This is a genomic window from Xanthomonas sp. LMG 8993 (genome assembly GCF_009835065.2).
Lineage (GTDB): Bacteria > Pseudomonadota > Gammaproteobacteria > Xanthomonadales > Xanthomonadaceae > Xanthomonas > Xanthomonas arboricola.
This window is the reverse complement of record NZ_QVIF02000003.1, coordinates 167,623-222,463: the sequence shown is the minus strand read 5'-3', so window position 1 is coordinate 222,463 and position 54,841 is coordinate 167,623. Positions and strand designations below refer to the sequence as shown.

General features: G+C 67.1%; 55 protein-coding genes (1 of these 55 cut by a window edge). 23 read left to right on the top strand and 32 right to left on the bottom strand.

Annotation, left to right across the window (positions count from 1 at the left end; genetic code table 11):
* The 4 genes from DYQ94_RS07385 to DYQ94_RS07370 all read left to right on the top strand — a co-directional run.
* Positions 1 to 535: the 3' end of a UbiH/UbiF family hydroxylase gene (locus DYQ94_RS07385; RefSeq protein WP_160955086.1), read on the top strand. 647 nt of this gene lie to the left of the window's left edge; 535 of the gene's 1,182 nt are visible here — the last part of the coding sequence; its start codon lies beyond the left edge, outside the window; the stop codon is at positions 533 to 535.
* A gap of 114 nt (positions 536 to 649) precedes the next feature.
* A complete protein-coding gene (locus tag DYQ94_RS07380; RefSeq protein ID WP_160955085.1) occupies positions 650 to 1,372 on the top strand; it encodes an alpha/beta fold hydrolase in 723 nt (240 codons plus the stop codon).
* An 86-nt stretch (positions 1,373 to 1,458) separates the two neighbouring features.
* The gene (locus tag DYQ94_RS07375) at positions 1,459 to 1,890 is read left to right on the top strand and encodes a nuclear transport factor 2 family protein (protein ID WP_104577232.1); all 432 of its coding nucleotides are present in this window, start codon (positions 1,459 to 1,461) and stop codon (positions 1,888 to 1,890) included.
* A gap of 125 nt (positions 1,891 to 2,015) precedes the next feature.
* The gene (locus DYQ94_RS07370; RefSeq protein ID WP_160955084.1) at positions 2,016 to 3,050 is read left to right on the top strand and encodes a SphA family protein; all 1,035 of its coding nucleotides are present in this window, start codon (positions 2,016 to 2,018) and stop codon (positions 3,048 to 3,050) included.
* A 193-nt stretch (positions 3,051 to 3,243) separates the two neighbouring features.
* Here DYQ94_RS07370 and DYQ94_RS07365 read toward each other — a convergent pair whose 3' ends face one another.
* A complete protein-coding gene (locus DYQ94_RS07365; RefSeq protein WP_024938271.1) occupies positions 3,244 to 3,918 on the bottom strand; it encodes a GntR family transcriptional regulator in 675 nt (224 codons plus the stop codon).
* Positions 3,919 to 4,153: 235 nt separating this feature from the next.
* Here DYQ94_RS07365 and DYQ94_RS07360 point away from each other — a divergent pair, with 235 nt between their 5' ends.
* The 3 genes from DYQ94_RS07360 (at position 4,154) to DYQ94_RS07350 (ending at position 6,498) form a co-directional block, all read left to right on the top strand.
* Positions 4,154 to 5,059 carry a gallate dioxygenase gene (locus DYQ94_RS07360; RefSeq protein ID WP_024938270.1) on the top strand — a complete coding sequence of 302 codons (906 nt, stop codon included), beginning with the start codon at positions 4,154 to 4,156 and terminating at the stop codon, positions 5,057 to 5,059.
* 10 nt (positions 5,060 to 5,069) lie between these two features.
* Positions 5,070 to 5,429, top strand: a complete 360-nt coding sequence (locus DYQ94_RS07355; RefSeq protein ID WP_039523676.1) for a protocatechuate 3,4-dioxygenase — start codon at positions 5,070 to 5,072, stop codon at positions 5,427 to 5,429.
* Between the two features lie 67 nt (positions 5,430 to 5,496).
* Complete coding sequence (locus tag DYQ94_RS07350) at positions 5,497 to 6,498, top strand: LysR substrate-binding domain-containing protein (protein ID WP_160955083.1); 1,002 nt, start codon at positions 5,497 to 5,499, stop codon at positions 6,496 to 6,498.
* A gap of 194 nt (positions 6,499 to 6,692) precedes the next feature.
* Here the strand turns inward: DYQ94_RS07350 and DYQ94_RS07345 are convergent, their stop codons facing one another.
* The 7 genes from DYQ94_RS07345 to DYQ94_RS07315 all read right to left on the bottom strand — a co-directional run bounded on the left by DYQ94_RS07345 (position 6,693) and on the right by DYQ94_RS07315 (position 13,678).
* Positions 6,693 to 8,171: an AMP-binding protein gene (locus DYQ94_RS07345; RefSeq protein ID WP_160955082.1), complete on the bottom strand. Its 1,479-nt coding sequence runs from the start codon at positions 8,169 to 8,171 to the stop codon at positions 6,693 to 6,695.
* A 204-nt stretch (positions 8,172 to 8,375) separates the two neighbouring features.
* On the bottom strand, positions 8,376 to 9,845 hold the full coding sequence (locus DYQ94_RS07340) for an aldehyde dehydrogenase (RefSeq protein WP_160955081.1): 1,470 nt from the start codon (positions 9,843 to 9,845) through the stop codon (positions 8,376 to 8,378).
* 83 nt (positions 9,846 to 9,928) lie between these two features.
* Positions 9,929 to 10,756, bottom strand: coding sequence for a p-hydroxycinnamoyl CoA hydratase/lyase (locus DYQ94_RS07335; RefSeq protein ID WP_046345766.1), 828 nt, complete (start codon positions 10,754 to 10,756; stop codon positions 9,929 to 9,931).
* 34 nt (positions 10,757 to 10,790) lie between these two features.
* On the bottom strand, positions 10,791 to 11,264 hold the full coding sequence (locus tag DYQ94_RS07330; RefSeq protein WP_024938266.1) for a MarR family winged helix-turn-helix transcriptional regulator: 474 nt from the start codon (positions 11,262 to 11,264) through the stop codon (positions 10,791 to 10,793).
* Between the two features lie 145 nt (positions 11,265 to 11,409).
* Positions 11,410 to 11,805 (bottom strand): EF-hand domain-containing protein, encoded by a 396-nt coding sequence (locus DYQ94_RS07325; RefSeq protein WP_160955080.1) that lies wholly within the window; start codon positions 11,803 to 11,805, stop codon positions 11,410 to 11,412.
* A gap of 166 nt (positions 11,806 to 11,971) precedes the next feature.
* Positions 11,972 to 12,694: a hypothetical protein gene (locus DYQ94_RS07320; RefSeq protein WP_016900745.1), complete on the bottom strand. Its 723-nt coding sequence runs from the start codon at positions 12,692 to 12,694 to the stop codon at positions 11,972 to 11,974.
* Positions 12,695 to 12,775: 81 nt separating this feature from the next.
* A complete protein-coding gene (locus DYQ94_RS07315; protein ID WP_160955079.1) occupies positions 12,776 to 13,678 on the bottom strand; it encodes an SMP-30/gluconolactonase/LRE family protein in 903 nt (300 codons plus the stop codon).
* 259 nt (positions 13,679 to 13,937) lie between these two features.
* Between DYQ94_RS07315 and DYQ94_RS07310 the strand changes: the two genes are divergently transcribed.
* Positions 13,938 to 15,047 (top strand): Gfo/Idh/MocA family protein, encoded by a 1,110-nt coding sequence (locus DYQ94_RS07310; protein WP_039530564.1) that lies wholly within the window; start codon positions 13,938 to 13,940, stop codon positions 15,045 to 15,047.
* 311 nt (positions 15,048 to 15,358) lie between these two features.
* Here the strand turns inward: DYQ94_RS07310 and rlmM are convergent, their stop codons facing one another.
* The 6 genes from rlmM to DYQ94_RS07280 all read right to left on the bottom strand — a co-directional run bounded on the left by rlmM (position 15,359) and on the right by DYQ94_RS07280 (position 20,791).
* Positions 15,359 to 16,402 carry a 23S rRNA (cytidine(2498)-2'-O)-methyltransferase RlmM gene (gene rlmM / locus DYQ94_RS07305; RefSeq protein WP_184428965.1) on the bottom strand — a complete coding sequence of 348 codons (1,044 nt, stop codon included), beginning with the start codon at positions 16,400 to 16,402 and terminating at the stop codon, positions 15,359 to 15,361.
* Between the two features lie 36 nt (positions 16,403 to 16,438).
* Positions 16,439 to 16,999 (bottom strand): nucleoside deaminase, encoded by a 561-nt coding sequence (locus DYQ94_RS07300; RefSeq protein ID WP_024938261.1) that lies wholly within the window; start codon positions 16,997 to 16,999, stop codon positions 16,439 to 16,441.
* Positions 16,999 to 17,415 carry a hypothetical protein gene (locus DYQ94_RS07295; RefSeq protein ID WP_160955077.1) on the bottom strand — a complete coding sequence of 139 codons (417 nt, stop codon included), beginning with the start codon at positions 17,413 to 17,415 and terminating at the stop codon, positions 16,999 to 17,001. Before DYQ94_RS07295 ends, DYQ94_RS07300 begins: the two co-directional genes overlap by 1 nt.
* 176 nt (positions 17,416 to 17,591) lie before the next feature.
* On the bottom strand, positions 17,592 to 17,864 hold the full coding sequence (locus DYQ94_RS07290) for a hypothetical protein (protein ID WP_126966995.1): 273 nt from the start codon (positions 17,862 to 17,864) through the stop codon (positions 17,592 to 17,594).
* Positions 17,865 to 17,904: 40 nt separating this feature from the next.
* On the bottom strand, positions 17,905 to 18,834 hold the full coding sequence (locus tag DYQ94_RS07285; RefSeq protein WP_046345772.1) for a DMT family transporter: 930 nt from the start codon (positions 18,832 to 18,834) through the stop codon (positions 17,905 to 17,907).
* Between the two features lie 217 nt (positions 18,835 to 19,051).
* Positions 19,052 to 20,791, bottom strand: coding sequence for a glutamine--tRNA ligase/YqeY domain fusion protein (locus DYQ94_RS07280; protein ID WP_160955076.1), 1,740 nt, complete (start codon positions 20,789 to 20,791; stop codon positions 19,052 to 19,054).
* 244 nt (positions 20,792 to 21,035) lie between these two features.
* Here DYQ94_RS07280 and DYQ94_RS07275 point away from each other — a divergent pair, with 244 nt between their 5' ends.
* Together DYQ94_RS07275 and DYQ94_RS07270 are read left to right on the top strand one after the other, a co-directional pair.
* Positions 21,036 to 21,677, top strand: a complete 642-nt coding sequence (locus DYQ94_RS07275; protein ID WP_160955075.1) for a glutathione S-transferase family protein — start codon at positions 21,036 to 21,038, stop codon at positions 21,675 to 21,677.
* Between the two features lies 1 nt (position 21,678).
* Positions 21,679 to 21,909, top strand: a complete 231-nt coding sequence (locus DYQ94_RS07270; protein WP_016900736.1) for a putative signal transducing protein — start codon at positions 21,679 to 21,681, stop codon at positions 21,907 to 21,909.
* A 141-nt stretch (positions 21,910 to 22,050) separates the two neighbouring features.
* Here DYQ94_RS07270 and DYQ94_RS07265 read toward each other — a convergent pair whose 3' ends face one another.
* Genes DYQ94_RS07265 through DYQ94_RS07255 form a run of 3 tightly spaced genes read right to left on the bottom strand, consistent with a single transcriptional unit; the run spans position 22,051 to position 25,126 of the window.
* The gene (locus DYQ94_RS07265) at positions 22,051 to 22,515 is read right to left on the bottom strand and encodes a response regulator (protein WP_024938256.1); all 465 of its coding nucleotides are present in this window, start codon (positions 22,513 to 22,515) and stop codon (positions 22,051 to 22,053) included.
* Complete coding sequence (locus DYQ94_RS07260) at positions 22,512 to 24,422, bottom strand: ATP-binding protein (protein WP_154831510.1); 1,911 nt, start codon at positions 24,420 to 24,422, stop codon at positions 22,512 to 22,514. The genes DYQ94_RS07265 and DYQ94_RS07260 overlap by 4 nt, the downstream gene beginning before the upstream one ends.
* On the bottom strand, positions 24,419 to 25,126 hold the full coding sequence (locus DYQ94_RS07255; RefSeq protein WP_160955074.1) for a helix-turn-helix transcriptional regulator: 708 nt from the start codon (positions 25,124 to 25,126) through the stop codon (positions 24,419 to 24,421). Before DYQ94_RS07255 ends, DYQ94_RS07260 begins: the two co-directional genes overlap by 4 nt.
* Positions 25,127 to 25,249: 123 nt before the next feature.
* On the opposite strand from DYQ94_RS07255, the gene DYQ94_RS07250 reads away from it, so the two are divergent.
* On the top strand, positions 25,250 to 25,765 hold the full coding sequence (locus DYQ94_RS07250; protein ID WP_024938253.1) for an SgcJ/EcaC family oxidoreductase: 516 nt from the start codon (positions 25,250 to 25,252) through the stop codon (positions 25,763 to 25,765).
* 82 nt (positions 25,766 to 25,847) lie between these two features.
* Positions 25,848 to 26,498 (top strand): peptide-methionine (S)-S-oxide reductase MsrA, encoded by a 651-nt coding sequence (msrA, locus tag DYQ94_RS07245; protein WP_102252716.1) that lies wholly within the window; start codon positions 25,848 to 25,850, stop codon positions 26,496 to 26,498.
* A gap of 330 nt (positions 26,499 to 26,828) precedes the next feature.
* Here msrA and DYQ94_RS07240 read toward each other — a convergent pair whose 3' ends face one another.
* The 6 genes from DYQ94_RS07240 to ahpC all read right to left on the bottom strand — a co-directional run bounded on the left by DYQ94_RS07240 (position 26,829) and on the right by ahpC (position 33,030).
* Entirely contained in the window at positions 26,829 to 27,398 is a 570-nt protein-coding gene (locus DYQ94_RS07240; RefSeq protein ID WP_016900730.1) for a type 1 glutamine amidotransferase family protein, read from the bottom strand.
* A 338-nt stretch (positions 27,399 to 27,736) separates the two neighbouring features.
* Complete coding sequence (tal, locus tag DYQ94_RS07235) at positions 27,737 to 28,702, bottom strand: transaldolase (RefSeq protein ID WP_160955073.1); 966 nt, start codon at positions 28,700 to 28,702, stop codon at positions 27,737 to 27,739.
* A gap of 75 nt (positions 28,703 to 28,777) precedes the next feature.
* Positions 28,778 to 29,200, bottom strand: coding sequence for a nucleoside diphosphate kinase regulator (rnk, locus tag DYQ94_RS07230; RefSeq protein ID WP_054591346.1), 423 nt, complete (start codon positions 29,198 to 29,200; stop codon positions 28,778 to 28,780).
* A gap of 436 nt (positions 29,201 to 29,636) precedes the next feature.
* The gene (locus DYQ94_RS07225; RefSeq protein ID WP_024940621.1) at positions 29,637 to 30,578 is read right to left on the bottom strand and encodes a LysR substrate-binding domain-containing protein; all 942 of its coding nucleotides are present in this window, start codon (positions 30,576 to 30,578) and stop codon (positions 29,637 to 29,639) included.
* A 79-nt stretch (positions 30,579 to 30,657) separates the two neighbouring features.
* A complete protein-coding gene (gene ahpF, locus DYQ94_RS07220; RefSeq protein ID WP_102255738.1) occupies positions 30,658 to 32,250 on the bottom strand; it encodes an alkyl hydroperoxide reductase subunit F in 1,593 nt (530 codons plus the stop codon).
* A 216-nt stretch (positions 32,251 to 32,466) separates the two neighbouring features.
* Positions 32,467 to 33,030, bottom strand: a complete 564-nt coding sequence (gene ahpC, locus DYQ94_RS07215) for an alkyl hydroperoxide reductase subunit C (RefSeq protein WP_016900725.1) — start codon at positions 33,028 to 33,030, stop codon at positions 32,467 to 32,469.
* 200 nt (positions 33,031 to 33,230) lie between these two features.
* Between ahpC and prmC the strand changes: the two genes are divergently transcribed.
* Positions 33,231 to 34,082, top strand: a complete 852-nt coding sequence (prmC, locus tag DYQ94_RS07210; RefSeq protein ID WP_160955072.1) for a peptide chain release factor N(5)-glutamine methyltransferase — start codon at positions 33,231 to 33,233, stop codon at positions 34,080 to 34,082.
* A gap of 235 nt (positions 34,083 to 34,317) precedes the next feature.
* Positions 34,318 to 35,259, top strand: coding sequence for a prolyl aminopeptidase (pip, locus tag DYQ94_RS07205; RefSeq protein ID WP_039512881.1), 942 nt, complete (start codon positions 34,318 to 34,320; stop codon positions 35,257 to 35,259).
* A 176-nt stretch (positions 35,260 to 35,435) separates the two neighbouring features.
* Here the strand turns inward: pip and DYQ94_RS07200 are convergent, their stop codons facing one another.
* From DYQ94_RS07200 to DYQ94_RS07185, 4 genes are read right to left on the bottom strand one after another with little or no spacing between them, the layout of a single operon-like run.
* Positions 35,436 to 36,221, bottom strand: a complete 786-nt coding sequence (locus DYQ94_RS07200) for an N-formylglutamate amidohydrolase (protein ID WP_160955071.1) — start codon at positions 36,219 to 36,221, stop codon at positions 35,436 to 35,438.
* Entirely contained in the window at positions 36,214 to 36,765 is a 552-nt protein-coding gene (locus tag DYQ94_RS07195) for an NUDIX hydrolase (RefSeq protein ID WP_024940626.1), read from the bottom strand. The genes DYQ94_RS07200 and DYQ94_RS07195 overlap by 8 nt, the downstream gene beginning before the upstream one ends.
* Positions 36,762 to 37,730 carry a 5'-3' exonuclease gene (locus DYQ94_RS07190; RefSeq protein ID WP_179465010.1) on the bottom strand — a complete coding sequence of 323 codons (969 nt, stop codon included), beginning with the start codon at positions 37,728 to 37,730 and terminating at the stop codon, positions 36,762 to 36,764. The genes DYQ94_RS07195 and DYQ94_RS07190 overlap by 4 nt, the downstream gene beginning before the upstream one ends.
* Before the next feature lie 14 nt (positions 37,731 to 37,744).
* On the bottom strand, positions 37,745 to 38,320 hold the full coding sequence (locus DYQ94_RS07185; protein ID WP_039514249.1) for a nitroreductase family protein: 576 nt from the start codon (positions 38,318 to 38,320) through the stop codon (positions 37,745 to 37,747).
* 130 nt (positions 38,321 to 38,450) lie between these two features.
* Between DYQ94_RS07185 and DYQ94_RS07180 the strand changes: the two genes are divergently transcribed.
* On the top strand, positions 38,451 to 40,697 hold the full coding sequence (locus DYQ94_RS07180; RefSeq protein ID WP_126966988.1) for a DUF1631 domain-containing protein: 2,247 nt from the start codon (positions 38,451 to 38,453) through the stop codon (positions 40,695 to 40,697).
* Positions 40,698 to 40,919: 222 nt separating this feature from the next.
* Positions 40,920 to 43,280 (top strand): PacR family protein, encoded by a 2,361-nt coding sequence (gene pacR, locus DYQ94_RS07175; protein WP_126966987.1) that lies wholly within the window; start codon positions 40,920 to 40,922, stop codon positions 43,278 to 43,280.
* A gap of 38 nt (positions 43,281 to 43,318) precedes the next feature.
* Here pacR and DYQ94_RS07170 read toward each other — a convergent pair whose 3' ends face one another.
* A complete protein-coding gene (locus tag DYQ94_RS07170) occupies positions 43,319 to 44,182 on the bottom strand; it encodes an alpha/beta hydrolase (RefSeq protein ID WP_126966986.1) in 864 nt (287 codons plus the stop codon).
* A gap of 136 nt (positions 44,183 to 44,318) precedes the next feature.
* On the opposite strand from DYQ94_RS07170, the gene DYQ94_RS07165 reads away from it, so the two are divergent.
* Both DYQ94_RS07165 and DYQ94_RS07160 read left to right on the top strand, forming a co-directional pair.
* Positions 44,319 to 44,915 carry a TetR/AcrR family transcriptional regulator gene (locus DYQ94_RS07165; protein ID WP_126966985.1) on the top strand — a complete coding sequence of 199 codons (597 nt, stop codon included), beginning with the start codon at positions 44,319 to 44,321 and terminating at the stop codon, positions 44,913 to 44,915.
* Positions 44,916 to 44,975: 60 nt separating this feature from the next.
* Positions 44,976 to 46,067 carry an NAD(P) transhydrogenase subunit alpha gene (locus DYQ94_RS07160; protein WP_160955069.1) on the top strand — a complete coding sequence of 364 codons (1,092 nt, stop codon included), beginning with the start codon at positions 44,976 to 44,978 and terminating at the stop codon, positions 46,065 to 46,067.
* 168 nt (positions 46,068 to 46,235) lie between these two features.
* Here DYQ94_RS07160 and DYQ94_RS07155 read toward each other — a convergent pair whose 3' ends face one another.
* The 3 genes from DYQ94_RS07155 to DYQ94_RS07145 are packed head-to-tail and all read right to left on the bottom strand — an operon-like array spanning position 46,236 to position 47,637.
* Entirely contained in the window at positions 46,236 to 46,727 is a 492-nt protein-coding gene (locus tag DYQ94_RS07155; RefSeq protein ID WP_126966984.1) for a DUF3106 domain-containing protein, read from the bottom strand.
* 5 nt (positions 46,728 to 46,732) lie between these two features.
* Positions 46,733 to 47,077 (bottom strand): hypothetical protein, encoded by a 345-nt coding sequence (locus DYQ94_RS07150; RefSeq protein ID WP_126966983.1) that lies wholly within the window; start codon positions 47,075 to 47,077, stop codon positions 46,733 to 46,735.
* On the bottom strand, positions 47,074 to 47,637 hold the full coding sequence (locus tag DYQ94_RS07145; protein WP_046345793.1) for an RNA polymerase sigma factor: 564 nt from the start codon (positions 47,635 to 47,637) through the stop codon (positions 47,074 to 47,076). The genes DYQ94_RS07150 and DYQ94_RS07145 overlap by 4 nt, the downstream gene beginning before the upstream one ends.
* Before the next feature lie 123 nt (positions 47,638 to 47,760).
* On the opposite strand from DYQ94_RS07145, the gene DYQ94_RS07140 reads away from it, so the two are divergent.
* Positions 47,761 to 48,066 carry an NAD(P) transhydrogenase subunit alpha part 2 gene (locus DYQ94_RS07140; RefSeq protein ID WP_046346232.1) on the top strand — a complete coding sequence of 102 codons (306 nt, stop codon included), beginning with the start codon at positions 47,761 to 47,763 and terminating at the stop codon, positions 48,064 to 48,066.
* Positions 48,063 to 49,520: an NAD(P)(+) transhydrogenase (Re/Si-specific) subunit beta gene (locus DYQ94_RS07135; protein WP_126966982.1), complete on the top strand. Its 1,458-nt coding sequence runs from the start codon at positions 48,063 to 48,065 to the stop codon at positions 49,518 to 49,520. Before DYQ94_RS07140 ends, DYQ94_RS07135 begins: the two co-directional genes overlap by 4 nt.
* Before the next feature lie 813 nt (positions 49,521 to 50,333).
* Here the strand turns inward: DYQ94_RS07135 and DYQ94_RS07130 are convergent.
* Positions 50,334 to 50,753 carry a hypothetical protein gene (locus tag DYQ94_RS07130; RefSeq protein ID WP_039523735.1) on the bottom strand — a complete coding sequence of 140 codons (420 nt, stop codon included), beginning with the start codon at positions 50,751 to 50,753 and terminating at the stop codon, positions 50,334 to 50,336.
* A 174-nt stretch (positions 50,754 to 50,927) separates the two neighbouring features.
* Between DYQ94_RS07130 and sufT the strand changes: the two genes are divergently transcribed.
* From sufT to DYQ94_RS07115, 3 genes are all read left to right on the top strand, one after another.
* Complete coding sequence (gene sufT, locus DYQ94_RS07125) at positions 50,928 to 51,482, top strand: putative Fe-S cluster assembly protein SufT (RefSeq protein WP_016900709.1); 555 nt, start codon at positions 50,928 to 50,930, stop codon at positions 51,480 to 51,482.
* Between the two features lie 64 nt (positions 51,483 to 51,546).
* Entirely contained in the window at positions 51,547 to 52,632 is a 1,086-nt protein-coding gene (locus DYQ94_RS07120) for a branched-chain amino acid aminotransferase (RefSeq protein ID WP_039523741.1), read from the top strand.
* Positions 52,633 to 52,947: 315 nt separating this feature from the next.
* A complete protein-coding gene (locus tag DYQ94_RS07115) occupies positions 52,948 to 54,693 on the top strand; it encodes a serine protease ExpR (RefSeq protein WP_024938591.1) in 1,746 nt (581 codons plus the stop codon).
* Positions 54,694 to 54,841 lie beyond the last annotated feature (148 nt).

Sequence of the window (54,841 nt, the reverse complement as noted above, 5' to 3'; positions counted from 1 at the left end):
GCCGTTCGCCGATGGCCGCAGTTCGATCGTATGGACCTTGCCGGATGCCGAGGCCGCGCGCGTGCTGGCGCTGGACGATGCCGACTTCTCGCGCGAGCTGACCCAGGCCTTCGCGGCGCGGCTGGGGCAGGTGCGTGTGGTCTCCGCGCGCACGGCGTTTCCGCTGCAACGGCAACTGGTGGAGCAATACGTCAGCGGCCGCGTGCTGACCTTGGGCGATGCCGCGCATGTGGTGCATCCGCTGGCCGGGCAGGGCGTCAATCTGGGCCTGCGCGATGTCGTTGCGTTGCGCGATGAAGTGCGCAATGCGCTGGCAAGGCGTGCGGACTGGGCCGCCCCGCATCGGCTGCAGCGCTGGTCGCGCACCCGGCGTAGCGAGAACACCGTGGCCGCGTATGGCTTCGATGCGATCAACACGGTGTTTTCCAACGACGACATGCATCTGACCCTGTTGCGCGGGTCGGTGCTCGGGCTGGCCGGCACGTTGCCGCCGCTGGTCGATGTGCTGTGGAAGCGCGCCTCCGGCAGCGCGTGATCGCCTGACGGCCGACGCGCATGGCGTCGGTCATGTGTTGGTATGTCGATACGCTTATAGCGCGGGCAGCATGTTCCATACGACGGGCGAAGCCGGCGTGGCTACAGTCGAGCCATGTCATCTTCCACCACCCGTTCGTCCAAGCCCGGCCTGCTGCTGCTCTGCGGCCTGCTCTGCGACGCCAGCATCTGGCAGCCGCAACGCGCGGCGCTGAGCGATCTGGCCGAGGTGCAGGTGCTGGACTTCGCCGGCTTCGACAGCATCGTGCAGATGGCAGTACACGTACTGGCCGTCGCTCCGCCGCAGTTCGCGGTGGCGGGCCATTCGATGGGCGGGCGGGTGGCGCTGGAGATCGTGCGCCAGGCGCCGCAACGCGTGCAGCGCCTGGCCTTGCTGGACACCGGTATTGCGCCACGACGCGACGGCGAGCGTGAGCAGCGCGCGGCGCTGGTGCGGCTTGCGCAGACGCAAGGCATGCAGGCGCTGGCACGGCAATGGCTGCCGCCGATGCTGCATCCGGACCGGCACGCCGATGCCGGGCTGATGAACCCAATGATGGCGATGGTGCAGCGGCATAGCGTACAGACCTACGCCGGCCAGATCGAAGCCCTGCTGGAGCGCCCCGATGCCGCGCCGGTGCTGGCACAGATCCGCTGCCCGACCTTGCTGGGCGTGGGTCGGCAGGACGTCTGGAGCCCCTTGGCCCAGCACCAGCAGATGGCGCAGCAGATCCCGCACGCACGGCTGGTGGTCTTCGAAAACAGCGGGCATATGGCGCCGCTGGAAGCGCCCGCGGCCGTCAGTGCAGCAATGCGCGACTGGCTGCAGGACGCGTGATGGCGGCCCGGTCCGGCCGGCGGCGCGTGCGCTGCCGTCGCTGACCAGGCGTGTCGGTTTTTTCAGCAACACCCCGAGGAGGCTGCATGCCCAACGATGCATCGATCATCATTGCCTGCGAGCAGGCGATTCGCCAATTCGCACTGCTCAACGATCGACACGATCACGACGGGCTCGCCGCATTGTTCACTGCCGACGGCGTGTTCGCCCGCCCCAGTGCGCCGGAGCTGCCGGTGCACGGACGCGAGGCGATTCTGCAATCGTTCCGCGCCCGCCCGCCGCGGACGACCTGTCACCTGATGCTCAACACCCTGGTCAGCATCCAGTCGCCGACCCTGGCGCATGCGCACAGCAAGGTCCTGCTCTACACCGCTGCAGACACCTCGACGGCGCCGCCCTGGACGGCTCAATCGCCTGCGTTGCTCGGCAGTTTCGACGACGTGCTGGTACTGGAGCAGGGGCGCTGGTTGTTCAAGCAGCGGCTTGGCGCCTTGCTGATGCGCATCGGCGCTGACTGATCGCTGCCTCGCACCGATTCAACGACGCACAGACGGCGCGTTCGCCGCCGCCGCGTACCGCAGCACCGCTTTCCTCCCCCACGTCGCGCCGCAGTCATCCATCCATCGCATTGGAGAATCGCCTAGTGGAACGCGTGAGCTCATCTGCCCGTTGTGCCGTTGCACCGCCACGGTTGCCGTCGTACCGGCACCGTGTCCTGACCTTGCTGACACTGCTTGGCGCCGGCGTGCCCGTTGCGGCATCCGCACAAGCGGTGCCGGAAACCGCTGCACCGCCGCAGGGCATCAACCTGGGCGGGACGAGTTTTCTCGATGGCTTCGGCTCCTCGACGCCGGGCTGGACGGTGATCGAGTATCTACGCCACTACGACTTCGACGCGATCAAGGACGCGCGCGGCGACGATTCGGCCGCCTTCCGCGATCCCAAGGTCGGTGTCAGCGTCCTGCTGACCCAGCTGATCTACGTCACGCCCTATCGGTGGAAGCGCGCGTCGCTGAGCCTCAATGCGATCGTGCCGCTGGTCAATTACGACATGTCCTTCGCCGCAGACAGCCCCGTGCAGTTGCGCGGCAACGGGTTCGGGATGGGCGACATTTCCTTCGGCCCGGCGCTGCAGATCGACCCGGTGATGCGCAACGGACGAGTCCTGTTCTTCCAGCGCTTCGCAATCGATGCGTTCGCTCCGGTGGGCAAGTTCGATCGCGATGTCGCGATCAACCAGAGCACCGGATTCTGGTCGGTGGCGCCGCATTGGGCGTTCACCGTGCAGCCCAGCGACAACTGGGAGATCAGCATGCGGCTGAACTATCTCTACAACTTCCGCACCGATCGCGCCGGCGGCGTACCGCCGATCCCGGGATTCCGTTTTCGCAATGGTCAGGCCGGCGATGTGCTGTGGGCCAACCTGGCCAGCTCGGTCAAGGTCAGCGAGCAACTGCGCCTGGGCATCAACGGGTACTACCTGCAGCAGCTGAAGGACAACCGCACCAACGGGCAGCGTGTGCCCGACAGCAAACGCATGCAGTTCTATCTCGGGCCGGGGCTATCCTGGCGGCTGGATGCCAAAAACCTGCTGAATTTCAATGTCTATCTGCCGGTAGAGGTGAAGAACTCGGTGGCCGGCACCAGCGTCAACCTGATGTTCGTGCATTCCCTTTGACGTGGAAGCACGCACATATCCGCAGCATGCACGCCGGCGCGTCTGCGTGCATGCTGCGGCGCAGACGGATGCAGGCAACGCTGCATGCAGCGCAAGCCCGGGTAGTCCTACGTTCGAGTTCTGAGCTATGCAGGCTGCTGCGCCAGACCAGGCCTCGCCAGTGCACGCTGTCCGCGCCAAATCCGTGCGCGCGTCAGATGCCCATGCTGTGGCGCTGGGTATTGGCATGCTCGCGGAACAACAGCTCGGCACGCGCGCCATCGCGTTGTTCGATGGCCGAGACGATGGCGCCGTGCTGCCGATGTCCGTAGTACAGATCGTCGTAGGCCAGGGTGGGCGAGCGTTGGCCGAACACCACATTGACCGGGCTGACGAAGGGCACCACGGTGCACCGGTCCACGGTCTCGGTCAGGATCGGCTTGTTGGCTGCCACCACGATGGCACGGTGGAAGCGGGCATTCATCGCGCCATAGGCCTGCTCGTCGTCGGCATCCAGGCTGCGCGAGGCCAGGATCCGGTCGCCTTCGCCCAGACAGGCATGCAGCGTGGCCAGCAACGCAGCCGAGGCGCCCTGTTCGGCGACGGCGCGTGCGGCCATGCCTTCCATCAGGGCGCGCACCGCCAGGGCGTCCAGGCTTTCCTGCTGGCTGAAACGTCGCACCGCATAGCCGCGGTTGCCGGCCTGCACCAGCAGGCCTTCCTGGCACAGCGCCGGCAGGGCCTGACGGATGGGGGTGCGCGAGATGGCCAGTCGTTCGGCCAGCGCGGCTTCGGTGATGCGCTCACCGGGGGCGAAGGTGCCGCACAGGATCAGTTCGCGTAGCTGCTGGACCGCTTGCAATCGGTGGTTGTTCGCCATTGGCTCCATTCTCTCGCGCCGTACCGCAGCGCACGTTCCTTCGACGGGGAAAACTCGCAAAACCGGTATAAAAACCTTGCAGATGAGAGCGCTTGGTGGCACTTTGGATCCCAAGGATACCGTTTTGGCGGTCCGGAGTGGCTGGTCGGCGTTGTTGGGATCCCATGGCGGGACGGATTTCGACTCAATCAATGGTGCGCACCCGGCCAGGGAAAGTGGCCGGCGTGCATCGCAGGAGTGCAGCATGGCAAGCATCATCGGCGGCATCGGAACCTCGCACGTTCCCACCATCGGGGTGGCCTACGACAAGGGCAAACAGCAGGATCCGTTGTGGAAGCCGTTGTTCGACGGCTACACACCGGTGGCTGCCTGGTTGGCCGAACAGCAGGCAGACGTGCTGGTGTTCTTCTACAACGACCATTGCACGACGTTCTTCTTCGACCTGTATCCGACCTTCGCCCTGGGCATCGGCGAGCGCTTCCCGGTGGCCGACGAAGGCGCAGGGCTGCGCAACCTGCCGCCGATCCGCGGCGATGTGCAATTGCAGGCGCATATCGCCGAATGTCTGGTCAACGACGAGTTCGATCTGACGGTCTTTCAGGACAAGCCGATCGACCATGGCTGCGCGGCGCCGCTGCCGTTGCTGTGGCCGCACGTGCCGGACTGGCCGGGCACGGTGGTGCCGATCGCGATCAACGTGCTGCAGTACCCGCTGCCGACCGCGCGCCGCTGCTATCGCCTGGGCCAGGCGGTGCGGCGAGCGATCGAATCCTATCCGGAGGATCTCAGAGTGGTGGTGGTGGGCACCGGCGGACTGTCGCATCAGATCCACGGCGAGCGCACCGGTTTCAACAACACCGACTGGGACATGGAATTTCTGGACCGCTTCCAGCATGCGCCGGAAACGCTGACCGATCTCACCCACACCGATTACGTGCGCCTGGGTGGCGCCGAGAGCGTGGAGCAGATCATGTGGCTGGCGATGCGTGGCGCGCTGGGCGGGCCGATCCGCAAGCTGCATCAGAACTACTACCTGATGACCACCACCGCGATGACGGTAGTGTTGTACGAGCCGGGCGTCGAAGCCGCTGACGCGCCGTCTTCGGCGCAGTTGCTCGCGCACGCCACGTCTACCGCGAATGCTGCATGAGGGCCGGCCGATGAATCCGCAAGTACAGGGCATGGACCAGATCGGCGGCACTTACCTGTTCGATCTGCGCACCAGCAACCGCGCGTTGCGCATCAACCGATTCTTCTGGCATATGATCCGCGCCCCATGGCGCGATCGCTTTCTTGAAGATTCCGAAACCCTGATGCAGGAAGCCGGCCTCACCGAGCATGAAAAGGCGCTGATCCGTGCACGCGACTGGCTCGGGCTGGTGCAGTACGGCGCCAACTTCTTCGTCATCGAAAAATTTGCCCGCGTGGTGCGCATGACCAATCTGCAGGTCTACGCCATCATGCGTGGCGAATCCTTCGAAGATTTCATGCAGACCCGGCGTGTACCCGATGCACGCTGAGCTGCAGGCGGCGGCCTGGTGCCGTCCCGCCGCATTCCCCGACTTCCCAACGTAAGGTCTACCCCCCATGACCATGTCCTCCGTGTTCTTCGAACACCGCATCAAGGTCCGGCATCTACGTGTCATCGAGGCACTGGACCGGCAGAAAAGCCTGCTCCGCGCCTCACGCGTCTTGAACGTCACCCAGCCCGCATTGACGCGTGCCCTGCAGGAGATCGAAGAGATCGTCGGCGCGCCGCTGTTCGAGCGTCATTCGCGCGGCGTGCGCCCCAATGCCATGGGCGAGGTGCTGGTACAGACCGCGCATGTCGTGCTCGGCCAGTTGCGCCGCGCGCAGGACACCTTCGAGGGGCTGCTGCAGGACGATGCGCTCACCATCACCGTGGGTGCGTTGCCGGTCGCCGCCAGCGGCCTGTTGCCGGCCGTACTGGCCGCCTTGTATCGCGCCGAACCCACGCTGCGGGTACGCCTGCTGCACGGACGCACCGACGAACTGCTGCCCAAGCTGGCCGGTAACGAGATCGACCTGGTGGTGGGCCGGCTGTATCCGCTGGCCCGCTACGACGCGTTGATCCGCAAGGTGCTATACCAGGATCCGATCGCGCTGGTGGCGCGCAGCGATCACCCCCTGTTTGCCAACGGCCAGGTGCGCATCGCCGAAGCCGCTGCGTATCGCCAGGTGCTGCCGACGCTGAGCCAGCATGTCGAGCGCGACGTGGCGCAGGTGATGCGCGAGCACGGGCTGGCCACGCGCGATCAGCTGCGTTCCAGTTCGGCCAGCTTCACCCGCGAGATCCTGCTCGGCACCGACAGCATCGCGGTGATGCCGAGCATGATGGTGGCCGGGGATATCGCACGCGGCGAGCTGCGTGCCTTCCAGCTGCAGCAGCCCTCGCAGGCGCGCACAGGCGGGGTGATCTATCGCGATGGCAGTGCCATCCACAAGCCCGGCGTGCGCCTGTTGATGCGCGAACTGGAACACCAGTTGGCGGTCATGGCCGAGCAGGGGGCGGTGTGGGTGGACGACCAGATCAGCGAGGACAACCTGTTGCTGGGCGAGTCCGCGTGATCGATTGAGCGCGGCATGCGCGGCGCAAGCCGCTGCCGTGTCGGGATGGCCTGGAGTGCGGCATGCACGCAACGGGCAGCTCAGGCTGCCCGTTGTGCTGTCTGGCATCGGCCGCTGCCGTGTCGCTGGTGTGGCGGGGCAGCAGCCTGCGCGTCACTGCCGGCTGCTCGCGGCGTAATCCACATCCGGGCGCATCACGCTTCGGTGGCCAGGGCATCTTTCAGGCGCGCCTTCTGCAGCTTGCCGGTCGCGGTGCGCGGCAGCGCCTCGACCACGCGCAGGTGTTTGGGCACCTTGTATTTGGCCAGCCGTTCGATCAGATAGGCGCGGATCTGCTCCAGATCCGGCGTCTCGTCGGCCGGCACGATCGCCAGGTAGCCCACCTCTCCCCATTGCGGGTCGGCGATCCCCACCACTGCGCATTCGCGCACCTGCGGGTGATCGGCAAGCAGCGCTTCGATCTCGGCCGGATACACGTTCTCGCCGCCGGAAATGAACATGTCCTTCTTGCGATCGACGACCCAGAAGAACCCGTCGGCATCGCGCCGCACGATGTCGCCGGTGCGGAACCAGCCGTGCTCGTCGAGCGCAGCGGCGCTTGCCTGCGGGTCGCGCCAGTAGCCGGGGCTGAGGTTGGCGCCGCGCAACAACAGCTCGCCGGGCACGCCGACCGGGCAGTCGTTGCCATCGCCATCGACCACGCGCGTCTGCACTGCAGGGGTCGAAATGCCGACCGCGCCCAGCTTGTCGCGGATCACCGCGCAGTCCACCGACATGCCGAACACCGTGCCGGCCTCGCTCATGCCGAAGCCGCTGACCATCGGCACACCGTCGTCCAGCCAGCCGAGCAGGTCATCGCTGGCATGCGGCGCGCCGCCGCTGACCAGCGCGGTGAGATGCCGCAGCGACGCCGCGTCGAAACCGGGCTGGCTGCGGAAGGCCTGCATCATCTGCGGCACGCCGACGTAATGGGTGATGCCCAGCGACTGGTCGCTCAGCCAGCCCAGCGTGCGCGTGGGCTCGAAGCCGTTGGAGACCTGGATCGAGCCGCCCACCGCCAGCACCGGGCGCACGTTGGTGGCCAGGCCGATGATGTGGAACATCGGCGCTTCGCACAGGAAACTGCTACCGGCATCCACGCGCGTGGTGACGCCGAAGTTGTGCGCCACCTGCTGCAGGTTCTGCTCGCTCAGCATCACGCCTTTGGGCTGGCCGGAGGTGCCGGAGGTGAACAGGATCAGGCTGATGCGTTCGGGTGGAATCGACCCGGTGTCCGCCGGTTCGAGCGTGTTCGCCGCATCGACGAAGTCGGCCAGCGAGGCGACATCGGCGCGCCCTGCCGCAACGTCGTCGCCCAACAGCAGGCGTGGCTCGGCGCGCTGCAGCAATGTATCCAGTTCGGCCGTGCTCAGCCGCCAGTTCAGCGGCACATAAATGGCGCCGACGCGTCCGCAGGCGAAATGCAGCGCCACCTGCCAGACCGAATTGCGCGCAAGCACGGCGAGCCGTTCGCCATCGATGCAGCCGCGCGCCTGCAGCAAGGCGGCCAGACGGCCGATCAAGACATCCAGTTCTGCGTACGTCCATTGCCGGTCCAGCAGCAGGTCGCGGGCGGCAAGCCGGTGTGGGGTAAGGCGGGCGTGGAAGGAGATCGAGTCGGTCGGCATGGTCATGGCGCTGTCTTCCGAATGCAGATTGGGGGAGTGACTGGCGTGAGTGCGACGGCTGCGGCTGAAGGTTGACGCGTGTGCGAAAACACCTGGCGAACGCTCACCAGAAAGTGCGGACACACCGCAGGAACCGATGGGCAAGGCAGTGCCTGTCGCATCGCGTTGCGACCGCGCTCTGGTGATTGCGCGGTCGGTGGGCTGAAGGGCCTAATTGAGATAGATGGTCTTGGTTTCGAGGAAGGCGTGCAGCCCTTCGATGCCGCCTTCGCGGCCGATCCCGGAGTGCTTGACCCCGCCGAACGGCATGTCGAAGTCCACCCACATGCCATTGATCGAATGACTGCCGCTGCGCACGCGGCGGGCGATGCGGTAGGCGCGATCGGGGTCCTCGCTGTAGACCGTGCCGTGCAGGCCGAAGTCGCTGGCATTGACCTTGGCGATCAGGTCGGCCTCGTCGTGGTAATCGATGAAGCTCACCACCGGGCCGAAGATCTCTTCGCGGGCGATGGTCATGTCCGGCGTCACCCCGGCAAACACCGTCGGCTCGATGAAGAAGCCGCGCGGCAGATGCGTCGGGCGGCCGCCGCCCATGACCAGGCGCGCGCCCTCGGCGCTGCCTTGTGCGATGTAGGACTGCACGCGCTCGAGCTGGCGGCCAAGCGCCAACGGGCCCATGCCGGTCTCGGCTGCGAACGGGTCGCCCAGCTTGAGCGCGCCAACGGCCGCGCAGTACGCCTGCAGGATCTGGTCGCGTCGCTGCGCCGGCACCAGCACCCGGGTGAGCGCGAAGCACACCTGGCCGGTGATCGGCATCGAGTAGAGCACCAGGCTGGGCAGCAGCTTGGCGATGTCTGCATCGTCCAGCACGATCGCGGCCGACTTGCCGCCCAGCTCCAGCCCGACCCGCGCCAGCCGCTCGGCGCAGGCCACCCCGATCAGCCGCCCCGCCTGGGTGGAGCCGGTGAAACTCACCTTGTCCACCTGCGGATGGCGGATCAGCTGTTCGCCGACCTCGCGACCGCCCGGCAGCAGATTGAACACGCCATCGGGCACGCCGGCGGCGCTGATGCATTCGGCCAGGATGTAGGCGTCGATCGGCGTTTCCGGTGAGGGTTTGGCCACCACCGTGCAACCGGCCGCCAGGGCCGCAGCGACCTTGTAGCAGAGCAGTACCAGCGGTGCGTTCCAGGGAGTGATCGTGGCGACCACGCCCACCGGCTCCTGCACGATATGCACGCGGCCGCCGTTGGCACGTGCACGCGGCTCCACGAATGGGTGGGTTGCGATCAGGTCGCCGTAATAGTCGAACAGGCCGGGTGCCTGCTGCGAGGCGCGGCGACTGAAGCCGATGGTGGCGCCGACCTGTCCGGTCCAGGCTTCGGCCAGCTCCGGCAGGCGCGCACGTAGCTGTGCGGCCACGCGCTTGAGCACGACGCCACGCTCTTGCGGCGATAGCTGCGGCCAGGGGCCGCTGTCGAACGCGGCACGCGCGGCGGCGATGGCCGCCTCGGTGTCCGCCGGCGAGGGCTCGGTGTAGCGCAGCAGGCGTTGTTCGGTGTGCGGGGCAATCACATCGACGTCGCGATCGCCGCTGCTTGCGCGCCATTGGCCGTCGATGAACAGGCCCAACGGCCCACGCGCGGCGATCCCGCGCAGGGTTGCGGACAAGGCTTCCATACTCCCTCCTCGGTGCAGAAAACCACTGGCAGCGCCAGCGATGCATGTGGTGCACGCATCGCTTCAGGCGCCGTAGGACGTGCTCAGGCGCTGTTTTTGGTCAGGTCGTATTCGCCCAGGCCAGGCTTGTAGCTTTTCTCGTCGATGAACTGACGGATGCCTTCCTTGCGGGCGTTGTTGTCGAACGAATTGGCCGCTTCCTGCATGCGCACCAGGTAATCTTCGGCTTCGTCGTAGGTCATGGTGCCGACCCGGCGCACGGCGTCCTTGGCATATTTCAGCGCGACCGGGTTCTTCCTGAGCAGCAGCTCGGCCACCTCGCGCGTGCGCGCCTCCAGCCGTTCCAGCGGTACGCTTTCGTTGACCAGGCGCCATTCGGCGGCCTTCTTGCCGTCGACCATCTCGCCGGTCAGCGTCATCCACATCGCATCGCGCATGGACAGCAGTTCCACCGCGACCTTGGTGACGCCGCCACCGGGCAGGATGCCCCAGTTGATTTCCGACAGGCCGAACTGCGCCTCGTCGGCGGCGATCGCCAGATCGCAGGCGAACAACGGCCCGAAGCCGCCACCGAAACACCAGCCGTTGACCATCGCGATGGTGGGTTTCTGGTACCAGCGCAGGCGGCGGAACCAGCCATAGGATTCGCGCTGCGAGCGACGCACGCCGCGCAGGCCCTGGGCCTCGGTCTCGCGGAAATATTCCTTCAGGTCCATGCCGGCCGACCAGGCGGTGCCTTCGCCACCGAGCACCAGCACGCCGACGTTGTCGTCGAATTCCAGCTCGTCCAGCACGTCCATCATGCGGCGGTTGAGCGCCGGGCTCATCGCATTGCGTTTGTCGGGGCGTGCGAACTTCACCCAGGCAATGCGGTTTTCGATGCGGACCGATACCACGTCATGCTCGTTCAAGCGGCGTCTCCTTCGAGTCGGTACAGAGTGGAAGTCACAGTTCTTCAGCGAGCGCGGCGTCCGGCACGTTTGCCCGTTCCAACGTGGCGCTGGCGTTCAACTTGCAGAGCAGGCGCAGCAAGGTCTGCTGCTCGCTGGCCTGCAGGCCGGTGCAGGTGCGCGCGACCGCCCGCGCCAGGCAGCCCTGCGCGGTGCCGAGCGTGCGCTCGCCAAGCGGGGTGAGGTACAGGCCCTTGCTGCGTCGGTCGCGGCCGGCCAGGCGCTCGATCAGGCCCTGCTCGGCCAGTGCGTTGGCGATCTTCATGCCGGCAGCGCGATTGACCAGCAGGCGGTTGCCCAGTTCGGTCTGGTCGCAGCCGGGCTGGTCGCGGATATGGATCAAGGCGGTGACGCGCGCCGGGGTCAGGTGCAGTTCGGCCAGTTCCTGGCGCGCGGCGTGGCTGGAGGCCAGGGTCGCCAGTTGCAATTGATAGCCAAGGTCTGCGGCAAGGGCCAGGCGAGCGCTCATCGATCCATCCAAATTGTATCCGTTAAATACAATCTAGCCGACCGAAGCGGGCACTGCAAGAGGTTGTGGTGGTCATATACGAAGGGCCGTGCGCGCCTGCGTAGCGCGGGTGCGCACGGCCCTGTTTGCGATGCTGCCGAATGCCTTACCGGATCAGCCAGCCGGCCAGCTGTTCGCGGCTCAGGTGGCCGCTGTGCTGGGTGTCGAGCGCGTCGAATTCATCGGCCAGTGCCGGGTTGGCCTGTGCCTCGGCGCGGCTGATGCTGCCGTCGCCATCGGTATCCATGGCCTGGAAGTCGATGCGGTAGCTGCCGACCAAGCTGTTGGGCTGGATCGAGCGCACGATCACGCTGGACTCGCCGCGCGGGCGCTCCAGCTGGGCCTGATGGGTGACCTCGCCGCTGGACAGCGGCTGGGTGCGAATCACATTGGGCACATCGATCAGCGGCATGCTGCTGGCCGGCGTCGGCGCCTGTTGCGCGAGCGCGTGGCCGCCGAGCAGCAGCAATACGGAAAACGAAACGGTACGAACGGTGGTCATCAGATCCCCCTGATGTGGAACAGCCCGCAAGCATAGAGGCTGTCGGGCGTCCTGAGGTGTGCAACGTGCGCTCGGGCTGACGGCAGTGCAGCGTGCGCGATGCGGCATCGGCAACCGGGACCCATGGCCGCAGCGCACCGTCGCACGCCGCATCCAGGACAGCGGCTCAGCCGGGGATGAATGGAAACACGATCTTCAACAGGCCCTTCAGACCGCCCTCGGCAGTGCTGGCCACGGCCTTGGCGCCCAGGCTGTTGAGCGCGCGCCGTACGTCTTCCCAACGCACCTGCGCGATATCCTTCTTCAACAGGTCCGCCACTTCTTCGGCGGTGGGCGTGAGCTTTTGCAGTTCGCGCACGGTGGCCTGCGGATCCGGCTGCAGATAGCCCCAGCGCTCGGCGACTTTCAGCAGCGTGTCGAAGCGTACCGCGACCACTTCGCGATTGCGCTCGTACACCGGCAAGGCACCCACATCCAGGATGGCCTGTTCGAATTGCTGCGCATCGTCCGGGTGCTCGATGCGTACCGCCAGAAAGCCTTCCTTGCGGCTACGCTCGCTGACGTGCTTGGCACCAGAGCGCAGGTTGTCTTCGGTGAGCACGTTGGCGACGATGCGCTGCATTGCCGCGTCGCCTTCCTCGGGTACCAGCGAGCGCCAGCGCGCATAGCCGTCGCGACGCAACGCCTTGACCTTGGCCGAGGTCACCCGCAGCTGCAGCGCGACCATCGCGTTGGAGCTGTTGCGCGAGATGGCGCCGTCGCGTTCGAGCAGCACGAAGATCAGCAATTCCAGATCGCGCTTGGTCAGCGATTGGAATCCCTGCAGCAGGGTCAGGCGCAGGAATTCGTTGCCGAAGGCAGCCGCGTCCTTGAGTTCGATCGGTTGCATGGGGAGTCCTCCACGGGTGACCTGCAGGATGCCAGGATGCTGTTGCGCGACCTGAGAACCGTTGCGACGCGCGCAGCAGTTTCAGCGTCCGGTTTCGCGGCCCGGACGATCGGACCTGAACGTTTCAACTGCGCCACGATCCTGCAAGGTGACGAACACCTGTTTGCCATCGGTGCCGCCGAACGCGACGTTGCTGGCCTTGCGGCCTTTCAACGCGACCTTGCGCAACAACTTGCCCTGCGGCGAAACCACCGCGATCTGCCCGGCATCGTAGCGGGCGATATAGAGGTTGCCGTCGGCATCGCAACGCATGCCATCCATGCCGAAGTCCGGGAAGCTGATCAGCAGGCGCTTGTTGCGCAGGCCGCCGTCGACGCGGTCGTATACCCATACCTTGCGCGACATGCTTTCGTTGACGTAGAGATGCTTGCCGTCGGGGCTGACGTCCAGCCCGTTGGGAGTGGTCATGCCCGATTCCATCAGCGCGACGACGCCCTCGCGGCTGATGTGCCACAGGCGGCCGCTGTTGTCCTTCCAGTTCGGGTCGCTTGCATAGAAGCTGCCATCGGGCGCGATCGCCAGATCGTTGGGGCCGTCGGCGTCGGGCAGCGAGGCGAAGGTGCTGACCGCACGCGTCTGCAGGTTCACCTGCAGGATCTTGTGGCCGGTGAAATCGGCCACGTACATCGTCCCGTCGCGGAAGCGGATGCCATTGCCGGTACTGCCCTCGGGCAGGGTCACGAAGACCTCTGCCTTGGCGCTGCCATCGGCGTGCAGGGCAATGCGCGCGATGGTACCGTCCTTGCCCAGATTCACCGCATAGAGCGCGCCATCCGGTCCGGCGGCAGGACCTTCGGCATTGTGGGTGAAGGTGCCGTCGCCGATCAGGTCGCGCGCAACGAAGGGCGCATCGGCAGCGATCGCCAGCGAGCTGGACAACAGCAACGCCAATGGCAGGAAATGGCGGCGGACGACAGCGGTCATGCGGCATGCTCCAGATGGGATCGTTGCCAGTGTGCCAGAACGTGCGCAGCGGCCATGGCGGTGATCACGCACGATCAAGTAAGGTGCCCGGGCAGCATTGGCCGACGAGCGACCAACAGCAGCACTGCGCCCATCTGCGGGCAGTGTGAGTGGGCGCGCTGCGGCATGTACCTACTGACACTCCGTGCGAGTGTGTCGTCGTCGCTGACGACCGCATGCGATGGTGTCAGCCGCTCTCAATCTTGCCAAGGAGGTTTGCATGTCCGTGGAATCGATCACACGTCGCCGTTTGCTCGCCGCGTTCGGCAGTGCAGGCATCCTGCTTGCTGCGCCCGGCTGGGCATTGCCGAAGAAAAAGCCGGGCAAGCCGCTCAACGTGGCGTTGGCCGGCCTGGGTAGTTATGCCAGCGAACAGCTCGCGCCGGGCCTGGCATTGACCAAGCATTGCAAGCTGGCCGGCATCGTCACCGGCACGCCCGCGAAGATTCCGCAGTGGCAGGCCAAGTACGGCATCGCCGACCGCAACGTCTACAACTACGAGAACTTCGACCGGATCGCCGACAACGACGACATCGACGTGGTGTACATCGTCACGCCGACCCATCTGCATGCGCCGCTGACGCTGCGGGCGGCGGCGGCCGGCAAGCACGTCTGGTGCGAAAAGCCGATGGCGATGCATGCCGGCGAATGCGAGGCGATGATCGCGGCGTGCAAGCGCAACAAGGTGGCGCTGACGATCGGTTACCGCATGCAGCACGAACCCAACACGCGTCGCCTGATCGCGATGGCCAGCGAAAAACCGTTCGGCGCGATGCAGCGTGTGCGCGCCGAGGCCGGGTACAACGGCTATCACGATGCGACCAAGGCCGATCGTCCGTGGCGCTTGCGCTCCCAGTTCGGCGGCGGGGCGATGTACGACATGGGCGTGTACCCGCTCAACGCCGCGCGCTACACGGTGGGCAGCGAGCCATTGGCCGTGACTGCCAAGCGCTGGACCGATCGCCCCGAGCTGTTCGACGAAGTCGACGAGCATATGGACTTCACCCTGGAATTCCCGAACGCGGTGCGTGCCGAGTGCAAGACCAGCTTCGGCAACAACATGAACGTGCTGCGTGCCGAATGCGAACGCGGCTGGTACGAGTTGTCGCCGTTCCAGAGCTACCAAGGCGTGACCGGCAAGGCCAGCGACGGGCGCGTGTTCGACGCCAAGGTGCCGCACCAGCAGGCACTGCAGATGGACGAGGACGCGCTGGCGATCATCAACGGCACCCCGCTGCGCGCGCCCGGCGAAGAAGGCCTGCGCGACATCCGCATCGTCGATGCGATCTACCGCTCTGCCCGCGAGGGCAGCAAGCGAATCGTGCTCTGATCGCGCCTAAGCTCCGTCAATCGACGGAGCTGCCCGCCGAAGCGAAACGAGCAGGCTGGCGCGCACCAGCCTGCCACGATGAAGTCCCCAAGGGCCGTGCAGTCGACTACCAAAAAGCGGCTACCCAGCAATCACGCCGGATTGCCATCAGTGCGACTGGCGCAGGTGAATCACCACACCAGCTCCCGCGATACCCGCCAGCACCCACCGCAATAACAACGCCACCAATCCGCGCTTTTACGATTCCCGATTCCCGATTCCCGAATCCCAGCTCTTACGATTCCCCAATCCCGATTCCCGATTCCCCGCTCTCAACCCCGCATCGCCAACACCGTGATCTCCTCACGATCGTGATACAGCTGCTTGGCACGCACGATCAGCGATTTCTCGGCCTGCTGCTCGAACAGGTCCAGGCACAGGCGGGTCTCGTCCCAGCGCTTTTTCATCGGCAGCTTGAGGTTGAAGATGGTGTTGCGGCACCAGCCTTCGCGGATCCAGGTGGCCATGCGTTCGGCCACGCGGCGCGGTTGCTCGACCATGTCGCAGACCATCCAGTCCAGTGCCTGCGCAGGCTTCCAATGGAAGCCGTCGGCGCGCAGATGCTCGACCAGGCCGGTCTCCAGCACGTACTCGCGTAGCGGGCCGTTGTCGACGCTGGTGACATGCACGTGCTGGCGGGTGAGCACCCAGGTCCAGCCGCCGGGGGCTGCGCCCAGGTCGGCGGCGCGCATGCCGGGCTTGACCAGCGCTTCGCGTTCGTCCGGTGCGAGCAGGGTGAGCAGGGCTTCGTCGAGCTTGAGCGCCGAGCGCGAGGGCGCCTCCGGCAACAGCTTCAAACGTGGAATGCCCAGAGGCCAGGGCGCGCTGTCGGCACTGTCGGCCACCGCCAGCAAGACGTGGTCGCCATCGAGAAAACAGATGTGCAGCCGTGCCAGGCGCGGCTGCGGCTTGTCGGTGAGCAGGCCGGCCTTGCGCAAGGCCGGACGCAAGGCATTGCCGAAGCTGCGCGCCAGCCCTGCCAGCGGCTTGCCCGCGTCCGAATCCGGGTGTTCCACCCACAGATCGCCGAAACGCGGCTGGCCTTCCAGTGCGGCCAGGATCGGCGTGATGCGGTCCTTGGGGTCGATGCCCTTGAGTTCGGCAATCACCACCAGCTTCTGCCGCGCGAAGATCAGCTCGCGCCAGTGCAGCCTGGCAGCCAGTTGTGCGGCCTCATCGCAGACGAACAGCACATAGCCGTCGTTGCGCTGGGTACGCGCATAGCCGGCGATGCCGACGAATGCGGCGCGCGCGCTCAACTCGGCGGCCAGCTCCGGCTCGAAGCCCTGGCGGCAGTAACACAGCAGGCCGCTCATCGCAGTGCCTGGCGTGCGCGATCGCTGCGGGGCAGATCAGTAATGGTCACCGCCGCCCTCGCCATAGTTGCGCAGTACCGCGCAGGCCTGATCGCGATGCACGTCGCGCACCACCTCGATGCCGCGGCGGGTGAGCTCGCCCACCCAGTCGGCAGGCAGCGGGCCTTCGTCGAATTCGGTCAGCGCCATCACGTCTTCGGCGCGTGCGCCGATCAGCAGCCGGTCGATGCCGGCCCACACCGTGGCGCCGTAGCACTGGCAGCACGGCTGCGCGGAGGTGGCCAGCGTTACCGGCGACAGCACATCGTTCAGGCGCGGCGTCTGCAGGCGCTGCTGCGCGAGCATGTAGGCCATGTTTTCGGCATGCGCCAGCGAGGTGGTCTGCGGCACCACGCGGTTCACCGCTGCGGCGATGATGCGGTGGTCCGGGCCGAACACGACCGCACCGAACGGGCCGCCGCTGCGCTCCTGCACATTCATCCGCGACAGTTCGATTGCCAGCGCCACCTTGTCCTCGTCGCTGGGATAGGCGCGGCTGTCGTCGACATGCGCGTGGATCCAGTCGGGCAGCGTGAGGTGGACTTGCGCGTAAAGCATCAGTGGACCATTTCTGTAGAGGGGGGAGCGGGGCGCAGTGTATCGGCCTGGGCGTCCTTTGCGGCACATTGCCCGGCCACGCACTGGCAGGCACTGATCTCGCGGAAGCCGCACACGCTCATCATGCCGCTGGCCTGGCACTGCGCCATCACGCCTTTGGGGTCGGTGGCACTGTTGACGTTGACGCAGGCCGGGAAGGCGCCGCAGCAGTTGCCCACGTTCTTCACCGTGCAATCGGCATCGGTGCGGCAGGTGGTGGTCACGGTGACCGTTTTGCCGGTGGCCGGGCCGCTTGCCGAGCCGGTCGCCGGAGGCGGCGCGGCGGTATCGGCCGGCGGTGCGGCCACGCAGCCGATCGACACCAGACAGGCCAGCAGCAACAGCGTGCTCAGACACCGGGACAAAAGACGGGACATGCGGCCGCTCCGATCAGGACAGGTGAGCGGCCATGGTAAGCCCCGGATGCGCGGAATGTGGCGCGCGCTGGATCAGCTACGGAAAGCCCGGGGGTCGGGGCCCTGCGCGCCTTGGGGGTGATAACGCTGGCCGGGTCGCGGCGTGCGACCGCAACACGCCTGCAGCCTCAATGCAGTCAACGCTGTCTGCGCAGCGCCAGGTGGCAGCGCGTGGCAAGGTCCAGTTGCTGCATGCTTTCGTCGCGGCGGTCGCTGGGCAGATCGTCATCTGGCCGGCCCGGAAGAAGCGTGCAGAACACCTCGGCCGGGGTCACCGCGTTCGAGACGGGTGGCTGCGGCGAGCAGGCCGCCAGGCCGAACGACAGCGAAAACACCGCGCTGCGCAGCGTGTTTGCAGGCGGGCGTGGACATGGTTGTGGGAGGCACATGGCGGCGTTGCTGGCGGACACAGCCTGCAATCTAGGCCGCTGCGTGCATCAGGTGCCGGCGTCATTTCGCTTCCGCATGCAGTGCTGCGCACCACAGCACGCCGACCAGCAGGCAGGCGATGGCGGCCAGCTCCAGTGGCGTGGGCAGGCGCATTTCCCAGGCAAAGCCGTACAGCAACGCAAAGATCGTCTCGAATACGATCATCTGGCCAACCAGAGTCAGCGGCAGCACCCGGCTGGCCCGGTTCCACAAGGCGTTGCCGATTACCGACGCCAGGATACCCAGCAACAGCGAGATGCCCCAGAAACTGGCCCAGTCGATCGGCGCATGTGGCGCGCTGCCGATCAGTGCGGCCGGCGCCAACAACAGCGCCAATGCGCCGGTGACCACGCCGGTCAGCAGCGACCAATCGCCACCTGACAGGTCCGGGCGCCGCCGCAGCCAGCGCGCATTGCCGATCGAATAGGCCGACCACGACACCAGTGCACCGACTGCGCACAGCAGGCCGGCGATGCGGGTGGCGCGATCGCTGGCGTGGTGAGCGGCATCGTGCTGCAAGGTGTCCAGGGCGACCAGCGCCACGCCGATGACGCACAACACGCAGGGCGCGGCCAGGCGTCGCAGTTGCACCGCGCCTGCGGCCCGCGTACCGATCACGGTGACCACCACCGGCAGCAGGCCGATGATCAGTGCGGTCGCCGCACTGCCGGCCCACTGCACCGCGCTGCTGAGCAGCACGTAGTAGATCAGGTTGCCCAGCAGGCTCAGACGCACCAGCGCCCACCATTCGGTGCGCCCCAGCCGCGCAGCGGTCTGGCGCGCGCGCGGTGCCAGCACCAGGGCTGCGACCGCGCCGTACGACAGGTAACGGGCCACGGCCAGTTGCAACGGCGTGAACGCCGCCAGCAACTGCGGCGCCAGAAACACCAGTCCCCATAACGCACCTGCGCCGATGCCGCAGGCAACACCCACCATCAAGCGCTCACGCATCGTGCTGCTCCTTCATGCCATGCAGCATGCAACGAAGTGCGGCAGGCAGTCTCCATTGCGCTTGTTCATCAACTCAGAAGATACCGCTCTGAGGCGCCGTCCCCGCTGGCTGCATCACGCGTGATGACCACAATGGGTGCGCCGATCGCCGCAGGCCTCGCTGCGGCTGCCTGCTGCCGTTCCCGCGCCGGATGGCTGGCATCCGGCGCGGTCTGACTCACTTGGCCCAGGTGTCGCGCAGGGTCACGCTGCGGTTGAACACCGGCGTGGCGGCGCTATGGTCGCGGCGATCGGCAACGAAGTAGCCGGTACGCTCGAACTGGAACGACTGCTCGGGCGCTGCCTGTGCCGCGCTCGGCTCCACGTAGCCGCGCACGCTGCGCTTGGACTCGGGGTTGAGATGGTCGCGGTAGGTCTTGCCCTCGGACTCGTCATCGGGCTTTTCCACCGAGAACAGGCGGTCGTACAGGCGTATTTCCGCTTCCACCGCATGCGCGGCGCTGACCCAATGGATGGTGCCCTTGACCTTGCGGTTGGCGCCTTCCATGCCCGGACGCGACTCCGGGTCCAGCCAGCCACGCAGCTCGACGATCTCGCCTGCGTCGTTCTTGATCACCTCGTCCACGCGCGCAATGCCGGCGCCGCGCAGGCGGATCTCGCCGCCGGGCACCAGGCGCTTCCAGCCCTTGGGCGGGACTTCGGCAAAATCCTCGCGCTCGATCCATAGCTCGCGTGAGAACGGCACCTCGCGCGTGCCGAAGGATTCGTCCTTGGGATGGTTGGAAAAGCTCAGCGTCTCGCTGTGGCCTTCCGGCAGATTGGTCAGCACCAGCTTGAGCGGGTCGACCACCGCCATGCGGCGCGGCGCGGCCGCATCCAGATCCTCGCGCAGGCAGCCTTCCAGCACCGAGAAATCGATCAGCGAGTTCTGCTTGCTGATCCCCACCCGATCCACGAACAGGCGCATCGCCGCCGGCGTATAGCCGCGCCGGCGCAGGCCCTGCAGCGTGTACATGCGCGGGTCGTCCCAGCCGTCCACCAGCTGTTCTTCCACCAGCGCAGTGAGCTTGCGCTTGCTCATCACCGTGTAGTTGATGTTCAGGCGCGAGAACTCGATCTGGCGCGGCTTGGCCGCCTCGCGCGGCAGGCCCTTGTCCAGCAGCGGCTGCAGCAGCTCCGGATGCGCGGCCAGGTCCACCTTGTCCACGCACCAGTCGTAGAGCGGGCGGTGGTCTTCGAATTCCAGCGTGCACAGCGAATGGGTGATGCCTTCCACCGCATCGCCCAGCGAATGCGCGAAGTCGTACATCGGGTAGATCGGCCACGCATTGCCGGTGTTCTGATGCTCGACATGCTTGATGCGGTACAACGCCGGGTCGCGCAGGTTGATGTTGCCGCTGGCCATGTCGATCCTGGCGCGCAGGGTGCGTGCGCCATCGGGGAATTCGCCGGCACGCATGCGCCGGAACAGGTCCAGGTTTTCCTCGACGCTGCGCTCGCGGAACGGCGAATTGCGGCCGGGCTCGGTCAGCGTGCCGCGGTACTCGCGCACCTGCTCGGCGGACAGGTCGCAGACGAAGGCATGGCCGTCGCGGATCAGTTTTTCCGCGGCCAGGTAATACACCTCGAAATAATCCGATGCGTGGCGCAGCTGCGCCCACTCGAACCCCAGCCAGCGCACGTCGTCCTGGATGGCGACCACGAACTCGGGGTCTTCCTTGGCCGGGTTGGTGTCGTCCAGGCGCAGATTGCACAGCCCGCCGAACTCGGCGGCCAGGCCGAAATCCAGGCAGATCGCCTTGGCGTGGCCGATATGCAGATAGCCGTTGGGCTCGGGCGGGAAGCGGGTGCGGATGACCGTGTGCTTGCCGCTGGCCAGATCCTCGCGGACGATCTGGCGGATGAAGTCTTTCTTCTCCGCCGGGGCGGTGGCGTCGGTGGCTAGGGTCTCGGACATGCGCGCATCAGCAATAGGTAAACCGCAAGTTTAGGCGGTGGCACCGGTTAGGGGTAGGCGGCGTGTCAGTGGCCGGCCATCGCGCGCCACCTGCGCGCGGTGGTCCTGCGCGCAAGCGCCTTGCTGCCTGGGACTGCATGGGCTGACCGCAGCCAGGCCGGGTGCCATCAGCAGGCGGCACGGCGGGCTGGCCGGCATCGCCGCCGGCGCGTACGCTGCGGCGATCCTTCGGAGTGCCCCACGCATGCCTTTGCCCCGCCTGGTGATCGGCGACAAGACCCTGTCCTCCTGGTCGCTGCGCCCGTGGCTGCTGCTGCGGCATTTCCAGGTACCGTTCGAAGAGATCGCGCTGCCGCTGGATACGCCGCAATTCCAGGCCCGCATCGCCGGTTATTCGCCCACCCGCAAGGTGCCGGTGCTGTGGGACGACACCCTGCATGTCTGGGATTCGCTGGCGATCTGCGAATACGTCAACGAACGCTGGCTGGATGGCCGCGGCTGGCCGGCCGAGCTGTCCGTGCGCGCGCAGGCCCGCGCGGCGGCGGCGGAAATGCACTCGGGCTTTGTGGACTTGCGCACCCAGCTGCCGATGAACCTGGCCCGCGCGCCTGGCCCGGCCCGCTGGGACGCGGCTACCGAGCGCGACATCACCCGCATCCAGGCGCTGTGGGCCAGCCTGCGCGCCGAGCATGGCCATGCCGGGCAGTTCCTGTGCGGCGACTTCGGCATCGTCGATGCGATGTTCGCCCCGGTCGCGCTGCGTTTTGCCAGCTACGGCGTGCCGTTGTTCGAGGCTGCCGGCGATTACCTGGCCGCACTGGATGCGCTGCCGGCACTGCGCGAGTGGAAGCAGGACGCCGCGCGCGAACGCCTGGAGCGCGGCTGACATGCAGATCGCGTATCGCGCCAGTCACATCATCGACGCGCATCTGGCCAAGCACGCGCTGGAGGATGCCGGCATCACCGCCTTCGTGTTTGGCGAGTCGCTCTTGGGCGGTGCCGGGGAACTGCCTGCCTTCGGCGTGCTGCAGGTCTGCGTGGCCGACCTGCACCTGAGCCAGGCACAGGCGGTATTGGCAGAGATCGGCCTGTGCGGCGAGGTCACCCGCGCGCTGTAGCGCAGCGCCCGTCGCAGGAGCGCGCCCGGGCGCGCCGAGGCTGTGCCGATAAACGCCACGTCGCGCCCAGGTGCGCTCCTGCGCTGGTGTTATCGGCACAGCTCCGGTCGCGCCCGGGTGCGCTCCTACGATGTGCGCGCGTCATTCCGGCTGGCGCCACCCTGGCGGCGCCGCATCCGGTGCGGCCAGCGCCCGCAGGCGTTTGAACAGCACGGTAGTTTCGGCCACGTTCCAGACCCGCAGCGCGACCTCGAAGGTGTCCAGCGGCTTGGTCAGGAAGTCCTTGGCGCCCAGGCCCAGGGCGCGATGGCGCGCGCTGCGGCTGGGGTCGGCGGTGAGCACGATCACCGGCAGGAAGTGGCCGGGATCGGACAGCCGCGCCAGTTGTTCCAGCAGTGCATAGCCGTCGAGTTCCGGCATCTTCAGATCCAGCAGGATCAGGTCCGGCGCGAATGCCGACACCAGCCCCATCACCCGCAATGGGTCGGTGGTGGCGATGACCTGCTGGAAGCCCTCGCGCTGCAGCAGGTCTTCGAGCAGCCGCACATTGGCCGGCTCGTCGTCGACGATGAGGATGCGGGAACCCAGGATTTCGTCGCGTGTCATGCCAGCAGCCCGTCGATCACAGTGAAGAATTCCGCCACATCGAGCGGCTTGGTCAGATACGCGCGCACGCCCTGATTGCCGACGCGCGCCAGGGTGGCGGTGGTGGCATCGGCACTGATCACCACCACCGGCACGCCGGCGGTGGCCGGCTGCGCCTGCAGCTCGCGCAGCAGTTCTTCGCCGTTGCCGTCGCTCAGATGCAGGTCCAGCAGGATCAGATCCGGCACGCCGTGCTGCAGCAGCGCGCGCGCCTGCGCCAGGCTGGCCGCTTCCAGCAGCTGCCATTGCGGGCGGCGTTCGCTGAGGGTGCGGATCAGGGCCTGGTTGGACGGGTTGTCTTCGATGCTCAGCAGCCGGCACACGCCCGTGCCCGCATTACTCGGCGGCACGATGGCGCGCGCCGGCTCGCTGCGTTGCGGTTCGCCCTGCGGCAGCGAGATCCAGAAGCGCGCGCCATCGCGGCTGCTGTCCACGCCGATGCGCCCGCCCATGGCCTCGATCAGCCGCTTGCTCAGTGCCAGGCCCAGGCCGGTGCCTTCCACCGCCGAGCGCTCGGCACCCAGCCGCTCGAACGGCGTGAACAGCCGCTCGATCTGCGCCGGCGTCAGGCCCGCGCCCTGGTCGGCGACCGTGATGCGCACCTGCTCGCCATCCGGCCGCGCGCTCACCTGCACCTGGCCGCCGGTGCGATTGAACTTGACCGCGTTCGACAGCAGGTTGAGCAGCACCTGGCGCAGCCGCTGCGCATCGGCGCGCACCGTCCACGGCCCGTCGATGGCAGCCGGCTGCAGCGCGATGCCGTGCTTGTCCGCGTCCGGGGCGATCAGGCCCAGCGCCTCGCGGACGGCCGCGCGCACCGAGACCGGCTCCGGGCTCAGATCCAGTTGGTCGGCTTCGATCCGCGCGATGTCCAACAGCTCGGTGATCAGCCCCAGCAGGTGTCGGCCGGCGCCGAGAATATGCTGCAGATGACGGCGATGCCCGGGCTCGGGCAGATCCATTTCCAGCACCTGCGCATAGCCCAGGATCGCGTTGAGCGGCGTGCGCAATTCGTGGCTGCTGCGCGACAGGAATTCGGTCTTTGCGCGGTTGGCGGTTTCTGCCTCGCGCCGTGCCAGTTGCGCTTCGGCGGCACGTGCGGCCAGCAGTTCGCTGGCCTGCGCCAGGCGCTGGCCGACCTGGCCCAACTCGTCGCCGGCGCGCGGCTGCGGCGCCAGCGGCAGGCCTTCGCCCAGCCGGTCGGCATTGGCGGCCAGCGTGCGCAGGCGCCCGGAAAGCGCCGAGGCGAACCACGCCACCGCGAACACCGCGCCCAGGCCGCCCAGCATCGCCGCACTTAAAGTGATGATGAGATTGCGCTGGCGCAGCCCCTGCGCCTTGGCGGTACGTAGCTGCAATTGCGCGGTTTCGTAATTGCGCAGTTCGCGCAGTTCGGCACGCAGGATGTCGAGCTTGTACTTGCCGTCCCACAGCTGGCGGATCTCTTCTTCGCGGCTCAGATCCGGCGCCAGCAACCGGCGCCACCCCTGCATCTTTTCCGCAAACAACGGTTTGATGCGCGCAAACCGTTGCGCCTGCCCCGGGTCGGTGATGCGTTGCGACAGCCGCTCGGCCACCCGTTGCAGGCGCGGCTCGGCATCGCGGTATGGGGTAAGGAATTCATCGCGGCGCACCAGCCGATACCCGCGCACGCCGGCCGCGGTTTCGGCCAATAGCGCGTGTGCTTCGTACAGATCGCTCAACACCTCCAGCGTCTGCCGCACATCGTTTTCGGCGGCGATGTTCTGCCGCTCCACGCTGTAGATCGCCATCAGGGCCACCGCCAGCAGCAGCAGGGGCAGGGTCACCACCGCCAGGCTCTTGCGGGTGATCGGCCAATCGTTCCAACGCACCGCCATTGCATTCATAGCGCGAGTCCGGCTTGGACCGCGTACACCGCGGCCTGGGTGCGATCTTTTACCTCAAGTTTCTGCAGGATTCGCTCCACATGCACTTTGACCGTGCCGCGAGAAATCCCCAGTTCAGCTGCCAGCGTCGCATTGGTGAGGCCGCGCGGCAGCAGGGACAGCACCTGTTTCTCGCGCTTGCTGAGCGCGGCCAGGCGGTCGTCCTGCACCGGCTTGCGCCGACGCGTGGCGAGCGGTCTGGCCGGTTCGGCCACCATCGCCGGCAGCAGCAATGCGAAGGCCTGCAGTGCCTGCACATCGTCGTTGCCGGGGGCGGGACGGTTGTCGTTCCAGGCCACGCACAGCATGCCCAGGGTGCTGCCCAGCGCCTGGATCGGCACCTTGGCCTCGCGGATATCGGCCGGGCGCGGTGGCATCAGCCAGGCCGCTTCATGGCTGTCGCCGGCTGCGCTGGCACCGGGCGGCAATGCGCGGCCGCGGCTGGCCAGCACCTGCGCGCGCGGCCCGCGCTGTGCCAGCACCGCGCCATCTTCCAGGCCCAGCAACAGCAGCACCCGGCCCAGTACCGCGTCGCAGGCCTGTTCCGGCGTCTGTGCCTGACGCAGCGCCACCGCGACCTCCCAGAGCGCCTGCCAGCGTGCGCTGTCGGACGCTTCGCGGCGTAGCGTCAGGCGCCAATTGCCAGCATTGGTAGGGGTTTCCATGAGTTCGCTCTAGGCCGATCAGCATATTTGAGTATATGCCAGTCGGCAGAATTGTTGGGGCCGCTTGGTTTCGATACTGCGCTTGCCCGATGCGGCACCCCCCTCAACCACACGGAGATTCCCATGCGTCGCACTCTGTTCTCTCTGGTTCTGGCTCTGGCTGCCACCCCGGCGCTGGCTGGCGGCGTGATGCACTACACCGACAAGGCCACGTTGCCGGCCGGCGGCGAAGAACGCGAAGTCGCCGCGCTGTTCGACACCTGGAACGCGGCACTGGCTACCGGCAATCCGGACAAGGTGGCCGACCTGTACGCCCCGGACGGCGTGCTGCTGCCGACCGTGTCCAACGAGGTCCGCGCCTCGCGCGAGCAGATCGAAAAGTACTTCGAGATGTTCCTGACCAAGAAGCCGCAGGGCGTCGTCAACTACCGCACCGTGCGTGTGCTCGATGACGACAGCGCGGTGGATGCGGGTGTCTACACCTTCACGCTGACCGACAAGGACGGCAAGAAAACCGACGTGCAGGCGCGCTACACCTTCGTGTACGAGAAGCGCGACGGCAAGTGGCTGATCATCAATCACCACAGCTCGGCGATGCCGGAAGTGGACACCGCCACCGCCTCGGTGACCAGGAAGTAACGCCGCATTGGCCGTAGTGGCTTGAAAGCCGCTACGGCCGGCGCCATCCAGCAGGCAATCCTCACGATTGCGGAGTTGCACCATGCTGGGAATCGGCGCTTTCAAACAACGCATGCCACGTCCGGGCGAGGCCTTGCCCGGACGCGCGCAGGCACTACCGCTCCACAACACCCACCTAATCAACGGCCATCCGTTGCGCGGGGAGTTCACCGGCCTGGCCCAGGTGCAGTTCGGGCTCGGCTGCTTCTGGGGTGCAGAACGCAAGTTCTGGAACCTGCCAGGGGTGTACACCACGGCGGTGGGTTACGCCGGCGGCGAGACACCCAACGCCACCTACGGCGAAGTGTGTTCCGGGCAGACCGGCCATACCGAAGCGGTGTTGGTGGTGTACGACGAAGCGTCGGTGTCGTTCGCACAGTTGCTGCGCACGTTCTGGGAAAGCCACGACCCCACCCAGGGCATGCAGCAGGGCAACGACGTCGGCACGCAATACCGCTCGGCGATCTATTGCACGACACAGGCGCAATACGACGCTGCGCTTGCCAGCCGCGATGCGTACCAGCAGCAACTGGACGCCGCCGGGTATGGCGCGATCACCACGGAGATCCGTTTCCCGGCGCCTACGTTCTACTACGCCGAAGACGATCACCAGCAATATCTCGCCAAGCATCCCAATGGCTATTGCGGGCTTGGCGGAACGGGAGTGAGCTGCCCGATCGGGCTGGATGCCTGACGGAAAGGCGGGCCGGATTGAAGCGCTGTCATCCACGTGATCGTGGCGGCGTGCCGATGGCCAACAGTGACCGGCAGCGTTATCACGATCAGGCAGCGCATGGGAGTGCATGCCAGGCAACTTGAATGGCTACGCCGGAGACGGCGTGGCCATCTTTTTTTGCGGCGTGCACACCACGCGCCGGCACCGCCGCGGGTGGCCGAGCGGCGAACCGGCCCGGCGCATCATTGCGGTCAATCCCGACCGCCAATCGGTGCAATGGATCGGTGCGGCGACCCACTGCATCCAGTCAGTGCAGCCAATGCGCCAGGCGTGCCGGAATCCGCTGGATCAGACGAACTCGCCGGCGAACATGCCGCGCAGCTGGGCGAGCATGTCGGTGCGCTCCGGATGCAGCAGTCGCATGCAGGCAAGCGCGAAGCCGACCGGGCTGGTGCCGGGTGCGGTGATCACGCCGTCGGCGGTCACCACCTTTTCGTGCCGGTATTGCGCAGCACCGGCATACGGCACCACGTGTTCCTGCAGGAAGGCCAGCGCGTTGCTGGTATGCGCGCGCTGGTCGAGCAGGCCGGCGTAGGCCAGGGCGATGGTGGCGCCGCAGATCGCCGCGACCGGGCGCTGGTGCTGCACGCGCTCGACCAGCAGGCCACTCAGGCCGGGAATTTCGCCGGCCTGCCAACGCTCGCTGCCGGGCAGGATCCAAAGATCGGCGTCCAGCGGCGCTAGATCGGAGAGAGCAAAGTCCGGGGTGATGCGCAGCCCGCCGATCGACTGCACCGGCTGACCATCGATGCTGGCGATGGCGACCTGGTCGCCGAACCATTCGCGCGCCGCCGGCAGGACAACGCCAATTTCCCAATCGGCCACGCCGTCGACCATCACCACTGCAATGTTTGCCATTGTCCGCTACGCCAGTTGAGGAACCCGGATTCTAGGCAGTGCGGGTTGCGCGGGTGTAAGCGACGTGTGGAGAACGACGCCGAACCGCGCGCAGATCAGGCCAAAACGCGCGCATGGCAGCTTGGTGGCGGCTGTGCGGGCGTCAATGCGTCCACAAGCTCGACGGTGACTGGAAAGTACGGCGGCCCAGGCCGGCCGCAGTTTCCAATGCCAGCATCGCGAGGGCCTTGCCTTACGCGTCGTGGCTGCATCGTGTGCTGCGCAGCCAGATTGCAAAAACCAAAACGCCCACAGCCACCAGGCTGCAGGCGTTGGTATTGCGACCCGCGGTGCTGCAATCAGCCGGCGAGCTTGTCGGTGATGGTCTTGCGCAGTGCCTGCAGATCCTTGGCGAAGGCATCGATGCCGCTGGCCAGCTTTTCGGTGGCCATCGGGTCGGCCGCCAGATCGGTGGCGAAGCTGTCGCTGTCGATCGGGGTGATCTGCGCGTTATCGGCCTGCGCAGGCGAGAGCTTGCGCGGCAGTTCGCCATATTCGGCATCGAGCTTTTCCAGCAGCTCCGGCGAGATGGTCAGCCGGTCGCAACCGGCCAGGGCTTCGATCTGCGCGGTGGAGCGGAACGAGGCGCCCATCACCACGGTGGACGAGCCGCGCTGCTTGAACTCGTTGTAGACCGTGCGCACGAACACCACGCCCGGATCTTCGTCGATGCTGGCCGGGGTCTGCCCCTGGGCGACGTAGTAGTCCAGGATCCGGCCGACGAACGGCGAGATCAGGAACACGCCCGCTTCCGCACAGGCCAGCGCCTGCGAGCGGTTGAAGATCAGGGTCAGATTGCAGTCGATGCCTTCGCGCTGCAGCTGGCGCGCGGCCTCGATGCCTTCCCAGGTGGCCGCGATCTTGATCAGGATCTTGTCCTTGGACACGCCACGCTCGGCGTACATCGCAATGAACTTGCGCGCCTTGGCGATGGTCGCCTCGGTGTCGTGCGCCAGGTCGGCATCGACCTCGGTGGAGACGCGGCCGGGGACCAGCTCGGCCAGCCTGACGCCGACGCCGATAGTGAGGCGGTCGGCCACTTCGTTGACGGTGCTGGCGCGGTCTTCGCCGCCGTGTTCGCGGCCCCAGGCCAGTTCGCGCTCGATCAGGTCGGCATACACCGGCAGATCCAATGCCTTTTTGACCAGGGTGGGATTGGTGGTGCAGTCGACCGGCTTCAGGCGCTTGATGGCGTCGTAGTCGCCGGTGTCGGCAACGACGACGGACAGGTCACGCAACTGGGCAAGCTTGGAGGGAGCAGTCATGCGGGTTCTCTCGAATCGTGGAACGGGTCGTGGATAGGACGCAGCGCGCTACGGTAGCGCGCCTGGCGTGGGAAGTCAGGCGCCGGCCAGGGCATGTTGATCGTGCACGGCGCTGACGCGCAGACGCAGGTCGCGCCCGTCGGGCGTGCGCCAGTCGATGCTCTGACCGACCGACAGGCCGAGCAGCGCAGTGCCGACCGGCGCCAGCACCGAGATGCGGCCGTGCTGCACATCGGCCTCGTGCGGATACACAAGGGTGAGCGTATGTCGTTCGCCATGCAGCTCATCTTCGCAATCGATGCGGGAGTGCATGGTGACGACATCGCCGGGAATCTGGTCGGGCGGCACGACGCGTGCACGGCCCAGTTCGTCACTCAGCGCGGTGGCGGCCGGGTGCTTGTTGAAAGCGGGGGAATCGAGCAGGGCCTCGAGCCGGGCGAGGTCGTGGCTGGAAACCAGGATGGATGGCGGCAAGCCGCTGTGGTGCTGCGAAGTCATGGCAATCTCCTTGACGATGACGGCCCGCCAACATGGCAAGCCTCACTGCCCAGATGAGGGCGCCGCTGCCCGATCGCAATGCATGGCGAGATGGCGCAGTGCACGGCATGCGTCGGGCGAGGCAGGCGCGGCACTACCAGTTGCGGGCCGTGGCCATAGAACCACGCAAGCACGGCAGTGTTGCAGCGCTCAGGTGCGCGCCTTCACTCAGCGACAAGCGGCTGACTTGAAGTTTCCCGTCCGAGTCCACCACGTGCCAATGACACCACAACCGCCAGGTGCTTCCAGAGACATCGCGCCATAACCACCCACCGAACAAAAAACGACGCTTGCGCGTCGCTTATGTCCAAGAAAAGGTGAAAAAAAACACGTCAAGCAACCGCAGCCATGAAACGATTTCCCGATTCCCGATTCCCGATTCCCGATTCCCGATTCCTCAGGCCGCAACCGCCTTGGGCCCGGTCGCCGGCTGGTCCAACGTGAACAGGCTCTCCGGCAGCTCCTTGAACAACTGCGCCAGCTGCTCCAGGAACGCGGTCATGGCCGAGCTGCGGCGCCAGGCCATGGCGATGCGGCGGCTGGGCTGCTTGTCTTCGCGGAAACGGATCAGGCGGATGTTCTCCGAGCGCGCGACCGGCGGCTTGACCGCCAGCAGCGGCAGCAAGGTCACACCGACATTGGCAGCCACCATTTGGCGCAGCGTCTCCAGGCTGGTGGCCTGGAATTCGGATTTTTCCAGCGCGCCGGCAAGATGGCAGACATCCAGCGCCTGCTCACGCAGGCAGTGGCCATCTTCCAGCAGCAACAGCCGCTGCTCGGACAGATCGTCCAGCGTCATGCTGTCGTGGCGCGACAGCGGATGGCCTTCCGGCACGGCCAGCACGAAGGGTTCCTCGAACAGGAATTCGGCATGCAGTTGCTCATCCTGCAACGGCAGTGCGAGCAGCGCCGCATCCAGCCGGCCTTCGCGCAGCTGGTGCACCAGCTGATCGCTTTTTTCCTCGATCAGCAGCAGTTCCAGGCGCGGGAATCGCTCGCGGATCCGCGGCACCACATGCGGCAACAGATACGGCGCCAGGGTGGGAAAGATGCCCAGCCGCACGGTGCCGGCTTCCGGATCCTGGCTGCGCCGCGCGGCTTCCTTCATCTGTTCCACTTCGGCCACGATGCCGCGCGCGCGCATCGCCGCTTCGCGGCCGGCCGGGGTCAGCATCACCTTGCGCGGCGCACGTTCCACCAGCGGCACGCCGAGCTCGTCTTCGAGTTTCTTGATCTGTGTGGACAGCGTCGGTTGACTGACGAAGCAGGCCGTCGCAGCACGGCCGAAATGCTTGTGGTCGGCCAGGGCGACCAGATATTTCAGGTCACGCAGATTCATGTGCAGCAGCCCTCATTGCGGTGACGGGGTACGACTGGAGCTTAGCGCCCGGGCTGGCCGGGCGCTGGCTTGAGTGCGCTTATGCTGCCTGGGCGACGTTGTCGGCGCTGACCGGTGCACTGGAGCGGATCAGGTAATCGAACGCGCTCAACGCAGCCTTGGAACCTTCGCCCATCGCGATCACGATCTGCTTGTACGGCACCGTGGTGGCGTCGCCGGCAGCGAATACGCCCGGAACATTGGTCTGGCCTCGGTCGTCGACGATGATTTCGCCGCGTGGCGACAACGCCACCGAGCCCTTGAGGAATTCGGTGTTGGGCAGCAGACCGATCTGCACGAACACGCCTTCCAGATCCACGTGCTGGATGTCGCCGCCGGTACGGTCCTTGTAGACCAGGCCGGTGACCTTCTGGCCATCGCCCAGCACTTCGGTGGTCTGCGCGCTGGTGATGATGCGCACGTTGTGCAGGCTGCGCAGCTTGCGTTGCAGCACTTCGTCGGCGCGCAGCTTGTCGTCGAACTCCACCAGCGTGACATGCGCCACGATACCGGCCAGATCGATCGCCGCCTCGACGCCCGAATTGCCGCCGCCGATCACCGCCACGCGCTTGCCCTTGAACAGCGGGCCATCGCAATGCGGGCAATAGGCCACGCCCTTGTTCTTGTATTGCTCTTCGCCTGGCACGTTCATCTGCCTCCAGCGCGCGCCGGTGGACAGGATCACGGTCTTGCTCTTGAGCGAGGCGCCATTGGCGAGCTTGATCTCGATCAGGCCATCGGCACCGGCCGGAATCAGCTGCTCGGCGCGCTGCAGGTTCATGATGTCCACGTCGTACTGGCGCACGTGTTGCTCGAGCGCGGCGGCCATCTTCGGGCCTTCGGTTTCCGGTACCGAGATGAAGTTTTCGATCGACATGGTGTCCAGCACCTGACCACCGAAACGCTCGGCGGCCACGCCGGTGCGGATGCCCTTGCGCGCGGCGTAGACGGCCGCTGCCGAGCCGGCCGGGCCACCGCCGACCACCAGCACCTCGAAGGCGTCCTTGGCGGCGATCTTGGCGGCGTCGCGCTTGGCCGCGTTGGTGTCGAGCTTGGCGACGATCTGTTCCAGCGTCATGCGGCCCTGGTCGAACAGCTCGCCGTTCAAGTAGACGGTGGGCACCGACATGATCTGGCGGGTTTCGACCTCGTCCTGGAACCACGCACCGTCGATGGCCACGTGCTTGATGCGCGGGTTGAGCACGGCGGCAAGATTCAGCGCCTGCACCACGTCCGGGCAGTTCTGGCACGACAGCGAGAAATAGGTTTCGAACTGGTAGTCGCCATCCAGGTGCTGCACCTGCTCGATCAGCTCGGCGGCGGCCTTGGACGGGTGACCGCCCACCTGCAGCAGCGCCAGCACCAGCGAGGTGAACTCGTGGCCCATCGGCAGGCCGGCAAAGCGCAGCGAGATGTCCTGGCCCGGCGTGGTCAGCGCGAACGAGGGCTTGCGCTGGTTGTCATCGCGGTGGATGTCCAGGCTGATCTTGTCCGACAGCAGCACCAGATCCTCGAGCAGGTCGAGCATTTCGCGCGAGCCGGCGCTGTCGTCGATCGAGGCATTGATCTGGATCGGACGGGTAACCCGTTCCAGGTAGGCGGTCAGCTGGGTCTTGAGGTTGGCATCCAACATGGAGAACTCCTGGGAATGGGCAAGGGGAGGGCGTGGCGTCGCTGCGCTGAGGCAGGTCGCCGGGGAGGAAGGGGATGAACCGCAGCCGGCGCGATGTCGGGAATGCGTGCTGGCGATGGCTGGCGGGCAGCCCGGCACCGGCTCCGGTTCACCCCCGGCCCAGTGCTGGGCCGGAGATGCTCCGGCCTCAACCACAGGCCGGAGGTGTCAGTCGGTTTAGATCTTGCCGACCAGGTCCAGCGACGGAGCCAGGGTCTTGGCGCCTTCCTTCCACTTGGCCGGGCAGACCTGGCCCGGGTTGTTGGCGACGAACTGGGCAGCAGTCAGCTTACGCAGCGTCTCGGTGACGTCGCGGGCGATCGCGTTGTCGTGGATCTCGAGGGTCTTGATCACGCCGTCCGGGTTGATGATGAAGGTGCCGCGCAGGGCCAGGCCTTCTTCTTCGATGTGCACGCCGAACGCGCGGGTCAGCTTGTGGGTCGGGTCGCCGATCAGCGGGAACTGCGCCTTGCCCACGGCCGGCGAGGTTTCGTGCCACACCTTGTGCGAGAAGTGCGTATCGGTGGTGACGATGTAGACCTCGGCGCCTGCCTTCTGGAACGCGGCATAGTTGTCGGCGGCGTCTTCCACTTCGGTCGGGCAGTTGAAGGTGAAGGCGGCCGGCATGAAGATCAGCACCGACCACTTGCCCTTCAGGCTGGCCTCGGTGACTTCGATGAAGTTGCCGTTGTGGTACGCATTCGCCTTGAACGGCTGGACCTGAGTGTTGATAAGAGACATTGAGTTTCCTCGTGCGATGAAGGGGGCGGGGGATGGAACAGTCGCCATGGTAGGTAGGATCGATAGATTTCTCAAATCGATTGATGGAATTGTATAGATAGGCTGTGGCTATCGAGTTTGCAGGCGGCGTCTGCCGCTGCAGGGGCCGATTCCATCTCCGATAATGGTCAGCCGATGTTGCGCATGAGTGAATGATCCGTATGAGTGAGGACCCAGCCGGTCTTGCCGCCGAGCAGCTGCTGCGGCGTGCGGTCGAGCGGATCGAGCGCAGTGATGCCGAGCCGCTGCTGCTGCACGCGCTGGGCCGCGACCGCGCCTGGCTGTTCGCGCATGGCCGCGATCCGGTCGAGCCGTCTGTCGCGCAGGCGTTCGAGTCATTGGTGCAGCGGCGCCAGGCCGGCGAACCGGTGGCCTACCTGACCGGCACGCGGGGGTTCTGGACGCTGGATCTGGCGGTCTCCACCGCCACGCTGATCCCGCGCGCCGACACCGAGGTGCTGGTCGAGCTGGCACTTGAGCGCCTGGACGCCCGGCCGGGCCGCCGCGTTGCCGATCTGGGCACCGGCAGTGGCGCGATCGCGCTGGCCATCGCCAGCGAGCGGCCGCAGGCACAGGTAATCGCCACCGATGCCAGCGCGGCGGCGCTGGCAGTTGCCCGGCGCAATGCCGACAGCCACCGCTTGCGCAATGTCGAATGCCGGCAGGGCAACTGGTTCGCGCCACTGGCCGGCGAGCGCTTCGACCTGATCGCCAGCAACCCGCCGTATATCGCCGCGCAGGATCCGCATCTGGGCGAAGGCGACCTGCGCTACGAGCCGGCCAGTGCATTGGCTTCCGGCCCCGATGGCCTGGACGACATCCGCCTGATCGTCGCCGATGCGCCTGCGCATCTGCTACCGGGCGGCTGGCTGCTGCTCGAACACGGCTGGGACCAGGGCGCGGCGGTGGCCGGGCTGCTGCAGGCGCGTGGGTTCGACGCGGTGGCCACGCATCAGGACCTGGAGCAGCGTGACCGGGTGACGTCGGGGCGCTGGTCGCCCGCTGCGGGCTAGCGCGGCCGGCCACGGAGCGGTCGCCAGGTGGAGGGGGACGGCGCGCTCGGAGCTGAAACAGGACATGCCGCTTCCGGGCACCGACCGTGCCCGTCCGGCGCTGCGTGCAGGAGCTTGGCTCCGTCGCTCCACGTCCTCGCGCTTCGCCGTGCGCCCGCCCTGGCTCGATCGCATGGGGCGCCCGCGTGTGCAGACCGGGTGCCGATACACTAGCGGTTTCCCGCAGGACCGACGCATGCGCACGCTCTATCCCGAGATCACGCCGTACGACCACGGCACCCTCCAGGTCGATGACCGCCACACGCTGTATTTCGAACAGTGCGGCAATCCGCAGGGCAAGCCGGTGGTGATGCTGCACGGCGGCCCCGGCGGCGGTTGCAACGACAAGATGCGGCGCTTCCATGACCCGGCCAAATACCGCATCGTGCTGTTCGACCAGCGCGGCGCAGGCCGTTCCACCCCGCATGCCGATCTGGTGAACAACACCACCTGGGACCTGGTCGCCGACATCGAGCGCCTGCGCGAACACCTGGGCATCGCGCGCTGGCAGGTGTTCGGTGGCAGCTGGGGCTCGACCCTGGCGCTGGCCTATGCGCAGACCCATCCGCAGCAGGTCACCGAGCTGGTGCTGCGTGGCATCTTCCTGCTGCGCCGTTTCGAGCTGGAGTGGTTCTATCAGCAGGGCGCCAGCCGGCTGTTCCCGGATGCCTGGGAGCATTACGTCAACGCGATTCCAGTGGTGGAGCGCGCCGATCTGATCTCCGCCTTCCATCGCCGCCTGACCAGCGACGACGAAGCCACGCGTCTGGCCGCGGCCAAGGCGTGGAGCGTGTGGGAAGGTGCTACCAGCTTCCTGCATGTGGACGCCGACTTCGTCACCGGACACGAGGACGCGCACTTCGCCCTGGCGTTCGCGCGCATCGAGAACCACTACTTCGTCAACGGCGGTTTCTTCGAGGTCGAAGACCAGCTGCTGCGTGACGCGCACCGCATCGCCGACATCCCCGGCGTGATCGTGCACGGCCGTTACGACGTGGTGTGCCCGCTGCAAAGCGCCTGGGACCTGCACAAGGTATGGCCGAAGGCGCAGCTGCAGATCAGCCCGGCATCGGGGCATTCGGCCTTCGAGCCGGAAAATGTCGATGCGCTGGTGCGCGCCACCGACGGGTTCGCCTGAGCGCAACCGCGAGCGTGCACGGGAAGCTGCAGCAGCGCTCGCGCGCCAGCGGTAGGAGCGCACCCGGGCGCGACGTAGGGTAACGGGACGGCCTGTCGCGCCCGGGTGCGCTCCTACGAGGCTACCGTCGTCACCGAGGCTGCGGATCAGCGCGGCCGCCGCATGCTCCGTAGGAGTCAGTGCGGCAGCAGTGCCTGCGCCAGCGGCGGCAGGATGCGTGCCAGGCGTTGTGCCCACGCCTGTTGCCCGGCGGCATCGGCAATCAGGTCCTGGCGCAGTTCCAGCTCCACATGCAGCAGTCCGCGGCCTTCGCCGTAGACCGGAATCGCATAGTCGCTGGTGTCGCTGACCGCGTAGGGCTGGTTGTCGCCAACCACCAGATCCGGCTCGTCGCGCAAGGCCTGCAGCAGGCGGTGCGCCAGCCGCGTGTCGCGGTTGTACAGCACGCCGGCATGCCAGGGCCGTGCATTGCCGGCCATGATCGGCGTGAAGCTGTGCATCGACACCAGCACGGTGGGTTGCCCGCGCTGTGCGCGTGCATCCAGTTCCGCCGCAATGCGCGCGTGGTATGGCGCAAAGATCGCATCGATGCGCTGCTGCCGATCGTCGGCCGACAGCTGCAGGTTGCCCGGAACCGAGGTGCCGTCGCTGACCTCGGGCATCAGCGTGGCCGAACCATGCGGGCGATTGCAGTCGATCACCAGGCGCGAATAGGTCTGCGCGATGGCGACCGCATCCAGCGCATCGGCCAGCAGGCGGGTGACCTCGGCAATGCCGATATCCCAGCCGATATGGCGGTCCAGTTCCTGCTGCGGCAGGCCCAGATTGGCCAGCCGCGCCGGCACGCGCTGACCGGCGTGGTCGGCGATCAGCAGCCACGGCGAGGCGGCCTGCGGGTTGTGCACGCTGAACGGCGCGGGATCGTCGGCACCGAGCAGGCGGGCAGCGGTCGCTTCAGCCACGCGGGGTGCCGTCCAGTGCGTGATCGACCAGATACAGCCCGGCCCACAGCTTGGGATCCATCTGATAGCCCTCGGCCATCTTCTGCACCAGCCAGGCGCCGACCTGCGTGCGCGGGATCTCGTGCACGGTGATGTCTTCGCTGGCATCGCCGCCGCCGGCGCCGACCTTGCGCAGGCCGGTGGCGCGGACGAAGGCGATCTTCTCGCTGCTGGCGCCGGCCGAGGTCGGGCCGATCATCAGCACTTCGGCGTGCTCGGCGGTCCAGCCGGTTTCTTCTTCCAGTTCGCGAATGGCCGACAGCTCGATCGACTCGTCGGCATGCACGTCGCCGACCAGGCCGGCCGGCATTTCGATGGTGCGGGCCTGCAGCGGCACGCGGAACTGCTCGACGAACAACATCGCATCGTCCGGGGTCACCGCCACGATGATCGCGGCCAGGCCGCCGGCGTGCACGCGTTCGGAATATTCCCAGGTGCCGCGCACGACCATGCGCTGGTACTTGCCTTCGTAGACCACGGTGGGCGGGGTGTCGTGTCGGTTCATGGATGCAGGCCTTGTTCCAGGGAAACGGGAGTGCGCGGTGCCGGCGCGCCGCCGCAGGCGGCCAGCAACCGGCGCCGGGTGAGCGGGCCGAAGCGCAGGCTCTCGCACAAGCCGCCCAGCATGTCGGTATCGGCTGGCGCGCGCGTGAAACCGGCGTCGGTCAGCGCCAGCGGCGCGTCGAGTGCGATGGTGGTGAGCTGACGCCACAGCAGCGCGTGTTCGCGTTGCTCGCGCAGGCGCGCGGCCATCTGCGCCGCGCCGCGCAGGCGCAGGAACGGGATCTCGTCGATACGCTCCAGCAAGGCATCCAGGCTGCCGAAATGCGCCAGCAGGACCGCCGCCGATTTAGCGCCGATGCCGGTGACGCCGGGAATGTTGTCGATCGCATCGCCGCACAGCGCCAGGTAGTCGGCGATCTGATGGGCGTGCACGCCGTGGCGCGCCTTGACCCCGTCCATGCCCCAACGCAGGTTGCGCGCGTAATCCCACTGCTCATCATGTTCGAGCAGCAGCTGCGACAGATCCTTGTCGGCCGACACGATCACCCCGCGCAGGCCGTGCGCACGCACGCTGTGCAAGGCGCTGCCGATCAGGTCGTCGGCCTCGTAATCGCGGTGCGCCAGCACGCTCAGGCCCAATGCCGCGCACAGCGCCTTGCAATGCGCGAACTGGCGCCGCAACGCATCCGGTGCCGGAGTGCGATTGCCCTTGTAGGCCGGGTAGAGCGCATGCCGAAAACAGCTGTCCAGCGCCTCGTCGAAGGCGATGGTGATGTGCTGCGGATCCTCGCGTTCGAGCAGGTCGAGCAGGAAACGCGCAAAGCCGTGCACGGCGTTGGTCGGCCAGCCTTGCGCATCCTGGAATTCGTCCGGGATCGAATGCCAGGCGCGGAACACGTACAGGCTGGCATCGACCAGATAAAGCGGGGTCGGTCGGCTGATCGACGGCGGCGCGCCTGCAAGCATGGGGGTGTGCGTGGTCACGGGGTCCAGTCGCGCAGCAGCGCACGCGGGTCCGGGCGTTCGCGCTCTGGCACCTGCAGGCGCGGGGTGCCGATATGGATGAAACCGGCGATGCGCTCGTTCTGCTCCAGGCCCAGATAGCCGGTCACCGCCGGGTCGTAGGCCATCCACGCGGTCAGCCACTGCGCGCCGAAGCCATGCGCCTGCGCGGCCTGCAGTAGCGCAAAACACACGCAGCCGGCGGTGAGCAGCTGTTCCTGCTCGGGCACCTTGTGCCCGGGGCGCAGCGCGGCGATCACCACGATCACTAGCGGCGCATCGTTGAAACGGTTGCGGTCTTTTTCGACCGCGGCGGGCGGCGTCAGCGGGTCGGCGGCCAGGCTGCGCTCGGCCAGGAAATCACCCAGTGCCTGGCGGGCATCGCCGCTGATGCGCAAGAAGCGGAACGGCACCAGCTTGCCGTGGTCGGGCACGCGCACTGCCGAGGTAAGCATGCGCAGCAGGGTGTCTTCATCCGGGCCGGGTTCGCCCAGCTGTTTGGAGGGGACCGAGCGGCGCGCGTCCAGCGCCTGGAGCGAATACGGTGCGTGCATAATTCCGGGTCGAGGCGAGGATGCGGGCAATTATAGACAGGCCCTTCCCAACGCCCGCCGCATCATGGGCGGCGGGCCGATGCCGGCCCGGTCGTGACATCCCTTCCATGTTCGTCCTGTGCGCCGCCCGATGACCCAGTTCGTATCCACCCCCGTGCTCCCCAGCCGCAATTCGCAGCTGCTCGACCAGGTACGCGAGATTGTGCTGGTGCCGCTGGCCGATGCCTTTGTCCAATTCCAGGACACATTGGCCGAGGCGCTGTTCCAGCTGGCGGCCGATGCCGGCCCGGCCCAGAACGACTTCCTGGAAGCGATCCAGGCGGTGCGGCAGCAGCGCGAGCCGATCACCGCGCGTTTCCGCGGGCATCTGGCCAAGGCCTGGCAGGGGCTGGAATCCGGGCGGCCGTTGTCGGCCGATCGCAGCCTGGGCCGCGGTGCGGCCGGGCTGACCCTGCTGCCCGAGCAGGACCTGGAGGTGCGCCTGGCGGTGCGCAACCTGGCCGGCGCGCTGCAGCACCAGTGGCGCACGGAGCTGATGCGGCTCAATCGCTATCTCGGCTTCATTGCCGGCGGGCTGCGTATCGATGGCGACAGCAATCCGTTCGGGCCGGAGCATCTGGGCGTGGCCCTGTACGAGGCCTTTCAGGGGGTGACGCTGGCGCCCAAGGCGCATCTGGCGGTGATCAAGGTCTGCGAGCAGCACCTGATGGAACGCGTCGGCCAGCGCTACGGCGCGCTGGAACAGGCGCTGGCGCAGGTGGCGCGCTTGCGCGAGTTGCCGCAGCCGCGCAGCCGGCGGCGCGGCATTCCGCGCCAGGACGAAGGCGCCGGCGAGCAGGCCGCCGAGACGCCGGACTGGATCGCGCGCTTCTTCGCCGACTGGTCGGGCGGGCAGGGCGCGTTGGCCGGCGTCGAGGCGATCGACGTGCATCTGCGCAGCGGCCGCGAGCTGTTGCCGGCCGGCCTGCACCATTTGCTGCAGCATGCACGCCGCCAACGCGAACCCGATGGCGACACGCCCGCACCTGCCGGGCAGCGTCTGCTGTCGCCGCGCGAGGTGGTGTCGGCGCTGTCGCTGCTGCAGACCATGCCTGCGGCCGGCTTCGATGCCATCGACGGCACCGATTCGGGCCTGGCATGTGGCCTGCGGCAGCAGGTCAGGCGCGCCGCCGCCGCGCTTGGGGTGGATCCGGCCACCACCTGCCTCAACCCCGACGACGAGGACGCGCTGGATCTGGTGGCCTTGTTGTTCGCCGCGATCCTGGTGCAGAGCCATCTGTCGGATGCGCAGCGCAGCCTGCTCGGCCAGTTGCTAGTGCCGTTGGCCAAGCTGGCGATGCTGGACGGCCACCTGTTCGTGCGCGACGGCCATCCCGCACGCCGCCTGCTCAACCTGTTGGTCGACGCCTGCGATGGCAATGCCGGCGAAACCGCGGCAGAGCAGGCCTTGCTCGGCCAGGTGCAGGCGGTGATCGACACGGTGGTGCGCGATTTCGACGAGCATCCGGGGCTGTTTTTGACGCTGGAAGCCGAGTTCGGCGCCAGTTACGAACAGTATCGGCGCCGGGTGGAAATCGCCGAGCGCCGCGCCAGCGAATTGCAGCGCGCCGAAGAACGCCGCGAAGCCGCACGCAGCACGGCCGCGCAGGCGCTGGCAGAGCGCCTGGCGCGCGGGCCGCTGCCGCCGCTGGTCGAGCATTTCCTTGGCCGCGTCTGGCAGCCGTATGTGCAACAGGTGGCGTTGCGTGGCGACGGCACCGGCCCGGCCTTGGACGCGGCCGTGGCCCTGGGCGATGCGGTGTTGGCGCAACTGGGTGCTGCGCCTGGCGGCACCGCGCTGGAGCCGCAGCGTGCGCAGCTGCTGCAGGCTTTCGCGCTGGCCGGCCTGGCGCAACGCGACGCCGAGCTGGCCCTGCAGGAACTGCAGCGCGCGCTGCTGTCCACGCCATCGGTGCCGGCTGCGGGAGCGCCGGATCCCGCCCTGTTTGCGCCGACCTTGAGCGCGCTGCGCCCCAGCCCCGGTCCGGCCGAGCCGGTCGGCGAGCCGCTGACGCCGATGCTGGATGCCACCGCGCAGGTGGAATTCGATCGTGTCACCGCCGATTTCTTCCGCGGCATGGCGCTCGGCACCTGCCTGGAGTTCGTCGACCGGCACGGCCGTGTGCAGGCCGGCAGGTTGTGCTGGATCAGCCCGATTTCCGGGCGGCTGATGTTCGTCAACCGGCGCGGCGGGCGGCTGTGCGTGTCCTCGCCGGAGGAACTGGCGATGATGGTGTGGCTGGACCGCCTGCGTCTGCATCGCGACGAGGACGCGTTCTACAGCGCGATGCAGGATGTCGTCGATGCGCTGGACCGGCCGCACATGCTGAAGGCTTAACCCCCGCAGGCGGTTAATACGCGCTGGCAAGCGCCACCGCAGCGATGCACGCTAGGATGTCCGACTGACACGCAAACCCTGGGCGGTCACGACTAAAGTGCGAATTGCGTCACACTTAACAAACGAGCGAAACGCCTACCATGCGGTGGCGGAATTTGGGGCCGCGTCTGTTTTCTTTCGTTTGAATATTTTCACGCCTGCAGGGGCGGGGAGCCTTTGCGCATGACTTTTCAGCCCAGTCCGTCGGGACATCCGGGCCGTGACCAACGCTTGCTCGAACAGGCGCACGCCGTGTTCGTGCCCGCACTCGCGCAGGTTTTTGCCGCTGCAGTCGCACACTTTGATGATGTGCTGTTCGATCGCGCCGAATCCGCGGGCACATCGCAGTTGTTGTTTCTCGACGGCATGCGCGAGTTGCGCCGCAAGCGCGACGAAGTGGCCACGCGGTTCCGCCAGCAGCTGGACGACGGCTGGCAGGCGTTGTTGCTGGGCGAGCCGCTGTCGGCCGAGGTGGTCCTGGCAGGCGACATCGGCACCGGCCCGCTGAGTCTGGTGCCCGAACACGTGCTCGAATCGCGGTTGGCGGTGCGCAACCTGGCCACGGTGCTGCTGCGCGACTTCAAGCAGGTGCTGGCGCGGGTGGACCGCCGCCTGGGCTGGATCGCCGGCGGCCTGGAACTGGTGGCCGACACCAACCCGCTCGGTCCGGAGCATCTGGGCGTGGCGATCCACGAAGCCTTCGCCACCTGCGACCTGGCGCCGGAAGTGCGCCTTGTACTGATCAAGCTGTGCGAGCGCGACCTGGCCGAGCCGATCGGCAAGCTGTATGCGCGCCTGGACGAGACGCTGGCCAAGGCTGGCGTCATGCCGGAAATTTCCCAGCCCAAGCGCCCGCCGCCGCGCGTGCAGCCACGCGGCGACACGACGCCCGAGGAGCGCGCCCAGGCCGAGGCCCAGGGCGCGGCTGCCGACATCGGCGGCGACGACCAGAGCGACCAGTACGCACCGGCCTGGGCCAACCGCTTCCTGGACCGCTGGGCGCACAGCCGCGGCCGCATGCAGGCCGCCGCCCAGCGTGGCCAGGCCGGTGGCGGCGCTGCCGGCGGCATGGATGGCGGTGAGGCCGATCACCCTGGCGGCAGCCAGGGCATGTTGCTGGAAGCGTTGCACGAACTGCTGCAGCAGACCCGGAGCGTGCGCGACAACACCGCCTCTGCCGCATCGGTGGCGGTAGGCCAGCAACGCCCGCTGAGCCAGCGCGAGATGATGTCGGTGCTGTCGCTGCTGCAGGCCACGCCGAGCGCGACGCTGCAGGCAGCCATCGGCGACGACACCGAGTCGCTGGCGCAGCGGCTGAAGAACGAAGTGCTGTCCAGCGCCACGCGGCTGGGCGTGGACCCGGCGACCGCGCGCCTGGACCCGATGGACGAGGATGCGATCGACCTGGTCGGCATGCTGTTCGACGTGATGCTGGACGAGCGCGATCTGGAAAACCGCTCGCGCGAAATGATCGGCCGGCTGGTGGTGCCCTTCGTCAAGGTTGCGCTGCTGGATCGCAAAATGTTCGTGCAGAAGACCCATCCCGCGCGGCGCCTGCTCAATTCGCTGGCCGAGGCCTGCGAAGGCAACACCGGCGACAGCGCTGCCGAGCGTGTGCTGATGGGCAAGGTCGAGGAAATCGTCGACCGCCTGGTGGCCGAATTCAACGAGAACCTGGCGATCTTCCTGACCCTGGAAGAGGAATTTCGCGATTTCCTGTCGCAGCACCGGCGCCGGGTGGAAATTGCCGAGCGGCGCGCCACCGAAACCCAGCGCGGCCAGGAAAAGCTCGAGCTGGCACGCAGCCGCGCGCTGTCGGAGCTGGAACAGCGCACGCAGGCCGGCACGCCGCTGCCCAGGGCCGTGGAGGATTTCCTGCGTCAGCCGTGGCTGCACCATCTGACCATGGCGATCCTGCGCGACGGTGAGGAAGGTCCGGGCACCGTCGAGGCACTGGCCCTGGCCGATGGCTTGCTGGAAGAACTGGCCGAGGCACGTCGCCACATCGTCGGCAAGCCGTGGCTGCAGGTCTGGCAACCGGCCCTGCATCGCGTATTTGCCAGCGTCGGCCTGCATGGCGACGCGGTGGTGGTGGCCATCACCGCATTGCACGACACCTTGCAGGCCATCGCCGAAGCGCGCCCGGAGCTGGAAAAGGCCTTGCCGGAACTGCCGCAGGTCAACCTGCCGCCGCCGGCTGCCGAAAGCGTCAGCGTGGTGCTGGGGGCCGAGGCGGTGGCGCAGAGCATCGACAGCGCCGATGCCGAGCGTTTCCGTGCGATGGATATCGGCACTTGGCTGGATTTCGTCGACAAGGACGGCAAGGTGCAGGCGGGCAAGCTGTCGTGGGTGAGCCCGATCTCGCAGCGGCTGCTGTTCGTCAATCGCCGCGGCGTACGCTTCTGCGTCGCTTCGCCGGAAGAACTGGCGGTGATGGTGCGCCTGGGCAGGCTGCGCGAGCACATCAACGACGGCGCCTTCGACAGCGCCATGCAGGGCGTCATCGACCGCCTGGATCCGTTGCACAACAGCACCGTGCATTAGCGGGTACCGCGCGATGCGCTTGCCGCATCGCGGTACGCTCAGGCCCGCGCCGGGCCGATAAAGTCCAGCGCCGCTTCGATGACCGAGGCATGGTCGACCATGCGGTTATGCCCCAGGCCTTCGGTGGTCAGCAATTGCGCCTGCGGCCACAGCGCCGCAAAACGCGCGCCTTCGTCCCAGGGTGTCTCGCGGTCGCGGCGGTCATGGATGATCAGGGCCGGGCGCTGGAAACGCGGCAGATGCGGGGACGCATCGAAATCGGCAAAGCGTTTGCCGGTGATCGCATGCAGCAGGTTCTCGAACGGAACGAAGGTCTTGGCCGCGATGCCAAAGGCGCGGAACTGGCGGCGTGCGGTCTCGGCCGGGGCCAGCAATGGCGCGATCAGCACGTAGCGCGCCGGCTGCCAGGCCGCTTCATCGGCGAACACGACCGATGCCGAACCCAGCGAATGACCGATGAAGGCCGCCGGCCGGCCGAAGTGCCGCCCGATCCGGCGCAGCACCTCGACAAAGTGCGGCATGTAGCTGATGCGCCCACCGCTCAATCCGTGCCCGGCCTGGTCGAAGGCCACCACCGCATAGCCCAGCGCCTGCAGCCGTGGCACCCAGGCGGCAAAGCGCAGGCCATAGCTGGACCAGCCGTGGGAGAGCAGCACATACGGTTGCTGCGCCGGATCGCCCCAGACATACACCGCGATGTCGATACCATCGATGGACAGGCTGTCGCGGCCCACGTCGGACAGCGTCGCCAGGGTGGATGCGGCATGCCGGCGCGATGCCGCATCCGGCGTCACGAAGCGGCGCGCCAGCAGGCGGCCGGTCGGGCCGGGGGCCAGGCGGCTGGCCAACCCGAACAGCGTGCGGGTCAGGCGCATGCGCCAGCGGGAGGATGCCTTAGCCATGGGAACACTCGCTGGGGGAAGGGCTGCACCCGTCGCCAAATCTTGACGCTGGCAAGATGCGGGGCGAGTCTGCACCGCCAATCTTGTCAGCGTCAAGATTCCCTGCTCCAATGACATCCCGATTTGCGAAGCCGCCATGTCCCACGCGCCCAAGTCAGCGACGTATCACCACGGCGATCTGCCCGCCGCCCTGCGCCGCGCGGCCTGGGAGATCGTCGGCGAATCGGGTCCGCGCGGGCTGAGCCTGCGCGAGTGCGCCCGCCGTGCGGGCGTTTCGCATGCCGCACCGGCACATCACTTCGGCTCGCTGGAAGGCCTGGTGGTGGAACTGGTCGCAGACGGGTACGAACGCATGGTCGAGTGGATCGTGCAGGCCCAGCGCGAGGTCGACCCACTGCTGGGCGGCGGCCTGGGCTATATCCGGTTCGCCATCGCCTACCCGCAGCAGTTTCGCCTGATGCAGAGCCTGGAGCCGCAGCGACGCAGCCTGCCGCGCCTGCTGGCGGCCACCGATGCGGCAATGGCCTGCCTGCGCGATGCCCTGCATGCGGCCTGGCTGGCCCGGCACGGCAGTGCGCCGGATGCGCACCTGCTGCATCAACGGGTGCTGCTGGCCTGGAGCGCGGCGCATGGTTATGCGTGTCTGGCCATCGACCACCGCACCGAAGCGGTGGCGCTGGCACCGCCCGAGCAGTTGCTCGCCCCGATGCTGCCGGCCTTGCTGACGCCCTGAGCGTGGCTGCCGCGCTCTGCTAGCATCGCCGCGACGACAGGCGCGCGAGCGGAGCAAGCCATGGCTGTGCAGGTGCTGGTGCTGAAAGAACGCGCGGCAGGCGAGCGCCGCGTCGCCGCCACGCCGGAAACGGTCAGGAAACTGGTCGCGCTCGGCGCCAGCGTGTGGATCGAGCCAGGCGCCGGCTGTGCCAGCAGCATGGCCGACGCCGCGTATCTGCAGGCCGGGGCGCAGCTCGCCACGGCAGACACGCTGGCCCAGGCCGAGGTGCTGCTGAGCGTGCAGGCACCGCCCACCGAACTGCTGCAGCAATGCAGGCCCCACACCGTGCTGATCGGCATGCTGGCGCCGGACGCCGACCCGGCACGTGCGCAGGCGATTGCCACCGGTGCGCTGGTCGCGTTTCCGCTGGAGCGCCTGCCGCGCACCACGCGTGCGCAATCGATGGATGTCTTGAGTTCGCAGGCCGGTATGGCCGGCTACAAGGCCGTGCTGATCGCCGCGCAGCTGGCGCCGCGCTTCTTTCCGATGCTGACCACCGCCGCCGGCACCATGCGCCCGTGCAAGGTGTTGGTGATCGGTGCGGGCGTGGCCGGGCTGCAGGCGATCGCCACCGCCAGGCGGCTGGGCGCGCAGGTCGAAGGCTTCGATGTGCGCCCGGAAACGCGCGAGCAGATCGCCTCGCTGGGCGCGCGCTTCCTGGATCTGGGCGTGAGCGCGGCCGGCGAGGGCGGTTATGCGCGCCAGCTCACCGACGACGAACGCGCCGAACAGCAACGCCGGCTGGCCGAACACCTCAAAGGCGTGGACGTGGTGGTCTGCACCGCCGCCGTGCCCGGCCGGCCGGCGCCGAAGATCCTGAGCACGGAGATGCTGCACGGCATGCGCGCCGGCAGCGTGATCGTCGATCTGGCCGCGGAAACCGGCGGCAATTGCGCTGCCACCCGGCCCGGCGATACCTATGAGCGCGACGGCGTGGTGATCGCCGGGCCGCTCAACCTGGCCAGCCAGGGCGCGGTGCACGCCAGCGAGATGTTCGCGCGCAACGCCTACGCGTTCGCCGCATTGCTGATCAAGGATGGCGCGCTGTCGTTCGACTGGGACGACGAACTGCTGGCCAAGACACGCTGGTCGGCGCCAGCGACTGCGTAGCCCCGCCGAGCCCATGCGCCTTGCGCACTGGCGGGTAGGAGCGCGCTGGCGCGCGATGGCGCTTTATCGGTAATGCTCCGTCGCGCGTCAGCGCGCTCCTACGGTGGCCGCGCGTGACTGGGATGCACCGGTGCGCTGACGGGTTGCGCTTGCCGCGGCAGCGCCGCGTCAGTCGTCGGTGGGCGGATGCTCGCGCAGCCAGGTGCTGCGTTCGGCCGGGCTCATCTTCTGCCAGCGTTGCTGCAGCTCATTGCGTTGTTGCTGGTTGAGCGTGCGCATGCGTTCGAACAAGGCCTTGGCCTCGCGGCGTTGCTCCGGGCTCATGTTGCGGAAGCGGTCCATGCCGGCCTTGGCCTGTTTGCGCTGCTCCGGGGTCATGTCCAGCCAGCGGCGCGCATGGCGATACATGCGCGGGCGTTCTTCCGGCACATCGTTCCAGCGTTCGCGCAGCGCATCGATCAGCACCTGCCGCTGCTGCTGGGTGAGCTTGTCCCACTCGGGCATCGGCGTGTCTGCCTCGCGCGGTCCGGGTCCTCGCGGGCCTGGGCCATCCGGCGGTGGCGGTCCCGGCGGTCCGGGGGAATGGGCCTGGGCCAGCAAGGACGCGCAGGGCACGGCGCACAGCAGCAGGGTCAACAACAGGCGGGTGGTGCGGGTCATCGTGCTTATTCCATGGCCAGGGCGGTATCGGACCCCAGCCAGACGTACAGGTCCGGATTCTGGGTCAGCATGTCGTCGGTATCGGTGGTGGTGCCGGCGACCACCTGGGTCGGGGTGCGGTCCGGCGAGGCGCGCTCGCCTGGACGCAGCTGCAGGCCGATGCCGACCGCCAGCAGGCCGGAACACGCAGTCGCCAGCAACCAGTAGCCGCGCCGGGCGCGCGTGGGAGCGGCCGCCTGACGGGCCTGGCGCAGGCGCGCCAGGGTCTGCGGCGGCAGGCTGGTCAGTGCGGAGGCATGCAGCTGGCGCAGGTGCGCATCCAGCTGGGCCGGGTCGTGGGAGCGGTTCACAGGAAATCCTCGAACTGTTTTTGCAACGCGTCGCGCGCACGCGACAGGTGGGTTTTGACCGAGCCTTCCGAGCAGCCCATCGCCTTGGCGGTGGTGGCCACGTCCAGGTCTTCCAGCACGCGCAGCGTGAACGCTTCGCGCTGGCGCGCAGGCAGGTTGCGCAAGGCCTCGACCAGCCGTTGGTAGGCCTGTTGATGCTGTTGTTCGTCCACCGGGCCGGTGCCGGGGTCGGCCCAGTCGATGGTGCCCTCGTCGTCGGCGCGTTCGGCCGGCGCCCAGAACTTCAGGCGGAAGCTGCGCCGGCGCTGCAGGTCGATGATGCGGCTGCGCAGGATGCTCCAGAACAGCGGCGTCCATTCGGCGGCCGGGCGCTCGCGGTAGCCGAGCAGCTTCACCATGGCGTCCTGCACGGCGTCCAGCGCATCTTCGCGGTGACGCAGGCCGGCCTCGGCAAAGCGGAACGCACGCGGGCCGATGCCGGCCAGGAAGGCGTCCAGCGAAACCGGCACGGTGGCGGCCGGTGCGGCAGGTTGCGGATCGAAAGGGGTTCCCACCAGCACAGCGTAGCTTCCGCGGAGACGATACGACGTCAACGGGCGAGTGCCGATTCGGTTGACACGCGCCCGGGCGCGCACGGCGTGGGTATGATCGGCGGGCCGCACCGGCCAGTGGAGCGAACGACGATGAGCGACGGATTCGTAGCGCTGTACATCTTCATGCTGGCGGCCATCGCCGGCCACGTGATCATCTCGCGGGTGCCGGTGATCCTGCATACCCCGCTGATGTCCGGCTCCAACTTCATCCACGGCATCGTGCTGATCGGTGCGATGGTGGTGCTGGGGCATGCCGATACCACGCTGGAAAAGGCGCTGGGATTTGTCGCGGTGATGCTGGGTGCGGGCAATGCGGCCGGTGGTTACGTGGTGACCGAGCGGATGCTGGACATGTTCAAGTCCAGCAAGAAGCCGTCGGGCGGGGACGCGCCATGAACGTCTCCACTGCCGAGCTGCTGGCATGGCTGGTGAAGTCCAGCTATCTGGTCGCGGCGACCTTGTTCCTGCTCGGGCTGCAGCGCATGGCGTCGCCGCTGACCGCGCGCAGCGGCATCCGCTGGGCCGGGCTGGGCATGCTGATCGCCACGGTGGCGACATTCTTCCTGCCCGAGCTGCATAACGTGCCGCTGATCCTGGCCGCGCTGGCGATCGGAACCGGGGTGGCGTGGTGGTCGGCCAGGAAGGTCGCCATCACCGACATGCCGCAGATGGTGGCCTTGTACAACGGCATGGGCGGCGGCTCGGCGGCGGCGATCGGGGCGGTGGAGTTGCTGCGCTTTGCCTTCTTCGCCAACCGCGACACCACCCACTGGAGCGCCCAGGCGATTGCCGAACTGGCGGCGCGGCGGCCGGACACCACCACGGTGGTGCTGGCGGTGGTGGGCTCGGCGATCGGCGCAGTGTCGCTGTCCGGGTCGATCGTGGCCTGGGCCAAGCTGGATGGCCGGCTCGACCGTCGGGTGACCTTTGCGGGCCAGCAGGCCTTCAATCTGCTGGTGGCACTGGCGGTGCTGGTGCTCGGCATCTGGGCGGCCAGCAGCCTGCAGCCGCTGGCGATCATCGCCTTCTTCGTGGTGGCGCTGGCGCTGGGTGTATTGATGACGCTGCCGATCGGCGGTGCCGACATGCCGGTGGTGATCTCGCTGTACAACGCATTCACCGGCCTGGCGGTGGCGTTCGAAGGCTATGTGCTGGGCAACGAGGCGCTGATCATCGCCGGCATGATGGTCGGCGCGGCCGGCATCCTGCTGACGCGCCTGATGGCCAAGGCGATGAACCGGCCGATCAGCGGCGTGCTGTTTTCCAACTTCGGCGGCGGCGGGCAGGCGCAGGAGATCGCCGGGGCGCAGAAGCCGATCGAGGCCGGCGACGTGGCGGCGATGATGGCGTTCGCCGAGCGGGTGGTGATCGTGCCCGGCTACGGCATGGCGGTGGCACAGGCGCAGCACAAGATCTGGGAGCTGGCGCAGCGGCTGATCGCGCGCGGGGTCAAGGTGAAGTTCGCAATCCACCCGGTCGCCGGGCGCATGCCCGGGCACATGAACGTGCTGCTGGCCGAAGCCGGCGTGCCCTACGACCTGATCGCCGACATGGACGACATCAACCCCGAGTTCGCCAGCACCGACGTGTCGCTGGTGATCGGCGCCAACGACGTGGTCAACCCGGTGGCCAGGACCGACCCGGCCAGCCCGATCTACGGCATGCCGATCCTGGACGTGGTCAATTCGAAGAACACGATAGTGATCAAGCGCGGTAAGGGCACCGGCTTTGCCGGCATCGAGAATGCGCTGTTCTACGCCGACAACACCCGCATGCTGTACGGCGATGGCGCGGAAGCGGCCGGCGCGCTGGTCAGCGAGCTGAAGGCGCTGGACGGGGGCGGGCACTGAGGTGTCGTGCGGCTGACTTGGCGGATGAATTTGCGAAGCTGCTTGGTCGAGGGGGCGGTGTTCTCGCTGCCAGTTCCTTGCAGCTGAGCCGCAGATCGGCTGCTTCACGAACGCTCTATCCGCACCATCCGGCCAGTCTTATCAGCCAGCCCGAAACAAGCCACCGAGCTTTTGAGTCACAGCAGTGCTTAGTGACAGTCAAAAGCTCGGCTCTTCGAGTGCGCGGTGCCCTCACCGCTTGCGGGACACGCCGTGAATCCGTCCGTGGAGGCTCCTTGGCGGCATCCATGCCGCCAAGGGTCCCGCAACCGGCAAGGACACCGCACCAGGAAGTTGGTCGGTGGTCGAATGAAAAGCTGCCTGTTGCGATTGCAAGTCTTGCGTTGGGACGCTGAAACGTTTGCAGGTTGCTTTGTTGAGCCGCTGCCGTTACCCGGTTTGTGCTGGAAAGCCGATCGAACGCACGGTGATCCGAACAACACACACACACCAGGCTTTGCTTGCAACCAAACCACCGACCATCTCGACAGGTCCTTGCCGGCCCATCGTCGCGGGCTCTTACGCGGCATGGATGCCGCGTAAGAGCCTACATGGACGTACTTGCGGCGTGTCCTGCGATGGTGGGCCGGCAAGGGCCCTGCAGCAAACTCGCAGCGTCGAGGGCCCCGCAGCCAAGCCGCAGAGCTCCCCGGAAATCGCTGCGTCAGGAAAATAAAGCGCCAGCGCTAAGCAGGAGCGGCGTGACTAGAGCTGTGCACATGAAGCATCAGCTTCAACGGATGCCGAGTGGCAGCCATTGCGAACGCGTCCGACTCAGCGCGCCGCCCACCACGCCAGGACCAGCGCGGCGGCATAGCACAGCAGGTCGAAGCCGTTGTTGGCCAGTTGCAGCAGGGTCCAGGCCAGCCCGGCGCCCATCTTCTGTGCCGAGGTCCACGGATCCAGGCCCAGTGCGTTACCCAGCTGCGCCGAGGCGATGCCCCAGTTGGCGCCGACGATGATCAGCGCGGTCGCCACGACCGCGATGCCGATGCGCAAGGGACCGGCGCCCAGCGTGCCCAGGCGCAGCATCCAGACGATTTCCAGCGCCACCAGCACCGCCATCCAGCCGGCCTGGTTGCCCAGCGCGAGCGCGATGAGCATCCAGGCGATCAGGGCGGTGACGCATCCCAGCAGCAGGAGCGGGGGCCAGAGCCAGTGGGCGGTTCTGGCGGACGCGGTGGTAGGCGGCATTGGAGCTCCTGACAGTGCGCACATGATAAAGCGCGCGATGTACTTTGCGCGGTGATGGACGCGCCGATGGAATGCAGCGTCGTCGCCGGCTCCATCCCGCAACGGCAGCGGCCTTGCCGTGGTCGGCTAGAATGGCGGACTTGCGCGCATCCGCCGCGGCCCCATATCCAGCCCATGTACTCCCGTAGCAGCGAACCCGTCCAGTTCGAACGCGATTGCGATGCCGTCATGGTGCCGCAGGGCGATTCGGTGACCCTGCCCGCAGGCAGTTACGGCTATATCACCCAGGCGCTGGGTGGCAGCTATACGGTCTTTGTCGAAGGCAACCTGTTCCGCATTGCCGGCAAGGATGGCGATGCGATCGGCAAGGAGGCCCCGCCGGGGCTGGAATTGCCCGCCGATGCCAGCGACGAAGAGGTGGAGGCACTGGTGTGGCAGCAGTTGCGCACCTGTTTCGACCCCGAGATCCCGTTCAACATCGTCGATCTGGGCCTGGTCTACGAGGCGGTGGTCAGCCATCGCGAGGAAGACGATCAGCGCCGGGTGGACGTCAAGATGACCCTCACCGCGCCCGGTTGTGGCATGGGCGAGATCCTGGTCGACGACGTGCGCAGCAAGGTCGAAATGATTCCGACCATTGCCGAGGCCGACGTCGAGCTGGTCTTCGACCCGCCGTGGGGCCGGCATATGATGTCCGAAGCAGCCCGTCTCGAGACCGGCATGCTCTGATCGTCAGGCGCCATGTCCAAGAGGTGGCGCCGCGTCCTTTCGCCCGCCATACAGGAATCTTCCGGTGTCCGTGTCCTTCGCTTCCACCCGTTCCCCGTCGCCGCGCAGTGCCGACGAGCTGTCCGTGATCCTGGCCGCGCCCGGCTTCGGGCTGCATTTCACCGACCACATGGTCGCCATTTCCTGGACCAACGAGCTCGGTTGGCACGACGCGCAGGTACGCGCGTATGGCCCGCTGCAGCTGGATCCGGCCGCCTCGGTGCTGCATTACGGCCAGGAAATCTTCGAAGGCATCAAGGCCTACCGGCATGCCGACGGCTCGATCTGGACCTTTCGCCCGCAGGCCAATGGCGAGCGGCTGCAGCGCTCGGCGCGGCGGTTGGCGCTGCCGGAACTACCGGTGGACCTGTTCGTCGAATCGCTGCGCCAGCTGGTGGCGGTGGATGCGAGCTGGGTGCCGTCGGCCCCGGAAACCAGCCTGTACTTCCGCCCGTTCATGATTGCCGACGAGGCGTTCCTGGGCGTGCGTGCGGCGCACAAGGCCTCGTACTACGTCATCGCAAGTCCCGCCGGTCCGTATTTCGCCAAGGGCGTGGCACCGGTGTCGATCTGGTTGTCCACCGAGTACGCACGTGCGGCCAAGGGCGGCACCGGTGCGGCCAAGTGCGGCGGTAACTATGCCGCCTCGCTGCTGCCGCAGCAGAAGGCCTATGCGCAAGGCTGCTCGCAGGTGCTGTTCCTGGACCCGGTGGAAGGCAAGTACATCGAAGAACTGGGCGGCATGAACGTGTTCCTGGTCTACAAGGACGGCACGCTGGTGACGCCGGAACTGTCCGGCAGCATCCTGGAAGGCATCACCCGCGACAGCATCCTGCAACTGGCCCGCGATCGCGGCATGCAGGTGATCGAGCGCAAGGTCGCCATCGATGAGTGGAAGCAGGGCGTGGCGTCGGGCGAGATCACCGAGGTGTTCGCCTGCGGCACCGCTGCCGTGGTCACCCCGATCGGCGAGCTGAAGGGCGATGGCTTTGCGGTCGGCGATCTCTCCGCACCGGCCGGCGAGGTGACCATGTCGCTGCGCCAGGAGCTGACCGACATCCAGTACGGGCGCGTCCCGGACCGCCACGGTTGGCTGGTGCGTCTGTCCTGAGCCAGCGCATCGCGTCAAAAAAGGCCTCTGCGCGGTCGCGCAGGGGCCTTTTTTTTTGGGGCAACGCAGCAGGTATGTGCCAATTCATGTCCGGATGTGTCGTCAACTGGCTGAACGGTGCCGTACGGTGTCACAAATCTGATATTTAATTTTTCGAAAGTGCGAACTTCTTATTGTCCAGTCTGGTTGTAGTGCGGTAGGTTCGCTGAACGGATCGATAACAGGGGATCGGTCCGGGACCTCGGTGCTGACCTATGGAAGGCGGCACCGGCTACCACCGCTACGGCGGTTCTCTTTGATCTAGAAGGGAATTCGATGTCGAACGAGTCTTTTCGCAAGCGCCCCCGCGCACTGACCATCCTGAGCGCAGCTGCGCTGACCTCGTTGTTGCTGGCAACCCCGGCCTTTGCCGGCGAGGTGTATCTGGATGGCCTGGCCACCGCCCAAACCCACCAGAAATTCATCGTGACCTATAAGGACGGCAGCACCGCGCTGGCCAGTCCAACCGCGCTGAGCACCTCGCTGCGCACCGCCGCGCGCGCTGTTCCGGCCAAGGCCGGCAAGGCGTTGGGCCTGAACTCGGTGCGCCGCCTGGCGCTGGGACCGGAGCTGGTCAAGGCGGACCGTGCACTCGACCGTGCCGAAGCCGAGACCCTGATGCGCCAACTGGCCTCCGACCCCAACGTGCAGAGCGTGGAAGTCGACCAGATCCTGCACGCCACGCTGACCCCGAACGACACCCGCCTGTCCGAGCAGTGGGCCTTCGGCACCACCAATGCCGGCCTCAATATCCGCCCGGCCTGGGACAAGGCCACCGGCGCCAATGTGGTGGTGGCGGTGATCGACACCGGCATCACCACCCATGCGGATCTCAACGCCAACATCCTGCCGGGCTACGACTTCATCAGCGATGCCGCCACGGCGCGCGATGGTAACGGGCGCGACAGCAATCCCGCCGACGAAGGCGACTGGTACGCCGCCAATGAATGCGGCTCCGGTATTCCCGCCGCCAACTCCAGCTGGCATGGCACCCATGTGGCCGGCACGGTGGCCGCAGTGACCAACAACACCACCGGCGTGGCGGGGACCGCCTACAACGCCAAGGTCGTGCCGGTGCGCGTACTCGGCAAGTGCGGCGGCTCGCTGTCGGATATCGCCGACGCCATCATCTGGGCCTCCGGCGGCAGCGTCAGCGGCGTGCCGGCCAACGCCAATCCGGCCGAAGTGATCAACATGTCGCTCGGCGGCGGCGGTACCTGCTCGACCACCATGCAGAATGCGATCAGCGGTGCGGTCTCGCGCGGCACCACGGTGGTGGTGGCGGCAGGCAACGATTCTGCCAACGTGTCCGGTTCGCTGCCGGCCAACTGCGCCAACGTGATCGCGGTGGCAGCCACCACCTCGGCCGGCGCCAAGGCCAGCTATTCCAACTTCGGCACCGGGATCGACGTGTCGGCGCCGGGCTCGGCGATCCTGTCCACACTCAACAGCGGCACCACCACCCCGGGCAGCGCCAGCTACGCGTCCTACAACGGTACCTCGATGGCGGCGCCGCATGTGGCCGGCGTGGTCGCGCTGGTGCAGTCGGTCGCGCCGAGCGCACTTACGCCGGCCGCCGTGGAAACCCTGTTGAAGAACACCGCGCGTGCGCTGCCGGGCGCCTGCTCGGGCGGCTGCGGCGCCGGCATCGTCAATGCCGATGCGGCGGTGACTGCCGCCATCAGTGGTAGCAATGGCGGCGGCGGTGGAGGTACCGGCAACACCCTGACCAACGGCACGCCGGTCACCGGACTGGGCGCAGCCACGGGTGCGGAACTGAACTACACCATCGCAGTGCCGGCCGGTAGCGGCACGCTGACCGTGGCGATCAGCGGCGGCAGCGGCGATGCAGACCTGTACGTGCGTGCCGGCAGTGCGCCGACCGACACCACCTACACCTGCCGTCCGTACCGCAGCGGCAATGCTGAGACCTGCAGCATCAGCGCGCCGTCTGGCACTTACTACGTGCGCCTCAAGGCGTACAGCACGTTCTCCGGCGTGACCTTGCGCGCCAGCTACTGAGGCACGTCGGCACTGCCTGGCCCCGGCCAGGCAGTGCCGATCCGATCCGCTGCACCCCATCAGCGACCTATTGCCACGTCTGCCGCATCGGCAGGCGCCGGCTGTGTGTTGCCGCTCGACCGGAATGGACATCGGTCAGTCGTCTCGC

Coding starts and splice junctions, on each gene's coding strand:
- DYQ94_RS07380 (WP_160955085.1), top strand. CDS start 650: ATGTCATCTTCCACCACCCGTTCGTCCAAGCCCGGCCTGCTGCTGCTC.
- DYQ94_RS07375 (WP_104577232.1), top strand. CDS start 1,459: ATGCCCAACGATGCATCGATCATCATTGCCTGCGAGCAGGCGATTCGC.
- DYQ94_RS07365 (WP_024938271.1), bottom strand. CDS start 3,918: ATGGAGCCAATGGCGAACAACCACCGATTGCAAGCGGTCCAGCAGCTA.
- DYQ94_RS07360 (WP_024938270.1), top strand. CDS start 4,154: ATGGCAAGCATCATCGGCGGCATCGGAACCTCGCACGTTCCCACCATC.
- DYQ94_RS07355 (WP_039523676.1), top strand. CDS start 5,070: ATGAATCCGCAAGTACAGGGCATGGACCAGATCGGCGGCACTTACCTG.
- DYQ94_RS07350 (WP_160955083.1), top strand. CDS start 5,497: ATGACCATGTCCTCCGTGTTCTTCGAACACCGCATCAAGGTCCGGCAT.
- DYQ94_RS07345 (WP_160955082.1), bottom strand. CDS start 8,171: ATGACCATGCCGACCGACTCGATCTCCTTCCACGCCCGCCTTACCCCA.
- DYQ94_RS07340 (WP_160955081.1), bottom strand. CDS start 9,845: ATGGAAGCCTTGTCCGCAACCCTGCGCGGGATCGCCGCGCGTGGGCCG.
- DYQ94_RS07330 (WP_024938266.1), bottom strand. CDS start 11,264: ATGAGCGCTCGCCTGGCCCTTGCCGCAGACCTTGGCTATCAATTGCAA.
- DYQ94_RS07325 (WP_160955080.1), bottom strand. CDS start 11,805: ATGACCACCGTTCGTACCGTTTCGTTTTCCGTATTGCTGCTGCTCGGC.
- DYQ94_RS07320 (WP_016900745.1), bottom strand. CDS start 12,694: ATGCAACCGATCGAACTCAAGGACGCGGCTGCCTTCGGCAACGAATTC.
- DYQ94_RS07315 (WP_160955079.1), bottom strand. CDS start 13,678: ATGACCGCTGTCGTCCGCCGCCATTTCCTGCCATTGGCGTTGCTGTTG.
- DYQ94_RS07310 (WP_039530564.1), top strand. CDS start 13,938: ATGTCCGTGGAATCGATCACACGTCGCCGTTTGCTCGCCGCGTTCGGC.
- rlmM (WP_184428965.1), bottom strand. CDS start 16,402: ATGAGCGGCCTGCTGTGTTACTGCCGCCAGGGCTTCGAGCCGGAGCTG.
- DYQ94_RS07300 (WP_024938261.1), bottom strand. CDS start 16,999: ATGCTTTACGCGCAAGTCCACCTCACGCTGCCCGACTGGATCCACGCG.
- DYQ94_RS07295 (WP_160955077.1), bottom strand. CDS start 17,415: ATGTCCCGTCTTTTGTCCCGGTGTCTGAGCACGCTGTTGCTGCTGGCC.
- DYQ94_RS07285 (WP_046345772.1), bottom strand. CDS start 18,834: ATGCGTGAGCGCTTGATGGTGGGTGTTGCCTGCGGCATCGGCGCAGGT.
- DYQ94_RS07280 (WP_160955076.1), bottom strand. CDS start 20,791: ATGTCCGAGACCCTAGCCACCGACGCCACCGCCCCGGCGGAGAAGAAA.
- DYQ94_RS07275 (WP_160955075.1), top strand. CDS start 21,036: ATGCCTTTGCCCCGCCTGGTGATCGGCGACAAGACCCTGTCCTCCTGG.
- DYQ94_RS07270 (WP_016900736.1), top strand. CDS start 21,679: ATGCAGATCGCGTATCGCGCCAGTCACATCATCGACGCGCATCTGGCC.
- DYQ94_RS07265 (WP_024938256.1), bottom strand. CDS start 22,515: ATGACACGCGACGAAATCCTGGGTTCCCGCATCCTCATCGTCGACGAC.
- DYQ94_RS07260 (WP_154831510.1), bottom strand. CDS start 24,422: ATGAATGCAATGGCGGTGCGTTGGAACGATTGGCCGATCACCCGCAAG.
- DYQ94_RS07255 (WP_160955074.1), bottom strand. CDS start 25,126: ATGGAAACCCCTACCAATGCTGGCAATTGGCGCCTGACGCTACGCCGC.
- DYQ94_RS07250 (WP_024938253.1), top strand. CDS start 25,250: ATGCGTCGCACTCTGTTCTCTCTGGTTCTGGCTCTGGCTGCCACCCCG.
- msrA (WP_102252716.1), top strand. CDS start 25,848: ATGCTGGGAATCGGCGCTTTCAAACAACGCATGCCACGTCCGGGCGAG.
- DYQ94_RS07240 (WP_016900730.1), bottom strand. CDS start 27,398: ATGGCAAACATTGCAGTGGTGATGGTCGACGGCGTGGCCGATTGGGAA.
- tal (WP_160955073.1), bottom strand. CDS start 28,702: ATGACTGCTCCCTCCAAGCTTGCCCAGTTGCGTGACCTGTCCGTCGTC.
- rnk (WP_054591346.1), bottom strand. CDS start 29,200: ATGACTTCGCAGCACCACAGCGGCTTGCCGCCATCCATCCTGGTTTCC.
- DYQ94_RS07225 (WP_024940621.1), bottom strand. CDS start 30,578: ATGAATCTGCGTGACCTGAAATATCTGGTCGCCCTGGCCGACCACAAG.
- ahpF (WP_102255738.1), bottom strand. CDS start 32,250: ATGTTGGATGCCAACCTCAAGACCCAGCTGACCGCCTACCTGGAACGG.
- ahpC (WP_016900725.1), bottom strand. CDS start 33,030: ATGTCTCTTATCAACACTCAGGTCCAGCCGTTCAAGGCGAATGCGTAC.
- prmC (WP_160955072.1), top strand. CDS start 33,231: ATGAGTGAGGACCCAGCCGGTCTTGCCGCCGAGCAGCTGCTGCGGCGT.
- pip (WP_039512881.1), top strand. CDS start 34,318: ATGCGCACGCTCTATCCCGAGATCACGCCGTACGACCACGGCACCCTC.
- DYQ94_RS07195 (WP_024940626.1), bottom strand. CDS start 36,765: ATGAACCGACACGACACCCCGCCCACCGTGGTCTACGAAGGCAAGTAC.
- DYQ94_RS07190 (WP_179465010.1), bottom strand. CDS start 37,730: ATGCTTGCAGGCGCGCCGCCGTCGATCAGCCGACCGACCCCGCTTTAT.
- DYQ94_RS07185 (WP_039514249.1), bottom strand. CDS start 38,320: ATGCACGCACCGTATTCGCTCCAGGCGCTGGACGCGCGCCGCTCGGTC.
- DYQ94_RS07180 (WP_126966988.1), top strand. CDS start 38,451: ATGACCCAGTTCGTATCCACCCCCGTGCTCCCCAGCCGCAATTCGCAG.
- pacR (WP_126966987.1), top strand. CDS start 40,920: ATGACTTTTCAGCCCAGTCCGTCGGGACATCCGGGCCGTGACCAACGC.
- DYQ94_RS07170 (WP_126966986.1), bottom strand. CDS start 44,182: ATGGCTAAGGCATCCTCCCGCTGGCGCATGCGCCTGACCCGCACGCTG.
- DYQ94_RS07165 (WP_126966985.1), top strand. CDS start 44,319: ATGTCCCACGCGCCCAAGTCAGCGACGTATCACCACGGCGATCTGCCC.
- DYQ94_RS07160 (WP_160955069.1), top strand. CDS start 44,976: ATGGCTGTGCAGGTGCTGGTGCTGAAAGAACGCGCGGCAGGCGAGCGC.
- DYQ94_RS07155 (WP_126966984.1), bottom strand. CDS start 46,727: ATGACCCGCACCACCCGCCTGTTGTTGACCCTGCTGCTGTGCGCCGTG.
- DYQ94_RS07140 (WP_046346232.1), top strand. CDS start 47,761: ATGAGCGACGGATTCGTAGCGCTGTACATCTTCATGCTGGCGGCCATC.
- DYQ94_RS07135 (WP_126966982.1), top strand. CDS start 48,063: ATGAACGTCTCCACTGCCGAGCTGCTGGCATGGCTGGTGAAGTCCAGC.
- DYQ94_RS07130 (WP_039523735.1), bottom strand. CDS start 50,753: ATGCCGCCTACCACCGCGTCCGCCAGAACCGCCCACTGGCTCTGGCCC.
- sufT (WP_016900709.1), top strand. CDS start 50,928: ATGTACTCCCGTAGCAGCGAACCCGTCCAGTTCGAACGCGATTGCGAT.
- DYQ94_RS07115 (WP_024938591.1), top strand. CDS start 52,948: ATGTCGAACGAGTCTTTTCGCAAGCGCCCCCGCGCACTGACCATCCTG.